This is a genomic window from Mycoplasmoides alvi ATCC 29626, from assembly GCF_000701785.1.
In the GTDB taxonomy this organism is placed as follows: Bacteria; Bacillota_I; Bacilli_A; order Mycoplasmatales; family Mycoplasmoidaceae; genus Mycoplasmoides; species Mycoplasmoides alvi.
The window spans coordinates 1-46,811 of the sequence record NZ_KL370824.1 but is presented as its reverse complement, the minus strand read 5'-3'; the positions used below and the strand labels follow the sequence as shown (position 1 = coordinate 46,811).

Annotated in this window: 30 protein-coding genes, 2 tRNA genes and 1 riboswitch; of the genes, 3 read left to right on the top strand and 29 right to left on the bottom strand. The window is 25.1% G+C overall.

The window, feature by feature from the left end:
* From T383_RS0102330 to T383_RS0102295, 8 genes are all read right to left on the bottom strand, one after another.
* The coding region (locus tag T383_RS0102330) for an EAGR box-containing protein (RefSeq protein WP_033160077.1) at positions 1–2,361 on the bottom strand (2,361 nt) is incomplete at its 3' end.
* Positions 2,362–2,685: 324 nt separating this feature from the next.
* Positions 2,686–3,870 carry an elongation factor Tu gene (gene tuf, locus T383_RS0102325; RefSeq protein ID WP_033160076.1) on the bottom strand — a complete coding sequence of 395 codons (1,185 nt, stop codon included), beginning with the start codon at positions 3,868–3,870 and terminating at the stop codon, positions 2,686–2,688.
* A gap of 147 nt (positions 3,871–4,017) precedes the next feature.
* Positions 4,018–6,078: a hypothetical protein gene (locus T383_RS0102320; protein ID WP_033160075.1), complete on the bottom strand. Its 2,061-nt coding sequence runs from the start codon at positions 6,076–6,078 to the stop codon at positions 4,018–4,020.
* 23 nt (positions 6,079–6,101) lie between these two features.
* Complete coding sequence (locus T383_RS03765) at positions 6,102–9,422, bottom strand: DEAD/DEAH box helicase (protein ID WP_052664027.1); 3,321 nt, start codon at positions 9,420–9,422, stop codon at positions 6,102–6,104.
* Positions 9,423–9,602: 180 nt separating this feature from the next.
* Positions 9,603–12,161, bottom strand: coding sequence for a hypothetical protein (locus T383_RS0102310; protein ID WP_033160074.1), 2,559 nt, complete (start codon positions 12,159–12,161; stop codon positions 9,603–9,605).
* A gap of 133 nt (positions 12,162–12,294) precedes the next feature.
* A complete protein-coding gene (locus tag T383_RS0102305) occupies positions 12,295–12,660 on the bottom strand; it encodes an MPN385 family protein (protein ID WP_033160073.1) in 366 nt (121 codons plus the stop codon).
* Between the two features lie 244 nt (positions 12,661–12,904).
* The gene (locus T383_RS03760) at positions 12,905–13,240 is read right to left on the bottom strand and encodes an MPN385 family protein (protein WP_052664026.1); all 336 of its coding nucleotides are present in this window, start codon (positions 13,238–13,240) and stop codon (positions 12,905–12,907) included.
* 552 nt (positions 13,241–13,792) lie between these two features.
* Entirely contained in the window at positions 13,793–15,661 is a 1,869-nt protein-coding gene (locus T383_RS0102295) for a potassium transporter TrkG (RefSeq protein ID WP_052664025.1), read from the bottom strand.
* Positions 15,662–15,740: 79 nt separating this feature from the next.
* Between T383_RS0102295 and T383_RS0102290 the strand changes: the two genes are divergently transcribed.
* Positions 15,741–16,409, top strand: a complete 669-nt coding sequence (locus T383_RS0102290) for a potassium channel family protein (RefSeq protein WP_033160072.1) — start codon at positions 15,741–15,743, stop codon at positions 16,407–16,409.
* A 2-nt stretch (positions 16,410–16,411) separates the two neighbouring features.
* Here T383_RS0102290 and T383_RS0102285 read toward each other — a convergent pair whose 3' ends face one another.
* From T383_RS0102285 to T383_RS0102260, 6 genes are all read right to left on the bottom strand, one after another.
* Entirely contained in the window at positions 16,412–17,179 is a 768-nt protein-coding gene (locus tag T383_RS0102285; protein WP_033160071.1) for an ABC transporter ATP-binding protein, read from the bottom strand.
* An 8-nt stretch (positions 17,180–17,187) separates the two neighbouring features.
* A complete protein-coding gene (locus T383_RS0102280) occupies positions 17,188–18,213 on the bottom strand; it encodes an iron chelate uptake ABC transporter family permease subunit (protein ID WP_033160070.1) in 1,026 nt (341 codons plus the stop codon).
* On the bottom strand, positions 18,203–19,180 hold the full coding sequence (locus T383_RS0102275) for an iron chelate uptake ABC transporter family permease subunit (protein WP_033160069.1): 978 nt from the start codon (positions 19,178–19,180) through the stop codon (positions 18,203–18,205). Before T383_RS0102275 ends, T383_RS0102280 begins: the two co-directional genes overlap by 11 nt.
* Positions 19,181–19,198: 18 nt before the next feature.
* The gene (locus T383_RS0102270) at positions 19,199–20,350 is read right to left on the bottom strand and encodes a hypothetical protein (RefSeq protein ID WP_033160068.1); all 1,152 of its coding nucleotides are present in this window, start codon (positions 20,348–20,350) and stop codon (positions 19,199–19,201) included.
* A 124-nt stretch (positions 20,351–20,474) separates the two neighbouring features.
* Positions 20,475–20,566: riboswitch (adenosylcobalamin-variant (AdoCbl-variant) riboswitch) on the bottom strand.
* A 19-nt stretch (positions 20,567–20,585) separates the two neighbouring features.
* A complete protein-coding gene (locus T383_RS0102265; protein WP_033160067.1) occupies positions 20,586–21,290 on the bottom strand; it encodes a YebC/PmpR family DNA-binding transcriptional regulator in 705 nt (234 codons plus the stop codon).
* Between the two features lie 25 nt (positions 21,291–21,315).
* Positions 21,316–22,314 (bottom strand): gluconeogenesis factor YvcK family protein, encoded by a 999-nt coding sequence (locus tag T383_RS0102260; RefSeq protein ID WP_033160066.1) that lies wholly within the window; start codon positions 22,312–22,314, stop codon positions 21,316–21,318.
* Positions 22,315–22,417: 103 nt separating this feature from the next.
* Here T383_RS0102260 and T383_RS0102255 point away from each other — a divergent pair, with 103 nt between their 5' ends.
* A complete protein-coding gene (locus T383_RS0102255; protein WP_033160065.1) occupies positions 22,418–22,642 on the top strand; it encodes a hypothetical protein in 225 nt (74 codons plus the stop codon).
* Positions 22,643–22,653: 11 nt separating this feature from the next.
* Here T383_RS0102255 and T383_RS0102250 read toward each other — a convergent pair whose 3' ends face one another.
* The 15 genes from T383_RS0102250 to T383_RS0102180 all read right to left on the bottom strand — a co-directional run bounded on the left by T383_RS0102250 (position 22,654) and on the right by T383_RS0102180 (position 45,410).
* Positions 22,654–24,516: an ABC transporter ATP-binding protein gene (locus tag T383_RS0102250; RefSeq protein WP_052664024.1), complete on the bottom strand. Its 1,863-nt coding sequence runs from the start codon at positions 24,514–24,516 to the stop codon at positions 22,654–22,656.
* A complete protein-coding gene (locus T383_RS0102245; RefSeq protein ID WP_052664023.1) occupies positions 24,509–26,317 on the bottom strand; it encodes an ABC transporter ATP-binding protein in 1,809 nt (602 codons plus the stop codon). Before T383_RS0102245 ends, T383_RS0102250 begins: the two co-directional genes overlap by 8 nt.
* 137 nt (positions 26,318–26,454) lie before the next feature.
* Positions 26,455–27,279, bottom strand: a complete 825-nt coding sequence (gene ribF / locus T383_RS03645) for a riboflavin biosynthesis protein RibF (protein WP_052664022.1) — start codon at positions 27,277–27,279, stop codon at positions 26,455–26,457.
* A 14-nt stretch (positions 27,280–27,293) separates the two neighbouring features.
* A complete protein-coding gene (gene truB / locus T383_RS0102235) occupies positions 27,294–27,956 on the bottom strand; it encodes a tRNA pseudouridine(55) synthase TruB (protein ID WP_033160064.1) in 663 nt (220 codons plus the stop codon).
* A gap of 29 nt (positions 27,957–27,985) precedes the next feature.
* Positions 27,986–28,540 (bottom strand): MPN157 family protein, encoded by a 555-nt coding sequence (locus T383_RS0102230; RefSeq protein ID WP_033160063.1) that lies wholly within the window; start codon positions 28,538–28,540, stop codon positions 27,986–27,988.
* A complete protein-coding gene (gene rbfA, locus T383_RS0102225) occupies positions 28,541–28,891 on the bottom strand; it encodes a 30S ribosome-binding factor RbfA (RefSeq protein ID WP_033160062.1) in 351 nt (116 codons plus the stop codon).
* A gap of 7 nt (positions 28,892–28,898) precedes the next feature.
* Complete coding sequence (infB, locus tag T383_RS0102220) at positions 28,899–30,761, bottom strand: translation initiation factor IF-2 (protein WP_052664021.1); 1,863 nt, start codon at positions 30,759–30,761, stop codon at positions 28,899–28,901.
* Between the two features lie 23 nt (positions 30,762–30,784).
* A complete protein-coding gene (locus tag T383_RS0102215; RefSeq protein WP_084269074.1) occupies positions 30,785–31,075 on the bottom strand; it encodes a YlxR family protein in 291 nt (96 codons plus the stop codon).
* Positions 31,062–32,795 carry a transcription termination factor NusA gene (nusA, locus tag T383_RS0102210; RefSeq protein WP_033160060.1) on the bottom strand — a complete coding sequence of 578 codons (1,734 nt, stop codon included), beginning with the start codon at positions 32,793–32,795 and terminating at the stop codon, positions 31,062–31,064. The genes T383_RS0102215 and nusA overlap by 14 nt, the downstream gene beginning before the upstream one ends.
* Positions 32,796–33,269: 474 nt before the next feature.
* Positions 33,270–37,061: a hypothetical protein gene (locus T383_RS0102205; RefSeq protein WP_033160059.1), complete on the bottom strand. Its 3,792-nt coding sequence runs from the start codon at positions 37,059–37,061 to the stop codon at positions 33,270–33,272.
* A gap of 24 nt (positions 37,062–37,085) precedes the next feature.
* Positions 37,086–40,385 carry a hypothetical protein gene (locus T383_RS0102200; protein WP_033160058.1) on the bottom strand — a complete coding sequence of 1,100 codons (3,300 nt, stop codon included), beginning with the start codon at positions 40,383–40,385 and terminating at the stop codon, positions 37,086–37,088.
* A gap of 861 nt (positions 40,386–41,246) precedes the next feature.
* A complete protein-coding gene (locus T383_RS0102195; RefSeq protein WP_033160057.1) occupies positions 41,247–41,798 on the bottom strand; it encodes a hypothetical protein in 552 nt (183 codons plus the stop codon).
* 372 nt (positions 41,799–42,170) lie between these two features.
* Positions 42,171–42,244: transfer RNA gene (locus T383_RS0102190), tRNA-Trp, on the bottom strand.
* 1 nt (position 42,245) lies between these two features.
* Positions 42,246–42,320: transfer RNA gene (locus T383_RS0102185), tRNA-Arg, on the bottom strand.
* 21 nt (positions 42,321–42,341) lie between these two features.
* Positions 42,342–45,410, bottom strand: coding sequence for a P116 family lipid acquisition surface protein (locus T383_RS0102180; protein WP_033160056.1), 3,069 nt, complete (start codon positions 45,408–45,410; stop codon positions 42,342–42,344).
* Between the two features lie 562 nt (positions 45,411–45,972).
* Here T383_RS0102180 and T383_RS0102175 point away from each other — a divergent pair.
* Positions 45,973–46,811: hypothetical protein (locus T383_RS0102175; protein WP_033160055.1), on the top strand; the 839-nt coding region annotated here is incomplete at its 3' end.

Below are 46,811 nucleotides of genomic sequence, written 5' to 3'. Positions count from 1 at the left end.
TGGAACATCATCAAAACTTACTTCTTCTTCAATTGGTTGTTCGACTACTTCTTCAGCAACTGGTTCATTTGATGTTACAACTTCTTCTTGAATTGGTTGTTCAACTACTTCTTCAACAACTGGTTCTTCTTTAGCCACATCGTTATGGTTAAGATCACTAACCAAATCATTTGAAACATTACTTGAAATAGTTTCTTCTAAAGATATGTTTTCTTTGATTTCATTATTTATCAAATGTTCATTATTAGCATTTAAAATGATTTTATCAGCTGGTAATGATTCTACAACTTCATTAATTTTGCTTTCTTTTACAACTTCTTGTTTTGATAAATCATTAACTATGCTTTCATTATTTACAAAAGTATTTTTATCAATACTATCAGGTTTTAATTCTGAAGCATTTAAAGTTGAGTTAGGTAAAACTTTATTATCCAATTTGGATTCATCATAATTTAAATTAACTCTAGTTGGTTCAAATTTTTCTAATTCAACTTTTGGTATATCTAAGACAAAATCTTCTTTTTGAGGTGGAACATTATCAATTTTTTCTTTTTTAGTAATTTTGTCATTTTCAACCAATTTAACTTCTACTGAAGGTTGGTAGTCATCTTTTGAAGCATTTTCTTTTGGTAAAAATGCAAATGAATTCGCATCATTAACTGAAACATTTTCATTTAAAGATTCATGTTGATGGTGGTGATGGTGATGATGTTCACTAAAATCATTTTTTAAGTGAGGGGTCTCATTTATTTCTCTTAAATCATGTTTTCTGGTAACAAAAAACTCTTCTTCAGTTTTTTGACTATCAAGACTTTTATTAAGTTTAGCATAATGATCTAATACATATTTATCAGCAGTTGGATCAGGAATTCAATTTAATTTTTGGTCAAAAACGCCATCTCAAATTCAAACTCCATCTTCTCTATGACCATAATTTGGATTATCAACTAAACGTTTTCAAAACAAAGTGTCATTTTTTGTATCTTGATTTATCAAACCATTATGCAATGTAGGTAATGTTGGCATTTCACCAGCATTTTTGTAAGGATGTCAATTAGCAAATCGATCAAAATAGCCTAGTCAATGTCAAACTCGATTGTTATAAAAACCATACTTTGTTTGACCAACTAATGGTTCTCAAAATCTTTGAGAGGGATTAGATTTAGATTCTTCTAATAGTTTCTTAAATTTTTTTTCCTCTAACAGTTGATTTAATTCTTTATTATCAAAACCTAAAAAATTATCTGTTGGCTGAACAAATTCTTCTAAATTATTTTCTTTTTTAAAATTATTTGCTAAGACAGATTCTTCTAAATTTGTTTTATTTTTTTCAATTTGTTTTTGATCAGTGATTTCAATTTCTGATGTTAAACTTGAATATTCATTAGCATTGTCTAAAGAAAATTCTGATAAATTATTTGTTACATTATGATTTAATTTAGACTTTTCATTAAAAAGTGTTTGTTTGTTTAAAAACTTTTTTTTAGCAAGATAATCTTCGCTATGAAATTTATCTTCCAAAACATCAATTGTTTCAGATGGTTCTAGATATTCTTCTTCAATTTCATCTTCAGCTTCTTTTGTGTTAGAAGTAATTTGCTTTAGATCACCTTTAAATAATTTATCATGTAACTTATTAATAATTTCTTGCTGTTGAAGAACTTGTTTTTGTTGACTAACCAAAATATTATTTTGCATAACCATTTGGTTTTGAAAAGTATTCATCATCTTGCCAACTTGTGAAACAATGTTTGCTAATTCAGTCAACTCACTTTTTGGTTGTTGAACAACTAAACCATTTGGATTAACCTGATTATTCGCCATCATTTGTTGTTGCATCAAAAATGAATTAGGTTGATGATACATATTAAAAGCAAATGGATTCATTGCATTATTCATCATCAATTGCTGTTGTAAAAAATTATTTTGTTGGGCCATTAAAAATGCACGATATTGCATCATTTGTAATTGATTAGCCAATTGCAATTGTTGATTGAGTTGTTGGGGAGTGTGTGAATTATTGCTATTATTGTTAACATTGTTATTGCTAGAATTTTGAGCAAAATTATCACTAGGTTTTTTTGTATTAAAGTTTTGATTCATGTCATCAATCTCACTGTTAAAAAAAGGTACAAATTCAAACGAAACTGGGATGTTTATCGGAAAACTTGGAACATTATTTAATTTTTTAAAATGTTTTTCATAATCATTTTCAAAAATTTCACGTGTATAGTCAATCAAACTATTCTCATTAGAAGTTGAATTATTATTTAGTTTCAACTTATTTGAAGAACCAGATTCATATTCAACATTTGAAACAGATTTCTGATTGTTTTTTTTGGACTTATTACTAATAAACATAAAAATAAGTTTTGTAACATCATTCCTGTTAAGTTTTTAATAAGCAAATATACTGTTTATAAACAAAACTATGATAGTATTACCTCAATTTAATCAACTAAATCATACTTTTGATATCTAAACAACACACTTTTTATTAATTATAATATGAATAACTAAAGTTTTATAAAATTGTTTATATTTCAATTAGTGCATGTCTAATATTTAAAATTTACTTTTAACTACAAATTAAAACAATATAAAAATGTTCTTTTATAAACAACAAATTGTTACAAAAGAACATTCTATGAAATTATAATTGGAAATTATTAGAGTTAAAACTAATTAACCTAGAACCTCAACAACAGTTCCAGCACCTACAGTGCGACCACCTTCACGAATACTAAACTTACTACCTTTTTCACAAGCAATTGGTGAAATTAATTCAACAGTAATTTCAGTATTATCACCAGGCATTACCATTTCAGTTCCTTCCTTCAATTTAATTGAACCAGTAACATCAGTTGTACGGAAATAAAATTGAGGACGGTAACCATTTAAAAATGCAGTGTGACGTCCGCCTTCTTCTTTTTTCAATGCATAAATTTCAGCACGGAATTTAGTATGAGGCGTAATTGAACCAGGTTTTGCTAGAACTTGACCACGTTGTACTTGAGAACGATCAACTCCGCGAAGTAAAATACCAGCATTATCTCCAGCTCGAGCTTCATCTAATTCTTTTCTAAACATTTCAATTCCTGTAACAACAGATTTAAATGTATCTCCTAATCCAATAATTTCAACTTCATCATTAAGATGTAAAGTACCACGTTCTACACGTCCAGTAACAACAGTTCCACGACCAGTGATGGTCATAACATCTTCAATCGGTAATAAGAATGGTTTATCAGTGTCACGAACAGGATCAGGAATTGTTTCGTCAACAGCTTTCATTAATTCTTTAATTTTTTCTTCTCATTGAGCTTCACCATTTAAAGCTCCAAGAGCAGAACCATGAATAATTGGGGTATTGTCACCATCAAATCCATAAGATTTTAATAGATCTTTAACTTCTTCTGCAACTAATTCTTGCATTTCAGGATCAGAAGCAACATCACATTTATTTAAAAACACAACCATTTTTGGAACACCAACTTGACGAGCTAACAAAATGTGTTCGCGAGTTTGTGGCATTGGACCATCAGTTGCAGAAACAACTAAAATAGCACCATCCATTTGAGCTGCTCCAGTGATCATATTCTTAACATAGTCAGCATGACCAGGACAATCAACATGAGCATAATGTCTAATTGCAGTTTCATATTCAACATGAGCTGTGTTAATGGTAATTCCACGAGCTTTTTCTTCGGGAGCTTTATCAATTTCATCATAACGCATCGCCTTAGAATTACCTTCTTTAGCTAAAACTGTACAAATCGCAGCAGTTAAAGTTGTTTTACCATGGTCAATATGACCAATTGTACCAATGTTAACATGGGGTTTAGATCGGTCAAATTTTTCTTTTGCCATAATCTTTAAAATCTCCTCAAAACAAACTTACATGAATAACTATAGTTTGTTAATCAAATGCAAGTCTTTTAAAATGTTAAAAATTTATTAATTGTAAAGTAATTATATTATATAAATGTTTAATTTTTATCAAAAATTAATATAAAGTTATTTTCATTGTGATTTAGGCAAAATAAAAGAAAATTCTGTTTTAAAATTTTGGTCTAAATTACTAGAAAAACCTATGTTTGTTGATCCATTAAAACTTATTTTTATAGCATTTTCATGAACATTTTCAATTTTAAATTTTATTTGATCAGCAAAAGTATACTGAATTGAATCAATTGCTACACTTGTAGTATCATCAAATCAAAATAATTGAGTGTAATAATTTAATGTATTTTCTTTTTCAAATTGAATTTGATTTGTAAACGATATGTTAATGGGCAAGTTAAAAATTCTAGGTTCAATAATTTTATTAATAGAATTTCAATTTTTATATACATTATCACTTGTGTTATAGAAATTAATTATATTAGTTTGCAAAATTTGTGGAATTATCATTCATCGATTTGCATTTCCTATTTCAATGCAATATCCCGAATTAGATTGATATACCTTATCTATTTCATTTTTAAAATTTTTTAGTAAATATTGTTTTACTTTGTTGTAAATAGAACCATCTTGTTTAATAAAAATGGTATTTGTTCTGTTGATATCCAAATTAGGATTATCATTGATATTTTTAGATAAATTAATGCAATTGAAACTTTTTGATTTCAGTTGTCATTGAGGTAAATCATTGAAAAGCAATAAAATTTTAAAATTTAATACATTTTTAAAATCATTGGCAAAAATACCATCATTACTTATTGCAATTAATAACTTATCATTATTATTAATTTGAAAATATTTTTCTCCAATTTTTGTTAAATAATCATTTTTAACCAATAAATTATCAACAAAGTAAGAACGATCATTTTTATTTCAATAATTTGCAACACCAATATAATAAGATGGATAATGTAATTTTAATTCTGCTTCATTTACGTATGACTTATCTAGCAAAAAGTTTTTTGCATCTTCTAATGTTGGAATTAAAACACTTTGCGTTTTTGGGTATGCTTGAGCAAAAGTTAAAAGATTGTCATTTATTCACATCTTTTGTTGACTATCATACTTTTTATTTTGATAAGTAGCATTAGAAATAGTAAATTCAATAGAATCATTAGACAAATTTGTAGTAAGTGAAAAATTCATTCCTTCTTTAACAAGATCTTGTAATTCACCTATTAGTAAATAATTTTGATCAAAAACTAAAGCAGATGATAAGTATTTATTGATTCAATCATCTGAAGAAATTGCCTTAATTACTACATCCTTATCTTGTGATGAATTGATAGGCATAAGATTTTCAAATCAATTATTCAAATTAAGAACAATTTTTGATAGTTTTATAGATTTATTATTTTGATCAATTTTATTAAAACCACCAACTGTGATCTTTTCATTTAATATTTGTTGTTTTTTATAAGTTCCTGATAAATTTAATACTAATTCACCTGTGCTTGTTTTAGAGTCATTTTGAATTTCAACTGATAGATTTTTAAAATCTGGTACTTTTTTTAAAATGTTATTTAAACTTTCATTAGTCAATGATGGTAAATATGTTGTAGATTTAAAATTAAATAAATCAACAATTTCTTTATAGCTAGAAGAATCTAACTGAGAATTAACTAATTGTCCACCAGTAGAGTCAATAGTTTCTGGTAATTCCTTAATATTAAAAATTTTAATATTTTGTGACAATGGTATAACTTGAACCTTATTATCTTTGTATCATCTATTTGCCAAAACAGTTAGTTCTATAGTCAAAAAATTATTTCCGCTTTTTGCACTATTAAAACTAACCTTAATATCGTTTGCATTAGATATTAATTCTGTTTCTCCATTAATGAATTTAGAAAGATGATTAAGAATAAACTGAATTAAATTATCTGAAGAATATTTTGCATAAATTTCTAATTCATTCATTTCGTTTCAATTCAAATCAATAGCATTAATTTCATTTTTTATGGAAGTATCAGAATGAATTGTTGTGTTAACTACTGGAATATCATTGACTGAATTTTTGTTAGGGTTATCTTCTGAACACGACACTAAACAAAAAGTAGGAATTAATAAAACAACTAAACTTAAACTGCTAAATAAAAAAATCTTTTTTTTCATACTATTTATACCAATTAATTATTTTATTTTTTTTCATTATAAGAAATATCAAAAATGGAAATTAATTCCTCAAAAGAAATATTATTTAAAATGTTTTCTTCATCATCATTGATTAAGTTTTTAATTAAATCTTTTTTCTTTTCTTGAATTTCAACAATTCTTTGTTCAATAGAATCGTCAACAATAATACGATAAACATTAACATGTTTTTTTTGACCAATTCTATGAACCCTATCAGTCGCTTGATTTTGCATAGCAGTATTTCATCATAAATCATAATGAATAACAACTTCTGCACTAGTTAAATTTATGCCAACCCCTCCAGTTTTTAATGTTGATAAAAAAACAGGTGTTTTATCAACATTGAATTTTTCAACCATTGATATACGGTCTTTTTTGTTTGTTTTTCCAGATAAAACATAACACTTTATATTATTTTTGGATAATTCATCTTTTAAAATATCAATCATTCCCAAATATTGAGTAAAAATTAATACCTTTTTTTCACTAGCAACTGCATGGTTGATTAGATCTAAACAAGCATCTAATTTTGCATTTTTACCATCAAAATTCTTATTCTTAAGCGTTGGGCTGCAACAAATTTGTCGTAAATCATTTATCATTGTGAAAATATGAAATTTAATGGAATTTAAATTTTGTTTACTTTTGCTATTCTCAATTAAATTTATAATTTTGTTTTTAAAATTTAAATACCAATCATTATAGAAATTACGATGTTCAGGTTGTAAGTCAACAATAATATCTGTTTGGGTTTTTGGTGGCAATTCAGTTAAAACTTTATCTTTTGTTCGTCTTAAGCAAAAAATATTAACTTTTTGTTTAAGACGCTCCAATAAAACAGAATTATTTTCTCGAATAATTTTCTTTTCATAGTCATTACTAAAATCTGTTGCACTGCCAAGTAAACCAGGTAACACAAAATCAAAGATTGACCACAATTCCAAGATGTTATTAACTATTGGAGTTCCTGTTAAAGCTAAATTATGCTTAGAATTGATTTGTTTCACACAAGATTTTAAATCAGTATTATTGTTTTTGATATTTTGTGCCTCATCCAAAATAAAAAAACAATAAGATTTTGAATTATGAAATTTTATATCTTTTCTAAATGTTGCAAATGAAGTAATTTCAATTGCATTTTTGTTATTAATAATTAAATTTTCACGTTCTTTGGAAGAACCCTCAATTAATTGAACTTTTAAATCATTGGCAAATTTAATAAACTCTGATTTTCAATTATGAACTAATGAAGTTGGAACAACAATTAAGGATGGTTCATTAATTTTTTTAGATTTATACTCATCATAAAGCAAAGCAATTGTTTGAATCGTTTTGCCAAGACCCATGTCATCTGCTAAAACACCACCTAAGTTATAATGAAACAACAATTTCATTCACTTAAAACCATCAACTTGATATGGGCGTAAAATTTTTTTAAAAATATCAGGAACTTTAAAATCTTTAACTTTCTTACTAGTAAAATCAGAAATTAAATTGACTATCGATTTGTCTCCATATTTTTTAATCAATCCCTGATTTTGACTAAATGCAAAATATAAATCAAAAACTCTATACTTAGGAAAAACAAAAATTCCTGATTTTGGTGATGAGGCATTGTAATAATCAAATTTTGACCAAAATTCTAAAAACTTTTTATTGTCTTTAGAAGTTAAATCAATATAAAAATCATCATCAATATATATTTCGCAACCTTTATTGTAGTAAGATGAAATTTTTTTAATTTGATCAATTGAAAATTTTGAATAATCACATTCAATAATTAATTTATCATCTTTAATTGAGATCTTTTTAAAATTGAATTGAAACTTGTATTCATTTGTTAAATTATTTTCAATTTTATATTGAACAATTGGCGTTTGAACAAAAGAATCATAATTAGAAATAATTTGTTTAAATTCTTTCATTTTTAATGAAAAAATTTTTTTAAATTTAATATGTCAACTTTTAGATTCAAAATGAAAATGACACAATGAATTTATAATTGCTTTTTCATAAATTCATAAACGTTTTTTGTTTGTTTTGACATTATCATCTGTTGATAAAACATTAAAAGGTGGTTTTCCAGGGTAAAAATACCTAATTTGATGTTTAATTATATTATCATGCTTATCAAAATTTAAACTAATAACTGTTTTAGGAATGAATTCAAAAATATCTCTTATTTTATTGCTATCATCAATATATTTAAAATCCCTTATTCCTTGAACATAATAATGAAAATAAGATTCAGCTAAAGAATTTTCAACAAAACTAACAACCTCAAGATTTTGCTTATTTTTTCAAAAAATAATTGATGGATCAGATCAAATTAATTTTCCATCACTAGAAACACTTATTTCATTAACACTAGTTCATTTATTGGTTGATTGTTTCATCATCAAATTTACTTTATATTTATTGCGATCAATTTTGTTGTATAAAATGTATTTCTTTGATGAATCAACAATCATTCTAAAAAAATTAGATTCTTTTTCTAAAAAATTAGCTAAAGTTACATTTGAATTAATGTCAAATGACTGTTTTAACATCTTGATTAAACTTAAAATAACTTTTCGGTTGATTCAAAAAGTATCTAATGGTTTATTTCTTAATTCATAGTTACGATGATGTTTAAAATCTAATTGATTTTCAATTAAAAATTTAAAAATAAATAAATCTATTTTTTTGAAAAGATTAGCATCAATTTGATAAAAGGATGAATCAATTAACGAAAGTAATAAAACAGGGTTTTCGCTTTCTAAATTTTTAAAAATATCTTTATCACAAATTGGACTTAAAATTTTATTTTTATAACTTAATCTAATTCCAAACTGGTTAATTTTTTCGCCATTATTGTAGTTCGTATGTAAGTGTACAAAAGAAATAGTGCAAGAAGGCCAAGATAATTTTTCATAAATTTTATCAATATCACTAGGAGCGATACTTGTTGTATCATCTTCTTTAATTATTTTTTTATTTTTTCTTGAACGTATTTTTTTCTTTTTATTAAGATCATCAATAATAATTTCATGCGCACTTTGTTTTACAACTTTTGGTTGAATAAAAATTTTAATCAAAACTCCAACAACATGATAACAAGGTTTTTCTAGTGAACATGAACATTTATAAGAGGCAACTGTATTGCCCTTAACAGTTAAATCTATAAGATAATAAGAATTTTCAGTATCAAATACTTTACCTGTAAAATGGTTTGGATCATTAGGGTTAACTTTAACAGCTACACGATTACGATTAACAAGATTTTGACCTTTAATAAAAACTATTTCGTTTTTAGAAAATTCTTCAATACCACTTTTATTCATTACTATAAATTAAGTTAATTACCTTGAATACATTTAATCCCTCAATTATAACATATTAAAAGCTGTTTTAATTGTTATCTTTTAAAGATATTTAAATGAAAAATTAAAAATTTTTTATGAAAAATAATGCAAAGTTTTATGTTTTAAAATCAATGAATAACTAATTTCAATTAAATAAATTTATTTCTTTTTTATATAACGAACTATCCCAAATATTATTAATGATGTAATAATAATTGCAATTGGAACACTAATAGAAATAATTATTATTTGATCATTAGACATGGCAGATGCATTATTCACTTCGGGTGAATCAAAATTATTAGAACCATTATTATTATTATTGTTTTGATTAGAATTTGGAGAATCAGGAGCACTTGGAACATCAGGCTTTGGTGTTGATGGATTACTTGAATCAGGAATTGATGGGTCAACTGTAACATCATCTTTGACTTCATCAGCAAGTTTATAAACTAAACTGTTTTTATCACTTGACAATTGACATGAACCATTTTGAATACACTTATCATCAATTTTAAGTTTTGCTATTAAATTTGTTGGCAGATTTAAATTATTGTCAAATGATAAATTAGTTACTACTATTTGTTTATTTTCAGTAGTAGCTACAATCTTGCTATCATTTACAAAAGTATAATTAGTTCCATCTCAAATCTTTAATTTTTTAACTTCACCATTAGAACCTACTTTATAATCAACATATATGTCATTTGATAAACTATTTTTAATTCATTCCAACAAAATCATTCAATTTTGTGGAACTATTTGTAAATCATCTAAATAAACACATTCACCTAAAGCTGGAATATAATCATAATCTAAATTAAGACCAAAATCTTGTTTAGATTCTAAATACCAATTAGCACTTCATGACTCATTTGTTGAAGTCATGTCACTATATGCAGTTTTATAATCAATAGCTGCATGATTTATTTTTCTATAAAGGTCGCTATTATCATTCTTATTAAGAAATAACTCCATTCCCTTCATAGTTAAGTTATATAAATTTAAAATCATATTTACAAAATTTTCATTAAATTGAAAAGTTAATACACAAGAATTAGTGCCATTATCATAATAAGTTTTTGGAACAATATAATTTTTAATGTCTACACTACCAGATGTTTGTGCAAAATTAAGAATTTGTGTCTTTAATGCATAATTTTTTCATTCATCGCCCTGATCTATATATGGAATAATTGTATTTGCTGAAGTTATTTTCAAAATATTTTGTTTTACTGGTTCACTATTTTTAAAAAAATTTAAATTTTTAGTTTTAAGAGATAAATTATTGTAAGTTTGTATTTTTCCTGAGTCATCTACATGTATTTTGTTAAAAATTTGAAAAAGCTGATCTAAATAAATAATGTTATCATTTTCTAGTATATAAGGAGCTCAAGTTGCTATTTTTATAAAAAAAGCAATTCCATCTTTAAAATTATAATCATTTATATTTGGTGCTTTGTTAGAATCATAATTTGATTTAGAGTTTAGTGGTTCAGGCGAATAATAAGGAGTATACTCAACCGTAATTTTATTATTCGAATTTTGACTAAAGGTACGATTAATATATGTTGAATATCGATTGATTCCATGAGTATTTATGGAGTAATCTTCTTGAGTTATGTCCAAAAATTGAATTTTGCTATCTGGTGAAACAATATATTTTTTATCTCATGAATTAATTCATTGATTAAATGCTTTATCTAAATCATCCCTATATATACTATCAAAATTAGGCCCTAAATTTTTTGATGAGTTATCTTCATAATTTCTATTTTTATTAGTTTGATAACTTGATGCATTTTTAGATTCATAAACAACCTTTGTTCCTGTTTGAACAAATCAAAGATAAAGGTCCTGAGTTGGATTAATTTGTTTTTTTCTTTTAAATAATTCTAGAAAAATGTTAAAAATATTTGAATCAGATCAAATTCATTTTTTGCTATTTATTTCTTGCGAATCTTTTGATCAAAGTTTAAAAAGAATGGGATATCTTGGTAATAAATCAATTATTTCATCATCCGCTGTATTTGATTGGTCAGAATTATTTGCATTACTTGAATCAACAGGTTCATTATTTTCACTCATTATAATTGGAACTTGTTCGCCTAAACTAAAATAACCATCATTAGTTTTTGCTTCACTATTATTCATTTCATTGTATACTTCATTGGGTCAATATTCTTGTTCTTGTCAATCAATAAACATACCTGAATATTTTGCAATAGTTTGCTCAATAATTCATCTATTTACAAATTTCTCTGGATAATATTTATTGTTTTTATATGTTTGAAACATAGGGTAACAATAACCAAAAGTATCTACTGGTAATTCATTTGATATTCTTAATTTGGACAATTTATTAATAAGAGTATCTTTATATACATCTAACTCTTCACTAATTTTTGTTTCAGGATCTGTATCATAATCAAATAACAAATGATTGTTTACATCACCACAATCTATATAAACTTGATTTAAATTGCTATTATCAATATTTTTAAATATATCAGAAACGTTTTCAATTGGTTGTTGTACATCTTTACTTAAACTTTTGTTAAGTAAATTAGATTGTTTTGTAGATATACTTAAATCTGATAAACAAAATGATAAACCACTACCAATAAGAAGAATAGAACTTAAAAAAATAGGTAATGCAGATAATTTTACATTCAGTTTAATTTTAAATTTTTGTTTATTTACTTCTTTGGTTAACATAAAATTTTTCCTAAATATATTTAAGACTTAACGAAATTGAAAAGAATTATTTAAGTATTTAAAAAATAGAGTTTTAGATTAATGATAAAAGTAGACTAGGACATATACCATCCTAGTCTACCCTGTTATGTTTTTATTTCTTTTTCTTAAACATTTTTCTTAAGAGATAAGTTAATATGCTTATAAATGTGTAAATTATGATTCCAAAGACTGCTCCAAATCCTACTGGAATAAGATATCTAAACACATCTTGAATTGCAGTGGAGTAATTTGATAATGTTGTGTCATATCATGTACCTACACTTGGAAACATTGCTGTCAAAGCACCAGATGGATCAGGAGTTCCTAAAAGTTGTGAACCAGAATGTGCAAATCACTCATGAAAGTTATAATTGTTATTGCACCAGAATGAACCAAGAAAAATTATACACAAACCACCAGCAATAATAATAAACAATGCTAGCTTAAGAAGTTTTTTAAATAATCTAAGTAACCACATAATCTATCAAACCTCTCAAAACCTAAATATCTAAAGATGTTACCCAAAATATAAAGTCAAAATCAATGAGTTAAAACAAATTTGAGTATTCTAATATTCTAACATAGAAAAAAGTGATATCAATTATTAAAAATAAAAAAGGAAATTAACTTATAAGTTAAAAGTTGCTTAAATTTAATTTTCTCTATTAAAACATTATTTTTAAAAGCATTAAAAAATAAACAATAAAAGCAAAAATTAAAAATTATTTATGTCAAATAATTCATCCAAATAAGAAAACTAAAAAATAACCTATCAATCCAAATACAATTCCAAAACCAATTGGTATGATGTAAGATAAAAAATTTTGTAATGAATCGCTATCGCCAAAATTAGAATACATGTTGAGTGTATTAAAATACCAATTGCCAACATTATTGAACATTAAAGTTAAAACACCACTAGGTTGTGCTTTAGAAGCAAATCAATTTGATCAAGAATTTAAATCATAAATGTTTGGTAACCAAAAAGAACCAATGAATATAATACACAAGCAAGTTACAATTACCAAGAAAACAAGAAATTTAAAAAATTTAACCATACTTTTTTTCTCCTTGTCTCTAACATTACTAATTAAAAAAGTAAAATGATTTTTTTGTACAAACAAAAATTGCAATAATATTGCAAAATTTGTGTAAATGTAATTTTAATATAAAAAAATACATAAATAAATACTTTTCAGAGCAAAAATATTTATGACAAGAAGTTTGTGAAAAAAACAATAATTTAAACCAATGCATATATAAATAATATTTAATTCCAGAGTCAATTAAAAAATAAATATTAAATCTTTGTCCTTATTGACCAAAAAATCTGTTAACAGTGTCAAAGGTATATTGATAATTATAAAAGCAAAGAATTTTGCTGATCTTCTTTTTTTAAACTTTTATCTGTCATACTAATATTTAAATTCAAAAATAACTAAAATAACTTTCAACGGTTAATATTAAAAATTCATTTAAATTTAATCTTATTTTAAAAAAGGTATTAAGTGAAAATAACCATAACAAAAATTAAAATTTAAAATTAGTGAAAATTATAATAAAACAAATAAATTTTAAACAAGAAAATAATCCAAAACTTTATTAAAGATTTAACCAATCTTGATATCTTCTGGTGGGAGTGAATATAAATTTCCATTAGGACTTTTCTTTACCCAAGTTAATAATGTATTGGAAACTCCTAATTGACCAATAATCATTAATAAAATTGCAAAAATAAATGGAAATATTGTAATGTTATTTAATAATGATGTTACTCCTGTAGTTAAACCGACAGTACCAAATGCTGAAGCAAATTCATATATAATATCAATTAAATGTAAATATGTATCTGGAAAAACTGAATCTAAAATAATTTTTGTAATAATACAAAATAACAATAAAACAATCAATATCAAAACAAAAGATACAAATGAATCACTTACGGTTTGATTTGTTATTGATCTCTTAAATAATCTTACTTCTTTTCTGCCCCGTAATTTTGTTCAAATTGCAGTACAAATAATTGCAAAAGTTGTGGTTCTAATACCACCAGCAGTTGAACTAGGAGCTGCTCCGATAAACATTAATATTATTAATACACCTTTGGTTGCATCAGTGTACAAAAAATTACTAATAGTAGAAAAACCAGCACTTCTAGTTGACATTGTTTCAAACAATAATCCCCATGTCGCATTAAATGTTTGATTTTTACCATAAATAAGTTGATTGATGGTATTGTAAGAATTTAAATTATTTATTAATTGAATATTATTGTTATTTTTTTCATCTAACAAAAAGTTTGCAATGTTAAATGTTCCATTTTTACTAGTCATTTCAACACTAGTTACAAGAATACACCCAATAATTGAAATAATCAATGTAGTTATTAGTGAAACCTTTGTAAATAAACTAAATCTAAATTTCTGCTTAATTCCCATTATTTTTTTTCATCTAAATTTTTCATAAATATCAAAAACAACTGGATAACCAATTCCTCCAATAATAAATTCAGACATTGTTACAAATAATAAAACTGCATGGGTATCATTTCGATATAAACCAAGACTTGCAGAACCAAAAATATCAAAACCAGCATTATTCATTGCTGAAATTGAATGAAAAATACCAGCCCAGATAGAATTTGGACTATGATATAAGTATGATGGATAAATACTATTTACTGTTATAGAACTAGCAATAACACCCGGCAATGTTTGTGTACTATTATCCATAACATTACCAATAATTTGTTGTTCATATGCTTCTGAAAAATTAAAATATAATGAGTAAAAAATTGCATAAATTAATTCTGCAGAAAAAATAAATATAGTCGCAACAATAATAGTTTTACTTGTCCCTCCTAATTTGGAATTGCCTCTTTCAGCACGAAGAATAATTGATAAGGAAAAAGAATCTTGGGTTTCTTTTTTTGATTTAAAAAGTTTTCATATTAAGAAAAATAAAACAATAAATCCAATGCCACCAATTTGGATTAATAAGACTATAATTACTTCGCCAAAAACACTATAAGTACTTCTAATAACAGAAGTTGAAAGTCCAGTGTCACAAAAAGCAGAAACTGCAGTAAATAGTGAATCTAAAAATGTATAAGGTGCTGTTTCAACAACTTTATATGTTTTTAAAACCGGATCAAAAACTAAATAAAAATTGTCTCTTAGTAAGACTGAATTATTAACTAATTTATCTAAAAAAGATTTATCAATTATTCCATTATACAACGCACTATATTCACCAATAGTAAAATAGTCTTCATTAACAATTTTCATATAAGAATTGGGATAAGATGTTAATGAAATTGGTAAATAAAGTAAAATTGCTCCAAGAAAAATTAAATAAACATAAAAATGAACAATTTTTTGAGGAACAGTATCACCAATAAAAATTATTCGTAGAACTTTGAATAATTTTTCATGTCGTTTCTTGTATGCAGAAAAAGAAGATAACTTTAAGTAATCCATATTTATAGTACTTTGACTTGTTGTCTAATTGTAATATAATGATATATAAATTTAAATTATATTTAATTTAAGGTTTCACATGGCAAAAAGTGAATTTTGTGTTATTGGTTTAGGTAGATTTGGCATGCAAGTTGCAAAATCACTAGTAGCTAGTAATCATAATGTAATTTTGATAGATAATGATGAAGAAAAAGTTAACTTAGCTTCCAAAGAATTTGAATATGTATTTAAAGCTGATGCCACTGATTTAAATACTCTTGAAGAAATTAATTTAGCAGAAGTAAATACAATTATTGTTAGTGTCAGCAACATCGAATCATCAATTATGATTTCAGCTAATTTAAAAGAATTAAAAATTAAAAATATTGTAGCAAGAGCAAAAAATTTAATTCATAAAAGAGTTTTAAACACAATTGGTGTCAGAGAAGCAATCATCCCTGAAGAAGTTGTTGCAAATAATATCGCCTTAAAAGTAATTCATAAAACACAAGCAGACATTTTTTCACTAAACAAGTCAATTAGTATTGTAAAAACAAATGTATCAAATCCAAATTTATTTGAAAAAAAATTATCTGATATAAATATCAGGCTTTATGCTGGAGCAAATGTAATTTCTATCCAACGCCAAGATCAATTAATTTTTCCCGTAGATGCTGATACAATTTTAATGCAAGCAGATTCAATTTCAGTTGTGTGCAAATCTAATGAAATTGATGATTTTTTAAACTTTATCAACCCTTCAAAATAATTTTATAGATTAGTAATAACAAATTTATCTTTTATTAAGATAATTTTTTTATCAACATTAAAATACTTTTTAATGTTTTCGGATGTAATAATGTCAATTGGTTTTCCTATTAATGGAACACTTCCATTATAAAAAACAACAATTTGATCAGCTAAATTAGCAGCTATTTCAATATCATGTAAAACAATAATTATCGTTTTATTAAAATCATTTTTTAATTTCTTAATTAAAATTAACATATCTTCTTGAGATTGCAAATCAAGGTGATTTAATGGTTCATCTAAGACAATAATTGGTGTTTCTTGAACTAATGCATTTGCAATAATAACTTTTTGTAATTGCCCACCTGACAATTGATTTATTTTAAGTTCAAATAAAGCATCAATTTTTAATAGTTTAGATATTGTTTTAATAATTTCTTTATCATTCTTTGTTAAAAAACCCAAAAAATTTGTATGCGGTAATCTACCTATAGCAATAAAATCTCATACTGATAGTTCATGATATATGTTGTTAATTTGAGGTACATATGAAATCAATTTAGATAATTCTTTATATGAAATTTTATTTAAATCTTTATTTTTTATAAAAATATTTTCATTTTGCAAATGACAATTTTTAACTAATAAATTAATTAATGAACTTTTTCCAGCTCCATTATTACCAATAAAAGCACAAATGTTGTTTTGCAAAATACTAAATTTAATGTTTTGTAAATTAAAATGGGGATATATTCGCAAATTATTTATACTAAAAACTAAATCATTCATATTTGCAACTACCGATTAAGTCATAAGAAAAACATAAAAATTAAACAACTAATAAAACCAACTATTGTTGTTAATGAAAAAGATGAAACTAAATTAGCAATAATGATTTGAGCATATTGCGAAATAAACATAAGAATAATTGATATTAAAATTGAGCCTAAAACATTATATTTAAAATGAAAAAATAACTTATTAGAAATAAAAGATACACTAACACCAATAAATGCAATAATACCAAAAAATCCAAAAGCTATTGAAGATAAAATACTAACTAATAAAATTAAATTTAAATTAATTCATTTATTATTAATACCTAGGGTATTAGTTTTTTGAATCATAAATGTTTTGGCCATGAATTTAAGACGCAAGCAAAAAGTTCAAATAAAACAAAAAACTAATAAAATACTAGAAACATATAGATTACTAAAATCATCACTAACAACTAAATTTCCAAAAACTTTATTTTGATAATAAATAACACGATCCTTATAAGTATCTTGATCAACTACATTAGATGACAAGATAAAATAAGATAATGCTGTTACTAAAATGTTAAGTAAAATACCATAAATAAAAATATTTTTTGAACTTAAATCATTGCGTCATGAAATAAAATAAAAAATAACTCCTGATAAAATACTGATTGAAAGATAAATAAAACTAAAAATAAATGATTGCTCATAAATAAGAAAAAAATTGGTTGCAAATAAAATAAACAAAGCAACTACAATTTGTTGAAATGTATTGATACCCATAATTGAAATATCTGCTAATTTATTCTTAGTAAATAATTGAAACAAATAGTTGCTTAAACCAATTGCTGATGAACCAATTGTTAGTTTTAAAGCTAATTGAATTCTTGAATTTCAAATAAAATTGGCATTAGGTCCATATGGAATATCTAATGATAATGTAGAAGGATTAAAAAATAAAAAAATAGTGAATAATAATAAAAAAATAAATAAAAAGCATATTGATAAAAAACATTGTTTTTTATTTATTGATTTAAATTTTAAATAATTATTAATGTGCATTAATTCTTTTCTCCAAAAACATCAAAATAGTAAATGGCAACATAAAAATAATCATTACTACATCAATGTTTGCATGTAAAAAACAATTAGTTATATATGAAATTACAGTAATGATAATGCTTAATAATGTACTTGGTAATAATGAGAAACGAAAATCATAATTTTTAATTAAATATTTTTTAGTTAAAAATGGAATAGCAAATCCAAGTAAAGTAAAAGGGGCATATGCAATAAAACCACCAATACACATTAAACTAATAGACACTAAGCTTAACATGTTTAATAAAGATAAATTTATAGATAAAGATGTTGCTTTAAAATATGCATTCTCATACATATAAATTTTTTTAGAAATAGAAACTAAAATAAATAAACCTACAATAAAAAAAGTTGCACCATAAAAAAGTTTTTCATTCGTTAATGTAACAGTTGAAATAATCATTCATCCAAAAATATTTGTTTGCTGAATTTGGGTTAAAAAATTTAAAATTGCTATTATTGATGTAATTAAAATAGAAATAGATAAACCATAAAAAATAATTGCATTTTGATTTAATTTATACTTACTTTTTGAAATAAAATAAATTGGCAAAATATTTATAAAAAAAATAATAGCAAAAGCCAATAAACCAACTTCTCATATTTTTAAATTTGAAATTAAATTGCTTATTAAATAACTCAAAGTCATAACTGGAACAAGACCTAATGTAAATGGCGATGCTAAAATATTTCTCGTGCTTGATTGAGCTAATTCACCAGAGGAATTAAATGCAATTGCTGCAATTATCGAAGCAATAACTCCAATTCCTATTGTTAAATATGACATCTTGTTGGTTGTAATACTTGCTAAAAAAACAATAGAACCATTACTTGAAATTGAAAATGCTAACAATACAACCGCAATTGTAATAAAAAATAAAATGATACAAATTGATATATATTTAAGATTTCTTTTTTTTAAAAACATTTTAACATTAGCCTAAAATTATTTAAAGATTAAAGTTTTTAAATTTGTTCTTTCAAAAATTATTTGGTCATTAATTGATTTAGAAACATCAAAACCTAATATTTTTTCAGACAAAATATTTATTGCATTTTCAATTCCCAATAAGTTATAAGGGGCTAAACTAAAATTTTGATCAACTATAATAATTTTAGATGAATTAAGATTTGATGATTGCTTCAAAATTGGTTTAAATGTATTTATAATAGTGTCTTTCATTAATTCTAAATTAACACTAGAATCTAAGACAACAACAACATAATCACTTGAATTTTTAAAAGCCTCTTGAACACCTAAGGCATTATAACTACCAACATTCGGCATTCATCCAATTGCATTATAACCTCCATCATTAAAAATCTTTAGTTTGTAGTCAGTTACTGATGGTAATGCTGGCAAGAAACCTAAGTCATCAAATAATCATCCAGGATAATCTGTACTAGGTCCGTACTCAGAAAAATTATTTACATCAGCCACAAAATTAGGACCATAATTTTTTCCTCAAAAACTAATAGTTGGATGTTTTTTTAAAAAGGAAAATTTATTTTTAAAAATATTTATTTTGTTTTCGTATTGTTTAAAAACTAAATTAATTTTTGAATCAATTAAAGCAGAAGTTTGAATATCATTAAAAATTGAACTTAGTTTATAACCTAGATAATTTAATTTATCTTTAAAATTTCAAGTTTTTGCAATAGATTCTGCATTTTTATCCACTTTGTTATCAAATAAAGTGCTTGAATAAGGATTATAAAAATTTTTATCTTCAATAAAATATTTGAATCCATAATTAGATAAATTTTCTGGTTTTTGATATTTAAAACCATAAAGTAAATCAGGCTGTCGATTTAATCAAAATTCAGCATTAGATTGTGATGGTTGTTTTCCAAATTCAGTATTAATATTTAATGAACTAATGTATGATGGAATATTTGTTTGTGAATTGTACAAAGATTGACATGTTGGCTTAAAACCTAAAGCAACTAAATTGCCTGTTAATGTACTGTCTAGCGTTATCGAAGCATACTGATCTACAATATTAATTTGATTACATGAAACTAAAAAAGCACTTAATGGTAACAACATTGTAAAAAAACATAAAGTTATTAAAATAATTTTTTGTTTGATCTTCATAATTTAAACTCATTAATTTAATTAAAAATCAATTGAAGGAATAAAAAAACCCTTAAATAAATTTTTTTAAGGGTCAAAACAATTAATCATAAAAATCTAAAATAAATGCTTTAGATGTGACCCAGCATCATAAGGTATTCGGACTTATTGCTTAATTGCAAAACACCGTAGCTGGCACTGTCCCGGATTTACACCGGAGTTCCCCTAAATTGATTCTTTTGGAATTATAACAAATTTAATTTGCATTATTTGCAACAATTCATTGAATATCCTCATCATTTTCACAAGATTCAACAAAACGATCAAATCGTTCCTTTTCATCCTTGTTTAATTCAACTTCAACTAATGGTTCTAATTTAAGTTCACTATAAATAATCTCAAATCTTAAAGAAATTAATTTATTTTTAGCACTAAAATAAGAACCTGGTGTTACAACAATTTCAAATCCATCTGCATCACTTTCTAAATCGATAACATTTTCATCTAATAACACCTCAAATAATTGTTCATCAGAATAATCATTTTTGTTTACTAAAATAATTCCCCTATGTTCAAAATTAATTTTTACACTATTAGGTTTAGCTAAATTACCATGCAACTTACTAATATAACCATTAAGATTACTAATAACTCGATTTGTATTATCAGTTAATGCATGAACAATAATCCCTAAACCAGAAGGTCCATAAATTTCATATTCAACTTCAATTAGCTGAGTATTGTCTTTGTTTGCTCCATTAATATTTTTATTAATTGAATCACGAGATAAATTAGCTTGTAATGCTCGATCAATTGCAGCTTTTAATCTTGGATTAGCTTCAGGATTTGGTCCTCCAACTTTTGCTGCTGCTTTAATTTCTTTTGCTAGTTTTTGTCATAAGCGAGCATTATCTTGTTGTTTTTTGTTAGTTTGACTAGCAATTAAATGTTTACGTGGCATTTATATAACTTCATCCTTTGCGATACTAAACAGTTGTAAAAACTTTTGTTAAAACATTTTCAATCTTTTTAAAATCATGACGAACTAAATTAGTTGTAGACGAATCATCGATTAAATCTACCAACCATAATTTCCCTCTAAAATAAGGATTGTTTTCATCTAAATAAACTGGAAAAGAATTTTCTTTTTCATAATAACCTAAAATTTTAGAATTAATTTGACGATTATTAGCAATGATAACTTGAATTTGAATTTTATTATTTAATGTATTTTCATTCATATTCAAATGTTTTTCAATGGCAATAACATGTTCATATAGAGACATATTTTGGGTTTCGCCATATTGTGTCATTACATTACCAATATAAATTAATTTCACTTTTTTATTATCTAAAATTGCTTCACGAACTCCTGGGGCAATTAAATTAGGAATAATTGATGTATACAATGAACCTGTAGAAATAACAATGTAATCAGCTTTTTTAATTTGTTTTAAAACATCAGGATTAGTTTTAATTTTTTTAGTATTTAAATACCTTATGGAATCAATAATTTTATTACCATTAGGAATTTTGTGCTCTCCAATAATTTTAGTTCCATCTGTATAAACAGCTTGTAAGCGAACTTTTGGATAATCAGTAAGTGGATAAATTGATCCTTTGATTTTCAAAACTTTACTTAAAGTTTCAATTCCTTTATAAAAATCATTATTAATATTAATTAATGATGAAATAATAATGTTACCTAATGATTGATTATGAAATACTGATTTTTTAATATTTTTATTATGAAATCGATATTCCATTAAGTCTTTTAAAATATCTTCAGTTGAAGATAATGCAATTAAAATTTGACGCAAATCACCAACAGCTGGAATATTAAATTCCCTTCGCATTAATGCTGTTGATCCCCCATCATCAGCAACAGTAACAATTGCTGAAATATTAATGTTAGGAATGTTTTTCATACCTCTCAAAATACTACTCATTCCTGAGCCACCACCAAGAACAACAACCTCTTTCATCAAAAATTCCTTTAAATCAAATTTTCTATAAGCACTTTTAAACAATCATTTGATAATTTTATTAAAATTTTTTTATAAATTAAAAAATAAAAAAGTATGTTTTATGTCTAATTACAACAAAGTAGAAATCTTAAAAATAACAACAGTTTGAATGTTTTTTATTGGTTTATTAAGTTTTATAATCACTTCAATTTTAGCAATAGGTCATGCGCCATATAGTGCAATTCTTGCATTATTTATTGTTGGTTGAATTTTTTTAATTCCATCTAGTGTTATTTGAATTAGTTTTTGATTTAAAAAAATTAATAAAAAGATTATTAATAAATAATTAAATAAAAATTAATCTAACTCAAATTCACCACCAGAACCTTTTTTAAATTGAGAATGGTATAAATTAGAATAAAATCCATTTAGTTTTAACAACTCATCATGAGATCCTTGTTCAATAATTTCACCATTATTAACTACCAAGATTTTATTAGCATTTTTAATTGTTGATAATCGATGTGCAATTACAAAAGAAGTTTTTCCTAACATTAAGTTATTTAATGCTTTTTGTATTTGAACTTCAGTTCTAGTATCAACTGATGAAGTCGCTTCATCTAACAACAAAATTGGTGTTTTTCTAATTACTGCACGAGCAATTGCTAATAATTGTTTTTGACCTTGAGAAAAATTTCGACCATTTGATTCAACTACACTATCATAACCATCTTTTAATTGCATAATAAAATCATGGGCATTTGCAACTTTAGCTGCCTCAATAATTTCATCATCAGAAGCTTTTAAATTACCATAACGAATATTTTCTTTTATTGTGCTAGTAAAAAGATAAGTATCTTGTAACACAATTGATATTTGGTCGCGCCAACTAGTTTCTTTAACATCTGAAATTTCTTTTTCATCAATTGTAATAAAACCATCATTGTATCTATAAAACTTAGTTAACAAATTAATAATAGTCGTTTTTCCAGCACCTGTTGGTCCAACAATTGCAATAACTTCACCAGATTTAGCTTTAATATTCGCATTTTTTAAATTTAAAGCTTTAGATGTATAACCAAAATTAACATTCTTAAATTCTACATTTCCTTTAATATCGCTCAATTCAATTGCATTGTCTTTATCTTGAGGTGGAACTAAATCTAAAATAGTAAAAGCCCGTTGTGCTCCTGCAATTCCTGCTTGTACTAAATTTAAAACAGATAGCAATTGCATAATTGGACTAGTAAATGATCTAAGTAAAGAAATAAATGACATTACAAAAGCAATTGATCCATGTCCAAGAGTTCCAAAACCATATGATGGAATATTATTGTTCATAAACACAGCTGCAATAATTACAAATAATAAAAAGATTAAATTACTTGCAAATCCAAATCATGGAAAAATAAATACAGCTAATGTTTGTGCTTTTACTGCACTTGGAACAATTGCTTCATTATATACATCAAATTTTTGGTTTACTTCATTTTGACGGTTTAATAAAGCAACAACTTTGTGTCCAGACAACATTTCTTCCATATAACCATTTAAATCACCAATGCGATCTTGTTGTTTAATAAAGTATGGTTGTGCTTTAGATGTAAATCAAATTCCAATAACTAACATTATAACTAGCATTGTTACTGAAATCAAAGTTAATGTTGGGCTCATTGCCATCAAAATCACAAAAATAAAAAAAACTGTAAACACACCTTGAATAATTTGTGATGCTGATTGAATTAGTGCCTGACTAACATTATCAATATCATTAGTTAAACGACTCATAAGATCACCACTAGGGTGAGTGTCAAAATATGAAATTGGCATTTTTTGTAATCGACAATATGTCTCTCAACGTAATCGAGAACATGCATTTTGACTAATTTTAACCATAATAATATTTTGCAAATAAGTCAATACTGATATTGCTAAATACATTAAAAATAAAATAAGAATCAGAAGAAGGGGACTTAAATTTTTAAGTGCAACCATAAAACTATCATCATTTGGGGTTGATGTGGTTATAAATATTGCTTGTACAATATACCCTAATGCAAATGATGAAAAGGCTAAAATTGCAGATGAAAAAATAGCAAAAAGCAAACTTATAGTTCAAACAGATGCCTTAGCATCCATTTCCTTTAAAAGACGCAAAATAGTTTTAAAAGATGACATTTTAGTCGGAGTTGTTAATTTACGAACACTTCTTTTATGCATTTTCTAACTCCTCAGGACTTAATTGTGATTCTGCAATTTGTTTGTAAACTTCACAATTACTCAACAAATCTTTGTGTTTTCCTTGACCTACAATTTTACCTTTATCTAAAACAAGAATCTTATCACAATCTTTAATTGATAAAACTTTTTGAGCTATTATTAATGTTGTAGTTCCTTTTAGCTTAGTACGAATATTGTTACGTAAAGTTTGATCTGTAATTGTATCTAAAGCACTTGTAGAATCATCTAAAATAATAATTTTTGGTTTTCTTAGAATAGTTCTAGCAATAGAAAGTCGTTGTTTTTGACCACCAGAAAGATTTTTTCCACGTTGTTCAACCCGATGATTAACATTATCATCAAAATTGTTAATAAATGTTTTTGCACAAGCAATATCTATTGCCTCATCAATTTCTTGATCAGTTGCATTTTCATTACCAAATAGTAAATTTGTTTTAATAGTTCCTGCAAACAAAATATTTTCTTGCAAAACATATCCTACTGAATTACGTAATTTAACAGTATCTAATTCTTTAACATTTTTTTTACCAACAATTACATTACCTGTTGATGGTTCATAAATCCGAGTTATTAGATTTACTAAACTAGTCTTTCCAGATCCAGTAGAACCAATAATTCCAATGGTTTCTCCAGAATTAATTTGAAAGCTAATATTGTTTAAAATATTTTCTGAAGCAGAATGATATTTAAAATTTACATCATCAAAAACAATCGAACCATCTTGAATATCAACTCCATTAGAAACAAATTGAATATCAGGTTTTTCATTCAAAATTTCATTAATTCTAAATGTTGAAGCTCTTGATCTAATATAATTAACCAAAACCATCATTGAAATAGTGATACCCATTACAATATATCCTTGATATTGTAAGAATGCTTGCAACGATGTAATACTGTTGTAGTCATTTGTATTAATAACATTAGGCATATATTTACCAATTAATAAAACAATTAATGTTGCTAAATTAGCAATAAAAATTACAATTGGTTGAATTCCTGAAATTATTTTAAAAGCTTTGATACTATAAAAATTTCAACGTTTATTAACTTCATCATATTTTACACGTTGATTACTTTCTAAGTTATAAGATTTAATAACTCTAATACCAAGAATGCTTTCACGTGATTGGGTGTTTAAATCATCTACAATTTTTTGATTAATTTTAAATAATGGTCCAGCTTTTGCACTAGCAAAACCAATAGCTAAAAAAAGCAAAGGTAATCAAATAACTAAAGAAATAGATAAACTAGTGCTTGTAAGTAATGAAAAAATTAATCCCCCAACAAACAAAAATGGACCTCTAAACATAACTCTAATAGTCATAAAAGCCATTGTTTGAACTAAATTTATATCATTTGTTAATCTAGTAAGTAAACTAGATGTTCCAAATTTATCTAAATTTGATGATGATAAATGTTGAATTTTACGAAATAAATTTGAACGAATAATAGTTGCAATATTAACAGCAGATTTAGATGCCAAATATGTTCCCAATAAACCGACAAATAAACCTATGAAAGAAACTACACCCATCGAAACTCCCAAAACAATTACAGCATTATTTCAATCAGTAAAGTTTAGTGTTCAATATAAAAATGGTACATTCTTTCATGGTGGGTTTGACATTGGGTCTCCGCCATAAGCTATAAGAGGAACCATTGCTGCTAATAAAGCAGGAACAAACAAGTCAGCAATTACACCAATAAATGTAGAAAAACTGGCTGCAATAGTTATAAATCAATATTTACGATCTTGAAATTTTAGTAACCGTCACATAATCTATCAAACTCATTCTACCTAATTTATTTACTAGCACTTAAAATTAAGAAATAACCTAACTAAGCATTATAAACTTTTTTTAAACTAATTTAAAAAATATTAACATATTTTTGAAATAATAAAAATAAATTTATTTAATTTAAATTTTGAAAAAAATTAAAACTTTGATTTAAGTCATTTTGAATTGCTTTTTTTAGTAAATCTAATGATGAAAATTTCACATTAGTTCTTAAAAACTTATAAAAAATAATTTTAATTATTTGTCCATATAAATTACCATGGAAATTGATAATATGTGTTTCGATAAAGCTATTTTGTTTTAAAAGTGTTTTACTTTTACCCACAAATGTAACACCCAAATATGTTTTATTACCAATAACAATCTTAGTAGCATATGAACCTTCAGAAAGTGAAATTAAATTAGGTTCTATAGGAATATTAGCTGTTGGGAAACCTAATTTTTTACCATGACCATATCCGCTAACTACCTTACCAGTGCGATAATATGGTTCAAGCAACAGTTTATTTAATTCACTAAAATTATTTTCACCTACTAATTTTTTAATTTTACTAGTTGAAATACTTGATCGATCAACAATAGTAATATCATTAATAAAAGATTTTAAAAAAATAACATTTTTTTGATCAGATCCAAATAGATAATCACTACCAACAATAATTTTTTTAAATGGAATAAAATTAGATAACAATTTTTTACAAAACTCTTCTGCGGTCATGTTATTTTTTGCAATATCCATGCAAAAAATTTGTTTTGCACCTTGAATTCTTAATTGATTTTTACGCTCTTCAAATGAATATAAAAAATTATTTTTTTTGTTAGGAATGTTTTGAAAAGTTAAGACATTAAATGGATTATTAAAAGTTTGATCAATTAATAACTTATGTCCAATATGCAAACCATCAAAAAAACCTAAAATTAAATCAAGTGGATTTTTCATATTTTTTTAACTTTTTAAAAAATAACAAATTTTGAATTTTTTAATTGATAGTTGCCACATTTAGTTCTAACAATTTTTTTTACAGTTGCCAAAGTATTTAATGACGAAGCTAAATCATTTGCGAATTGACGAACATAAAATCCTTTTGAAACATCAATTAAAAAAGAAAGAATTGGAAGTTCAAATTTAATAATTTTGAAACTAAATAATTTGACCAAACGGGGGTTTAAATTAAAATCAATATTTTTTCTAGCAAGTTTGTATGCCCGTATTCCATTAACTTTAATAGCTGAAAATTTTGGTGGAGTTTGTAAATATTCTAGATTAACAAAAGACTCAAGCTTGCTTTTAATAATGCTTAAAGATTTTGGAAAGTTTAATGATTCAGAAATAATTTCACCAGTAATATCATCAGTTTTAGTTTTTATACCAAAAATAATTTCTACATAGTATTGCTTGTTTAAGTTAGATAAACTATGCAAAGATTTTGTTGAATCATTAACACCTACCAATAAAACGCCACTAGCTAAAGGGTCTAATGTACCTGCAAATCCTGCTTTTTTATAATTAAATTTAGCTTTTAAAATATTAAGAAATTCAGCAGAACTTAATCCTGATGGTTTATAAAAATTTAAAATTTCACTACTAAAATCATCTATTTTGTTATTAATGGGCATTGGCAAAACTTATGGCAAGATTTTAAAAATTAAAAAACTGGTGAATCAATGCCTGCATATGCAGCAATTAAAATACAAGAAGAAACAATCAACAAGGCTAATCCAATGATCATGCTAAACCAAATCATCAAATGCGTTCATTTGGATTTATGAATTTGAGTAATCCCGAAAAAAAAGGCAACTAACATGTAAACATATGGCACACCAATTAAAGCAATAGTAAAAATAGAAATAATTCGCATTGCATTATTTAATGAACTATTAAGAACAACTGCGGGATTTTTAGCAGGATCATTAAGAGTTGTAAAAAATTCCATAAAACCTAAAAGAAGGGCAAAAAAAATTAAAAGTAGGCCACTAACTAGACCAATAATCATTCATTCTTTTTTTAATCTTTTTTTATCATTTAAATTTATTGATATAAATCTATTAAATTGACTTAATTTTAATGATTTTTTTGATTTATTTTTTTTGCTTTTTGATTCCAATTTAAAATTGTTATTATCATTTTCATTAATATCGATAATTTTAATTCCTAACTTTTGTTCAACCTTATTATCTTTCTCATTAATATTGTTTTCCATTTATTTGTCATCCTTATTTTTTATTTCAGATAATATCCGATCAATTTTTATAGCCTCATCAATTGATTTATCAACTTCAAAAACTAAATGAGGAACTTTACGAATTTGTAAATTTTGACTTAAAGCAGTTTTAAATACTCCTGATGCCCTTACAAAAGCTGATTTTATTATATTAATTTTAGTGCGATCTAAGCAATCTAAAAAAATTTTTGCAACTCCTAAATCAGGGCTTAGCTTTACATAGGTAACTACTCCTTGTTTAACATTTTCATTTTCAATTGTTGTTAAAATGGTTTTACTGATAATTGCAGCAATTTGATTTTCAAGCCGTTCTTTTTTGTGATGTGACATAAATTATTTATTCATCCATTTTTTGGATTGTTTCATAAATTTGAATAATATCATCCTTTTTTATATCATTAAAATTTTCAACTGTTAAACCACATTCATGACCCATTTGAACCTCATTAACCGTATCATTAAAACTTTTTAATGAATTAATTTTAGATCGATAAATTATAGAACCATCACGAACAATTCTACAGTTAGCATTTCTTTTAATTTTACCACTAACAACATAACAACCAGCAATTGTACCTATTTTACTATGTTTTCAAATTTCACGAACTTCTGCTTCACCAATTTCATTGTCTTCATAAATTGGATCTAACTGGCCTTTTAATAATGACTTGATGTCATTAATCATGTTGTATATCACATTGTAATTTCTAAATGTAAGTCCTGCATTATCAATCATTTCTTTAATTGATTTTGTACATGAAACATTAAAACCAAAAATTAATGCCCCATTCGATGCTTGAGCAAGTTTAACATCATTTTCACTTATAGAACCAGTTCCAGCACGAATAATATTTATAGTAACTCCATCTATATCAATTGAACCAATTGTATGCTTTAATGCTTCAAGTGAACCTTGAGCATCAGCTTTTAAAATTAACTCTAAAGTTTTAGTTTCATTATTAATAATCCTATCACGTAAAGATAATGATGTAGATAATGCTTGATGTTTTTGACGTTGTATTTTTTGCTTATATGAATCAGATACTGATTTAACTTCTTGTTCTGTTGATAAAACAATAAATTTTTCACCAACTTCAGGTACAATATCAAAACCTGAAATTTTAACTGGTTTAGAAGGAGTTGCTTCTATTACATCAACTCCATTTTCATTTTGCATTGTTCTAACTTTACCATATGCAGCACCTAAAGTAATGTAATCACCAACTTTTAAAGTACCTCGTTTAATAATTACTGAAGCTAATGGACCAAGTCCAGGTGATAAATGTGCTTCAATTACAACTCCATAAGCTTGTGCATTATAATTGGCCTTGTATTCATTAATATCAGATAGTAACAAAATACTTTGCAATAATTCATTAATACCTTGATTACTATAAGCAGAACCTTGGATAACAATTGTATTACCACCTCATGTTTCAGGTACTAATGAATATTTAGTCAATTGTTGCATAACCTTATCGGGGTTAGCTTCTGGTTTATCCATTTTGTTAATAAAAACAATTATTGGAACTTTTGCATTTGTAGCATGGTCAATTGCTTCTTCAGTTTGCGGCTTAATACCATCATCTGCAGCAACAACTAAGATTACAATATCTGTAATATCTGCTCCACGAGCACGCATGTTTGTAAAAGCTTCATGACCTGGAGTATCAATAAATGTAATAAAGCGATCATTTAAATTAACTTGGTAAGCACCAATATGTTGGGTAATTCCCCCATGTTCACCAGCTACAACATTAGTTTTTCTAATAACATCAAGTAAACTAGTTTTACCATGGTCAACATGTCCCATGATAGTAACAATAGGTGGACGAGATTGCATTTTAGAAACATCGTCATCAAATTTAATTTGATCGAGAATATTTTCTTTTGTAACTTCAGTTTCAATCTTGAAATCTAAATTAAATTCTAAACACAATTCACCAATTTGTTCAATTGATAACATAGTGTTAAAATTAACAATTTTACCTTTAATAAAAAAATGTTTAATAACTGTTGAAACATTTTGATTGATTTGCGTGGCAAATTCCCCTAGAGTTAATGGTGACTTATAAATGAAAACCCCATTATTTATTCCAACATCAACACTTTTTAATTGATCCTTAATTGATGTCCGGTCACGTGAATCAATTTTATGACTATTATGTTTTGATTTTTTTTGATATTGATTTTTTTTCATAACCGGAGTTCCTTTCTTACAACTTAGTTTTCCAAGTTATTTTTAGTAATTAATTGTTTTTTTAAATCAAGATATCAACTGTTATCTAAATCAAGTTTAAAAATTTTGTTAACAATTCTTTTATTAATTAATTCATTCACAATTTCAATTTTATTTTGAAAATATAAACCACGACCTAATAAATTTTGATCCAAATCAAGTTGAGCGTTTTTTTTATTAGGTAATAAAGCAATTCGAATTAGTTCTTTTTTTTCGAAATGCTTTTTAGTAACAACACAAGTTCTTATAACACCATGATTATTAATCATCTTCATCTATAAGTATAATATCCTTTTCATCTATTTCCTTATAATCTGGATCTAATAAAGAAAAATCATCAATAATTGTTCGTTTGTTTTTACGTTTGGATGATTGATTATTTTTTTCTTTTGAACTGTTATTAAGAGGTAATTTGATCTCTTTTATCTGTCGTTTAGATTCTTTTGAAAGATCCATGCTATTAATTAAATTATTTATTTCATTTTGATTAGATGAAGTAACATCACTAGTTAATGTTTCTTCATTAGAAGTTATTTTTTTGTTGTCGGATTCAAGAGAAACATCTTTTGGTTTGTTTAAACTTGGTTTTTCTTCAATTTTTGAATTGGTTTTAACTAGATTTTTAACAACATTTGAATTTACTTTGTTTCTTTTGTTTTTAACATCACTAATTATTTCTTCATCAAGAATAATTTCATCAGATTCATTAACTTTTGTTGAATATGACATTAAATCTTTAAAAGTTGCATTATGACTATTTTCATAATTATTTTTTCTATTATTTTTAAATCCAAATCGATTATTTAAATCAATGCGTTTATTGCTTTTATCATTAAGTCTATTGCTTAGATTGTAATTTAAAACTGCTGAATTGCCTTCAGGTACATATTTTGTTGGAATAATGTTGATATTTTCTTCTTTAGCTTGTGTAAGTGATTTAACATCAATATTTCATCCAGTTAATTTAGCTAATAATTTAATATTAACACCATTTCGACCAATAACATTTGGTAAATATTCATCTTCAACAAATATTTCCATACTTTTTTCGCGTTCACTATCTTCAATGATATTAATTCCCAAAATCTTTACAGGGGCAATTGCATTTACGATTAATTGTTGATAATCATCACTTCAAATAAAAACATCAATTAATTCATTATGAATTTGTGATGATATAAGTTTTATTTTATCTCCTTTTGTACCAAGAATAGCTCCTATAGGATCAAAATTACTTTTATTAGAAACTACTCCAACTTTAGATTTTTGACCAGCTAAACGGACAATTTTTTTAATTTGAATTGTTTTATCTTGTAATTCAGGAATATTAGACTCCAACAAGTACTCAAGTAATTTTTCATCTGATCTAGACAAAAGAATTGGTCAACCACGAGATTGTTCTTTAACCGCTTTAATAACAAATCAATATTTGTGGCCTAAATGTAAATTTTCACCCTTAATTGTTTCTGAACGTTGTAAATAACCACTAGTTTTTTCTAAATTAATAATGTATGAACCATTTTTATCATCTTTTTTTTCAACTTCAGCATAAATTAAAGTACCAACACGATCAATTCATTCACTTGCAATTGATTTATTTGTTAATTCAGCAATTCTTTGTTTAAAGAGTTGTAATATGTATCGAACCATTTGATTTGAAATATCATTTTTATCCATTAATGAAATTTCTTTGTAAAAAAAATCTCCAACCTTTATGTCACGGTTAAATTTTTTTGCTTCATCAATAAGAATTTCATTTATATCATCAAATTCATCAGTTTCTGAGTCAATAACTTTTAAAACTTTATTAATTTTTAAAATTCCTGAATTTAAATCAACATTAACATCTAAATTGATTTCAGGATCATCTCGTTTAAAAGCTTTTATTATTGAATCACTTAAAATAGAAACAATTTCACTAGTAGATAATTTCTTTGTATTTCCAAGTTCAGTTATTGCTTCTAAAAATTGTGATTGGAATGCAGATTGATTCATTTTGTTTTATATGTCCTTATTATAATTTTATTAAGAAACAACAAAAAAAGGGCAAGTGTTATTAAACACTCTCCCTTTTCGAGAAATTGCTACCTAATATTATAGCTTGTAAAAATAAAAATACACAAATTTTGTTTGTTAAATGTTTAGTATTTATTTAATATTTAAAAGTTTATTCAATTTAGAGTATCTAATTTAGACTTAGGTGTTAAATATAGTTTAATTGGTATTGCAATGATAATTAATAACTACCAACTATAGTTTATTAAAGTTCTAAAAAAAATAAATTTGTTTAAAATTTACTTCTTTAAGTCAACTTAAATGCATTAAATCTTTTTAAAAATAAAATTTAATAATTATGTTGCATCTATATTAATTTATTTTTTTATATCTAAATTTGATAAAAAAATAAAAAATATGTAAATAGTTTTTTATAAAACTAATTTACATATTAATTTGTTATAAAAATTTAATTTATGACTTTTTTTCTGGACTACTTGGAGCCGCAGGTTTTGGAGTAGGTGCACCAGCTGGTTTATTAGGAGCACTAGAAGTTGGTTTTGCAGCAGGAGTTGATGTTGGTTTAGCAGGAGTTGCTGGTTTTGCAGCAGGAGTTGATGTTGGTTTTGCAGGAGTTGCTGGTTTTGCAGCAGATGGAGGTGGAGTAGATCCTGGTTTGCTAGCAGGTGAAGCAGCCTTACTAGAAGAACCTGATTTTAACATTTGTGGCTTAGACTTCATGTTAGTACCATCTGTACTTTCAATAATCTTTTTAAATACACCACCAACAGCTGTTGTTAAAGCATTAACTTTTTCATTTTGTAACTTAAAGCCAACTTTCATTGATCTACGGTGTTTCGCCATTGGTATACCAATTGCACAACCTAAACCAGCAATCAATCCAACAACAGCAATTGGTACTATAATTGCTACTGGTAAAACTCATTCAGCTAATGCACTAAATCCAGAAAACAATGAGTTACTAATTGATGAAAAACTTGTTGATGCAGATGATGGCATAATGTCATAGCAGTTAAGAACTTTATTTCACGAATATGCTGTAAATGTAGTGCTTTGTTGTAATAAGTTAACATTAGTAGCAACAATTAAAACTGATCCATATGGTGGTTCATTATTTTTATCAACTTCTGGTTGTTTAGTAGTTTTAAAAATTTCTGAAACATAATTATTTTTAACAACACTAATATTTTCTCTATCATTAGGATTTTTAGTCAAAGTAGAAACTGGTATTGTTTCTAATATTGAAGTTAAACTATTACTTAATAATGAATTAGATACATTAGTAATAAAATTTCCCTGACCTAAAATGGCATTGCGATCAAAACTAGGATCAATTTTATATGTCATATAATTATCATCTACTGAACAATATGAAATACCATTTTCAAGAGCTTTAGATGTAGATGTGCTTTGACCAAAGAAATAATGAACATTTGAAACATCATTAGATGCTTTTAAAACATATGATAACTGACTTTGTCCTGTTGTATTAGAACCATTTGAATTAAGGTTAGCATAGAAACCACCATTGGGATTTTGTAACCTTGAATTGTTACGAATTGGACCTTTAAATCGGAGAACATGGACATAATAATTGGTGTGATTATTCTGAGGATTTTGTTCATTTTCCTCCTGACCTGGTTCTTTTGCAATATCTTGTCCAGGATATTCAAAATCAACAGTTGTATTTTCAAACCATGCTTGATTTCCAACAGATGCAGATGTGTCATTACTTCGAGTAAAAAAATGTTCAGTCCAAAGTCATGATTTTGGATATTCAGTTAATTGAGGATTAATAGTTAAGAATAATTTATTTTTAGTTTGATCATTTTGATCTGCTCATGAACTAGCAACTCATTGTCCATCATTTGCAAATGATAAACCCATAAAATCATTTCATGGTAATTGAGCATCTAATAATTCACTATTTGTTGCATCTTTGATTGATTCAGTAGCATATGGATCTCTGCCAATAACAAATTTTTTAGCAATTTCAGGAACAGTATCATTAAAGTCTTTTACACCTGCAACATATTCAGTAACACCCAATGATAAAATGTCATTATCAACCAAAGAGTAACCACAAGAACTAAATGCTAATCCTTGATAACTATTATTATTACCTCAACCACGATAACGATAAATATAATTTTCATCACGATATTTAGGTGTACCAATTACATTATTATTACCAATTGAAACTGTTGATGGCATTCGATAAACAATAGATGTTGGATCAAATTTTGGCTCATTAATGAATAAAATTGATTTACCAACTTGCATTGCATAACCATAAAAAGTTTTACCTTTATTTTCGGTTAACTGACCTTTCATTTTAACTTTAACTAGAGAACCTAAACTTTTCAATGAATAACCAAATGATAATGTTGGATAATAATAATTACGTGCATTATCAACTAATAATGCTAAGTTATATGAATAACTTACTTTAGATTTACCACTTGTAGGTATATTTCTACTACTATTACTATTAGATGTAGATGTATTAAATTCTAAAATATTATGAACTGTGCCAAAAGGAAAACTTTGTGCAGTTCTACCACTACCACTAGTGGTAGTATCACTTATAGTTGGTTGAAAATCGAATGGAAAAGTGTGTCGAGCTGCATTTCCTCGTTCAATTGTTTGAATATTTGTATTACCTGATGCAACTTCATTAGCTATTACTGAATTTAATCCTTGAGCAGTTGAAGTTGTTTCCAACTTCTTTTTATCATCAAAAAAGTAATAAGTTCCAATAGATGCGTTATATGACATATCAGTACCAATATCAAAATATTGGTTATCAAACAAGATATTACTAAATTCATAATAATTTTCAATAGATGCATTATTTGGCATATTAATTAAAGAATCAATATTAAAAGCAGTTCCAAATAATAAGCAAGGATCAATTGAATTTCTATCAGGATTTTTAGGATTAGAAATTACATTTTGACCTGATAATTGCAAAGAACGTTTCTTTTGCAAACTTATTTGTTGATTTGTGCTATCACTATCTTGTTGACTAGCAGTCTGATCAGAAATACTAGGATCTCACTCTCTTGTTTGAGAATTTTTAATTTGACCAACAGTAATTGCTCCAGCTAAATATAAAAATGTATCTTTAGTAGAAGAAACATTAGTTTCAACACCGCCAATTGCTAATCTTGGAACATAATTCATGTCTTTTGTTTGGGCAATTGGAGCATAACATTGATCTCATCGTTTTGATACTTGACTAGTTCCATCACCAGCATAACTAGGACTATATGAAATTCCACTTAAAAGGTATGCATATGGAATACCAACAGATATATCAGAGTTAAAATTTAATTTTCAAACACCAATACTTAAAGCTTCTGGATCGTTATAAATTGAACCATTACCACCAAATACGAAAACATTACCACCAACTGCATACATATTTCCCAAATTAGTAATGTATTGCTTTCATGGTAAAACCATTGATTCCCCAGTTACACTACTTGATTGGTTACTACCACTACTATCAGTACTTGCTGGATTTACCTTATCTAATGTTGTTGTTACATATCAAGATGGATGATCTTCTTTGCTAAAAAAAGTAGGACTACTACTACTACTACTAGTTCAATTAGAAGGGTAATTTTTAACCATATTTTGAGGATCAATAGATAAACACTTATTTATCACAAAAGATGGTTCTCAATTACTACCAACATATGAATATGTTCTTTCAGTTATTTGAACAACAACAGCTTGATTTTTTTTATTTCCTGTTCCTTTTAAATTATCATATGATAATGGATCAACTCCATCAATGCCTTGATTAGAATCTGGTGCTTGGTTTGGTATCAATAACAAATATAAAACATTACTATTTTGTTTATCTTCAGTAATTTCAACAACTTTTTTATTTGCAAATTCACTATAATTTGCAACTAAATCAGATGGATTAAATTCCCAAAGAATATTTCCAAAAGCATCAATTCTTGTTGCAGAACCACCTTCAGTTAAAACAACAAAACCACCATTAGTAACTTCAATACCAGTAAAATTATTATTTTGTCAATGACGTAATTTTCCAACTTTTTGACCAATTTTTTTAGAAATAATTGGTTGTGAACTATCTTTAATTTTTAATAAATTAGTATTTTGATTTTGACTACTAAAAGTTGTAACTATTGCTAGTGAAGTAGCAGATAAAATAGCAGCTGAACTAAATGATAGTAATAAGTATTTGTAATTAAATTTGAATTTCATTTCCTAAAACCTTGTTATTAACTATTAAGATGATTTTTTTGGTCCTTGAGGCGCACTTGAAGGACTAGGTGATGCTTTTGGAGCCGGAGCTTTCTTTAAATTTACTGCAGATGGTTTAGCAACTTTTGATTTTGCAGATGAGGATTTCAACATTTGTGGTTGTTTGTTGTTCTTAGTTTGGGCAATAACTTTCTTATATACACTACCAACAGCTGTTGTCAATGTATCAATTTTTTTATTAGTTGAACTGAAACCTTTGCTTAAAATTTGCTTATCACGTCTAATTGATAATGGTATTCCTATTCCAATTGCTAATATTATGCCAAATAAAAGAACTGAAACAGTAACAACAACTGGTAAAACTCATGGTTCTAATGGAGCAAAACCACCATAATTAAAAGTTGGAGTTGCTAATGATGTATCCTGAACAACATTTGGATATACAGAAGGATCAAAACTAGATGATGTATAATACACACCATTTAAATACATCAATGCAATATCAAAAACAACTTCAGAGTTTTCAATTCTTGGATTAAGAATTAATGGTTTTTGAGTTGGCAACTTAGTTATTGGATCAACACTCCAACCACCAGTATAAGTTATTAATTGTGACAATAGAAGGGGATCACTAATAATTTGTTTAGGTGTCTTAGAAATTAAATCTGAGTCAACTAAATAATTATTATCAACACTACTAACAACTCCTCAAACAGCTGAATTTTCAGCAATTGTACCACCATTTAATAATGTGTCTACATCAGTAGAATTATTACTTGCACTTGTAATAAAGTTAACTTCTTGTTTTTTATTTTTAGTATCTATAACAAAGAAACTATTATTTTTATTCGAAATTACCTTATTTACATCTTGATTATTAATATTTTTTACATCTAATGCAGTATTTTTTGAGTATGATCAAAAATTACTATTTGGATCATAATTTAATGAATAAAATAAATGTTTTCTATCTTTTTGATATGCTAGCAATCAACTATTATCTGCATATGTTATTGATGATAAATTTACAAAATCACTAACATGTTGAGTATCACTAGAAATTGAAATTACAGAACCATTATTAAAATTACTGCTAGGTATTGGAATATTATTTAATCCAATTATTTCTTGAAAGTCATAAGTAAATGAATAGATATAACCACGAGTAACTAACATACCAACAATTGGGTCATATTGTTCATTAGTTGATGGAATTGTTTGTACAGAAAAACCAATTAATTTTTGACTTGCTGAATTGCTTCAACCATCATTTAAACTTGTAAAAGTTTGTTCTTCTTTTGGATTGATATTAGACAATGCTCTTGAAAACCCATATCCATCTGGACCTTGAATTATATTTCCAGCATTTAAAGTACCAGTATTTGTACCACCTGCATAAACAGGACCTTCTGGTATCATAGTTCAAGAAGGTTTGGTCCCGATAAATTTTTTTGAAAAATCAAATTTAAAAAATGAACCATTAATGTTTAAACAATTAAATAATGAAAAACGATACATACGTTGTAATTCATTATTTCCATTAAAAAAACTACTTAAATAAATTTTACTTTCAGTTGGATTACTAGGGTCTACAGCAATTAAACTAGCAATGTTACTTGACATTACTGGCAAAATAGTTAGGGATTCAATAGCAGAAAATGGATACCAAAAATTACCTACATTTCCTGTATTACCACCAAAACCACTAGGAGATAAAACTTGAAATGAAGCATTAATAGATGAAGAACCAACAAGAATTTCCTTGTTATCGTATTTAGTACAACTACCTTTTTGTAAATTATCATTCTGAGATGTACTATCACCAGATGCACTTCCACTAGAACAAGTTTCTTTGTTAAATGCACTTACTTTATCTGGAGTACCATATGTTCCCTTTTCAACACTATGATTTGTTTCTGAACTACTAGCAGTTGAAGAAGAAGTTTGACTTGTATATAATGATGTATTAAAGTCAGAAATATTTGGTTGCATCATTGCTAAAAAAACATAAGGAGTAGAAGAACCAGTTTGTTTATTTTTAATGCTTATTGTTTTTGCTCCACCAACATATCAAGCCAAATTAGATACCTTATTTGTTTTCATAAATGGTAAGTAAAAAAATGACTTATTAACTGATCCATACATTCTTTCAGTTGAATTTGAACGTGCATTAAATGGGTCAAAGTCATAATTGGCATACAATAACGGCAAAACACCAAAACTACCACTACCATTAGTATTTACTTTAAAATCATAAAACCAAAAATTTTGATAAGCATTGCCACCAAATAACAAAATCATTTTTTGATTAGTTGCTGGATCTTTAATGTAAACCATATTATTAGCAGTATTTAGGTATAACTTCTTTAAGATATAATAATCACCTAAATCATTTGCACTAAAACTAGCAGAATCAGTTGATCCATTTTTTGTAGGTGAATATCTATCTAGCAATTTATAAATTGTTGACTTAGTTGAATCATTAACATATACAAAATTTGAATCAGTAGCAGCAGGTGTTGTTGTTGAAGGTGCAGCGCCAACTTTTGATGAAGCTTTTTCTTCTTTTGTTGTACGAATAAAAGAAAGGTTTTTATTTGTATCTTCTGGCTTTATAGCATCTTCTACATATATATGTTTTCAAATATTATCAGCTAAATTATCATTACTTGTATCAGTTGGAGCTTGTTCGCTATTAGGTGCAAGATGACTACTTATTGTATCTTTATTATTTATAGAAAAATCTGGTAATTGAAGTTGATATATATTTTTTTGTTCAAAATTTACTCCATTATCGAACAATTGAACAACTAAAGCAGGGTTAGTAAGACTAAAATTTAATGAATTAGCAGTGTCTGTTGTATCAGTACCAGCTATTGTTACATTTTCATTTACTAATAATGCATAGTAATAACTAGGATCATCCATATCAGCAACAATTTGGCGTGTTGTATATCCAGATACATTATAACTTCAATCATATAAATATTGCATTTGGAAACTTAATTTTACAACTTTAGCACTATTATTTGATCTATTTGAACCAGGTAAAATGTAATTACCATCACCATCAACTATTGGATCAGTGTCAACTGCACCATTAGACAATAATTGAGATGTAATTACAACATCAACATCTGATAAAGGACGTGGTGTTACTCTTGCATTTGATTTAGTTTGAGCTGAACTTAAACTACTAGAAATATGATTATCAACCAATGGACTAGTGGATGAAATAACTAAACCTAATAATGACAAACCTACTGCTGAAGCAACTATAGAAGAAATGAAAACACAAAATTTTGTGCACTTAACTTTTCTCATAAATTATTTTTTTCCCTACCAAATTATTATTTTAAGCATAAGATTTCAATAAAAATTTACTTAAAACTTAATAATCTTAAGCATGAATTATACAATAAAGTTGTAAAAAAAAAAAAAAAAAACGCTAATTATTCCAAAAATAGTTTAAATGTTTTTAATATTTAAGGCTTCAAATAAGTAGTTTCTTAGGGCAAAAATATTTATGTAATAAAACTTATGAAGAATAATAATTAATAATAATTAATATAACTTAATATGAGCGTAAAACATGTTAAATTATAAAGTCAATTAAAAAACTAATTAGGAAAAAGAAATTAAATACCAAGTTTTTATGATTGTTAACTAGGAAATCTGTTAAACAACATCAAAGGTATATTGATAGTTATAAAAAACAAAATTTTAAATTGAAACATAAAAGTAAAAATAAGATAAATTGAAAACTTTGAACTAAAGGTTTTGATCAAAAAATAATAAATATTTATTTAAAAAAATGAAGAAGATAGTTAATGTTAAAAAATTTATATTGGGTAAATTATAAGAAATTTTATTTCTATGTATTTTAAAACGAAATAAAAAGTTAGTAATTCTTGATATTAAATAAGATCATAAATAATAAATTTTTAATCACTAGAATGCTAAATAGAAAAACTAAACATAGATTAAGACAAAAACTTAAATTAGTAAATACAAATGTATTAAACATTTTAAATAATGCTAATTCAAGTCTTAAATATTTATCATAATTTGATAGATAAAAGAATGAACATTATAATAATGATTACAATATTAGATAATAATTATTATCATTGTCATCAAACAATAAGTTATTCAATTAATCTTGCTAAAGATCTAAAAATATTTTTACTCAAAATCATAAGTTTTAATTCATTTTGCTTTTGTTAATAATTTAGTGGTATCCGCTTTTATTAATAGGTTATACATGTTTTCATATATACTTTTAGAAATGTAAATTCAAACTTTTTTATAGTTTTTAGAAGGATATAACTTACTAATTTTATTTAAAGCTTGATTTGCTCATTTTAAAGTTCTAGGTTTAGTGACTTCTAAAGCTAAAACATCTTTTAATAAAAATAAATCTTCAAACTTCTCAATACTACGAGGTTTATGATAATAATCAATTCTTTTATCTAATCGATTTATGTCTTGCTTTAATTCTCGCTTCATATCAACGATTAAATGAATAACATTCTCCATTGTTTTAGATAAATTTTCAACTATTTTAGATAAATCTTCAACTCTTGTAGATAAATTTTCAACTGTTTTAGATAAATCCTCAACTCTTGTAGATAAATTTTCAACTATTGCAGATACATCTTCAACTCTTGTAGATAAATTTTTAACTGTTTTAGATAGATTTTTAATTGTAGGTTTTTTATTTTGTAATTTTGGCATCAATAATTACCTTTAATGTTTAGTTATTATAAATCACTCAAAAAATAATGTTAAGTGATTCTAAATTGAACAATTAAATTTCTAGTATCTTAAAAGTTAACTTCTATTGCTATTGAAAAATAAAGTTATTTAAAATTTTAATTTTTATAGCAAACTAAATTAAGAAGTTTATATTTGTGCAAATTTAAAATATTGATAAACCTAATAAAGTTATTCCATTATGAAATGCTTGTTAAAAAGAATTTTTAAATTAATTTTTTATAAATAAAACAATAATAGTATTTAAGTTAAGATATTTGTATGAAAATTATTTAACATTGAATAAAAAATCAACACTTTAATTTTAAATAAAGTGTTGAACATATTTATAAATGGCAGGGGTGAAAGGAATCGAACCCTCATTAGTAGTTTTGGAGACTATTGTTCTGCCATTGAACTACACCCCTATGGCTTCCCTTATAGGAATCGAACCTATATTTGTTGTTTAGGAAACAACCGTGTTATCCATTACACTAAAGGGAACTATCACTAATTTAAATTATATTAAATTCCATAATTGAAATCATAGATATCTTTATCAAATTTAATAAAGCAATAATTAACTCATTGACCATTAAACTTATTATAAATAGGATATGGAAATAAAATTTTATCTATTACTTGACGATGCTCATAATTAAAATTTAAATTAATAGGAATTTTAATTTCTTTTAAAAACATTAAATCAACATATGCTTTTTCTAAAATTTTAAAATTTAAACTTAATTTATTTGTACTAAAAATAGATATTGAATTTGTTAGATACTTATTTTGTTCTTGATTAAACTTATCATTAATTTTAAAAAGATTATGCAACAAATTATATGCAACTTCAGTTAATTCTAGTTTATGGTTATTGCATTTTCAATTATCAATGCAAATTAAAGATTTAATTTTAGCTAATTTTTCTTGATCAACTGATTCATCTAAATCTACATTATATCCATCCGCATAAACATTTGGATTAATATTTCACAAATTTATTTTTGAATTTAAGTTAAATTTTTCTTTATTAATTGTAGGCCTTAAAATCAAATTTGTTTGAAATGAATGTTCACATTGAAATACATTAATCAATTCATTCTGAAGATTTAACATAAATTGTTCATGTAATTGTTCACTCAAATTATAGCTTGATATTAAACTTTTATTAGAACTACATTTTTTGTTATATCATTTTGTTCATTTATTCAAATCATTCGCATCAATTGTTAAACCAATATTAATAATTTGATAATTCATTTTTAAGTTATTAAAATAATCAAGTTCATAAATGGGCAAAATATACATTTTGTTGCCAAAATAAATGATGTTAATTTTTCCGTTAATATCTAATCAATTTCCATTTAAATCAAATTCCAAAGATCCAAAAATAATTTCTTTTATTAAATTTTGAATTGTTGTTTGACTATTGCATTCAGACTTAATTGTTTCAATAATTTTATCAATAATTCCATCATTTCCTTTAGAACCATAAGCAATATTTTTTGATAATTTATTGGTATCAATAAACCATTTAATTAAATTTTGGTCCAAATATTTTTTTGTATTCAAATATGTTTCATTACGAATTTTTTCTAAAATAACAGGTGTTAGATAATTACTTAAGAGATCATAAAACAAATAATTTGGCAATAAATTAATAATTGCATTTATTAATGAATTTTTAATAATAAAATGATCAAAATTTATTTGACAATTTATTTTGAAGTTTTTTAAAACTAAATCATTTTTATCATCTGTATATTCAATTGATCATTTTTTGTTTGGTAAATTTAAGTTTAAATTAATTTTATCTAAATTTGAAGCATCTAAAAAAATAGAAATTTCTTTAAATAAATTTATGACGTTATTTATTGATTCTTTAGTGGGAGTTAATGAGTTATTTGAAAAAAATAAGACATCAAGAAGTTGTTCAATAAATGACCCATGAAGAATATTTTGACTTATTGTAAGTTCTAAAAGATCATGTAGAAAAATTTTATTATTTGCAAATAAGCTTTTTAAAAAATCATTGATTGGTTCAGAAGAATTTATCATTAAATTTGTGATAATTTCTTTGTATTTTTTAACAAAATTAACAATTTCAGAATTTTTATCACCTAAATGAAATGAATTATTAATAAAAAAATTAAATATAGTAGCAAAATTATCTTTGTCACTAAGAATATTTCATAAATAAGTATTTTGATCTTCACTTATTTTTTGGAATAAATTAAAGAAATCTATATATGTTTGATTTTTAAACAAAGTATTTAAATTTTTAGTCAAACTAAAAATTATATGAAATAGTTCATTACTTGATGATAATTTATGTACTATTTCCTTTAATTCTTCAAAATTAATATAAAAAAATTGTTCATAATTTTTAAAAAGAATTTGCGCAATTATGATCCTATACTTATATAAAAAATCATAAAATGTTAACTTAGATGTTTTTGAATAATTATTAAATAAATCAAATAATAAGTTACCAATAGAAGTTTCATCCTCATTTTTGTAACCTATTTCTGGATAAATTGCAATTAATGTGTTTACAATGCTTTCTGAATTTATTGTTAAAACATCAGCAATTCTATAACTTTTTTTACTTTGATTAAAATCAACAAATGTTTTTAAAATTTTTCCTGTTGATAATGCAATATCTTTTTTTGCTTTTAAATTATTTTGGAATAATGAATTGATATCTTTTTCAAATTGTAATTTAGTAATTAAATTTTTATCAAATAACTTATTTTCACCAACAATTTCCTTTTTTATAGAATAAGGATTTTTAGCATCAGTTACTGATTTTAGTTCTAAATTTAAATGAGATTTTGATTTATTAAAAAGAAAATTATCATACTGATAACTATTTATTTTGCCAAAAGTATCAAAAATTTTAATTTGAAAATTATTTAAATATCAATTTAGGTAAAATTGATTATTTAATTTAGTTACACAAGAAGCAATGGAATCAATATTTTTAAGATTATTATTTGTTAATTCAAAAGTAATTTTTTGATTAGGTTTTATTTTGTCTAAATTATTAAATTTTTTACCCATATCATCTAATAAATCACAATCATAGTTGGTTTTATTAATTAAATCAAATTTATAGTTAATTTCAATATCTAGTGGATTATTATATAAATGGTTAATTTTCGGTGAAGTCTTAGCTTCTATTAAAAATTGACCATTATTAGACAAAAAGATATTGTATAAATATTGCTTAATATCATTATTTAAATAAGTAAACCCATTTTTTTCAATTTCTTTAGTTAAAAAATAATTAGTATTTTTTTGAATTAAATTTAAATCTATTTTAATACTGTCTTTAAGATTCGAATTTTCAAAATCATTAAATCAAGTATGTGCATCAACAAATGAGTATGGAGCTGAGTCAATTTTGATTAAAAAATTAGGATAATTACTAATATTATTATTTTTACTAATTTTAGATGGTTCATGAGATTTTATTTTATTTTCATTGCTGAATGAAAATTCAAATATTTTTATGATTGTGATTGGAATAATTGTTGTGAGCAAAACTATACAAAAAAATTGAAGCAAAAAGCAAACTATTTTTTTCATGTATATATACCTAAAGCATGTTCCTATTGATAATAGAAAATCTTAATTAAATAATTATTAACTAAATTTTTAATTTATAAAATAACAATTAAAATATAGAATTTCAAAAAGCTTACAAATAAATCTAATACATACTTTCCAATTAGACATAACAAAGCAAAAATTTCAACATTTTAATTTACACATGACAACTAATGCAAAAATAAATCATTGCACCTATATTTAGATTTTAAATTTATTTTAAAAATTTTTAATTAAAAATAGTTGCTACATTATCTTTTAATACTATGATATCTGAATAATCACATATATTTAGAACTTGTATTTTAGTGTTTAACTAAAATTAAAGTTTTTTTGTCATGTATACAAAACAAGAATGTTCGAGATAAACTGATAAAAATTTGTAATAAATATTTGTGATTAATTGTTTGAAATGTAGTTTAGTTTAAACTTTTACAAACTTTGCAAATATTAACTTTAATAATAAAATGATTTTTGTTTTGAATTCCAAAAAATTTATTAAAATTTAACTTTATTGTTTGTTCGTCACAAAGGTAATAAAGTGGATCATAGTAATGAGTTCAAAAAGTTAACTTTTATTAAGGTTATACTTTTATTTATAAGTTCTATTTTGTTTATTATTGGTGGAGTAGTAATTTCTAATATTTTTTATTTAGATAGTTTTGCACAAAATAAAATTTCTATTCAAAATAATTCATCAAGTTCAATAAATAAAAAAATGTTAAACATCAATTCTTACATTGGTGATGTAACTATGATTGCTAATAATCCAAGCATTCAAGTTTACTTTGATTTAGTGTTTCCATGAAAAAGTGAAAAGGTTCATATTAATTTAGATAAGTCAATGATTGATAAGTTTAGAAATAATTCTAATTCTAAAGTTTATCAACGATCATTGGGTGGTTTTGAATATTTTAATATTGGTATAAGTAATTCTCAAACAAATTGAGATGTAATAAACTCAACTGCAGGGAAATGATTCCAATTTGTTAACTTAATTGCTCACAATAAATATATTTGGGAAGAAGGTTTTAGTTCCAAATTCAATTTGATGCAAAAGATTATAGTTGAAGCAATTTCAGATCCTAATTTTGATATTGAAAAACCTTTTACTTTACATTTTAGACAAAATGGAAATGGTGAGTTTTATAAAAACTTAGTTTGCAATAAAAAAGGAAGTAATGTTTTTTATCCAATTAAAGAAACCATAATTTTGCCAAAAGATAATTCAGTTAATTATGAATACATGTCATTGAATGATAATCCTTCAAATGATGATAAAAATATATCCATTATTGAAGAAATTGTAACAACTAGTCAAGACAATAAAAGTAAAAAACAATCTTTCAAATCTAACAATGGAATTATTTTTTCACTACG